This window comes from Helicobacter bizzozeronii (assembly GCF_900196775.1).
Lineage (GTDB): Bacteria > Campylobacterota > Campylobacteria > Campylobacterales > Helicobacteraceae > Helicobacter > Helicobacter bizzozeronii.
Map to the genome: position 1 here is coordinate 1 of NZ_FZLB01000038.1, position 41,689 is coordinate 41,689.

Sequence of the window (41,689 nt, forward strand, 5' to 3'; positions counted from 1 at the left end):
ATTGATAGGGGTTCTAGCCTCAATGTAGCCATAGTGGTAATCTGCTTCCCTTTTTCTCTCATAGCTGGGTAATTCCCCCTTAGTGCCCCAAACAATAAACTCGCATTGTTGTTTAAAGCCATTGGGAAAGGGTCTAGCACCCCTGCCCTTATCCCACACTATCACACCTCTCCAAGCCAAATCCGCTAACTGGACCGCATCAGATAAAGCGGGCAACATGCGCCAATCAATGAAACTAAAAAAGTAGCCACCAGGCTTTAATAATCTTTCAATTTGGGCAAAGATAAAGCCTATCCAAGTAATCCACACGCGTTGGTCTTTGCCATCGCCTAAAAACTCGGGGTAAGCTTTCCCATTTTTGCGGACTAGCAAATATTTATCATTCGTGCTTTTAGCCCGCTCGGCTAAAGATTTCACACCCCCTGAACAATAAGGCGGATCAATGAGCACACAATCAATACAACTATCAGGCAATTTAGCCATAAACTCCAAAGCGTCAGCGTTGAAAACTTGGTTAAGGTAGGGGGTGAGCATTACTCTCTACTCTTAGGCTTTTTGGGATTAAAATGCGCATTGGGGGCTTTTTTGTTGTGGATTTTCTCCCACTTAGCCACCACTGCGTTAAATAACTTTTCCATCTCTGCTAGCTCCTCTTGTTGTTGCGCGCCCTTTTGCTCTAACTCTTGCAAGTTAGCCTGCATTTTGGGCGTGATGCTATTTTCATCTAGTGCGCGCATTCTCTTAACAAGAACATTAAGCTTTTTAAGGCGTTCATTGATGGTGGGGAAGTTGTATTGCAGTGAATGCAAATGCATAGACAAGTCCGCCTCAGTTAAGCCCGCTAGTTCTGCTTCTGAATTTGCCCACTTGCGCAGCTTTTCTAAGTAAATCGGGTTATATCTTATGCTATACATCGGTATCCGTATCTCTTCAGTTGCGTCATAAAATCTCACTTTGAGCTTTTCTAAAGGAGTCAATTTGTCTTTAACACTCCGCCAAGTATGGTATGCGTCTAATTTGGCTTGAAAATCCTTTTTAAAAAACTCAGAACTTGCGATGAATTCTTGCGTGCTTTTTCTTTTGGCTTGAATAGAGGCAATCACTTTATTATTGTGTTCAGGGTCGCCTGCTCTGTATTGGCTATGTGTGCCCTCTAGCATCTGTGCGTGTTCTGTATCCAAGTCTTTGAGTATTTGGGTGTGCTCTGCAATCCATTCTGTATTTTGCTTTACATATCTTTTGTAGTCTGGCACACTCTTAAGGCTAAAAGTCTGTCTGACAATTTTAACAATCTCTTCAGGCTCTGCATTGGTTTCATCCCCCCATGACCGTGTTTGCACTTTAAGCGGGGGTTTGGTATTTTTATCTAAAGGAGTTTGCATGTCTGAATCTATCCCCTTGCCACCGGTTAAAGATGTGGATTTTTGGTTTAATTTTGAATCTAGGTGCTTATATGCTGTGCCTGACTCTGAAGTCCCGGGTTTTGAATTTGATTTTAATAAAGGCTCTTGGTTTTCGTTTAATTCTGTTAAAGATTTTTTCACCACTACAGACTGGTGCGGTGATTCTTGCGACGAAGTGAGTTTAAACGAAGTGAGCAAACTGCTATCTAAATCCGACTCTTGAGCGATCGCCTTCATCTTGCGTCTTAGTTCTTTGGCTTCTTTGTTGTTTAAATTCTCCTCTAGCTGTAATCGCCGTTTCTCTTTGTAAAGCGGGTCTAACTTTTTATTAACATTTCAAATTAAAAAACAACGCCACCAAAGCCCTGATTAGAGAGATTGAGGGGGGAAGCCACATGATGATCTGCCAAAGACCAAGTTAGCCATGAGGCATTAGCTAAGCAACAAGAGGGTGAGAGTGATTAAAAATGGAGCAACGCATTAAGGCAACGGTTGATGAGCATACCCCCATTAAAACTAGATGAAATCAAAACCACCAAGCGGGCGTGCCGTTTAGCTAGGAGCGTGTTAAGGGGCTAGGGATTTAGAGCAGGCGCGTATCAACTTAGCCAACCCGCTTCTAAAACCCACCCAAGAAAATACTCCCCCAAAAAAAGCTCCAAGAATTGGTGGGAGATGGGAATGTCCATATTAGGATGTATCCAAGCACAATAGCCCACCAAAATCCCCACATGGTATCAATAGGGGGTGAATCACCCACCCAGATGGGCGGGCTTTTGTTTAAACTTGCCGGTCAATGCACAATTTGCCCCCCGCCGACATAAATCCCCGTGTGTGGAAACGCATCGGCATTTGAGGCAGTTTGGTAACCCAAGTTACCCTAGCTTTTTCAGTGCCTCTAAGATGCCAGTAACAGCCCTACTTGTTTTGATACCATTGATACACTTCTTCAATGCCTCTTCTTAAGGGGATACTTGCCCGCCAACCCAAGCGGGCGATCTTACTCACATCGCTACACTTTAATAAAGTCCCATCGGGCTTAGAAGTGTCAAACACCAACTCTCCCTTAAAGCCGACAATCTCTTTAATCAAGTTAGCCAAGTCTTTAATGCTAATATCCTCCCCCGTGCCGATGTTGGTATGATTGAGCGTAGAGCTGGCTTGTTGGTGTTGCAAGAGAAATACACACCCCCGAGCTAAATCGCGCACATGCAAAAACTCGCGTCTAGGCGCGCCGCTGCCCCAAATTTGCACCCCTTGCGCACTCACCCCGTGTTGTTCTAAGAGATTTAAGGCTTCTTGCTGGTTAGACACTTGCAAATCCTGCAACACCAAATCTAGGCACTTGTTCTCTAGCAAATGGGCTAGGTGCATTTTGCGCAAAAGCGCGGGCAGGACATGGGAGTTTTGCAGATCGAAGTTATCATGCTCGCCGTATAAATTGGTGGGCATCGCAGAAATAAAATGCGTGCCATATTGGGCGTTGTAGGCTTCACACATCTTCAAGCCCGCAATCTTAGCAATAGCGTAGGGTTCGTTAGTGGGCTCTAAAGGGCTAGTTAAAAGGGCTTGCTCTTTAATAGGCTGGGGGCACTCTTTAGGGTAAATGCAAGTGGAGCCCAAAAAGAGGAGTTTTTTAACTCCATACTTGTAAGCGCAGTGGATCGTATTGGTTTGGATGGCTAAGTTTTGGTAGATAAACTCCGCGCGATAGATGTTATTGGCTAAAATCCCCCCCACTTTGGCCGCGGCTAAAATGACGACATCGGGGCGTTCTATCTCAAAAAATTGTTCGACTGCGCTTTGCTGTGTCAAATCTAACTCAGAATGGGTTTTTAAAATTAAGTTAGTGTAACCCTGCTCTTGCAAAGTTGCCACTAGCGCGCGCCCCACCAAGCCCCTATGCCCTGCTACAAAAATTCTATCACCCTCTTGCATGCACTCTCCCTAGTCTTAAACAACTATCATAGCCAAGCAGGGCAGGCATGTCAAGGTAGAAAGACACAAACCCTATTGCCCCAACACCTTTTTTTCATGCCCTAAAAGCCATTCTTTGGTCTCTGTGCCGCCCCCATAGCCCCCCAAGCCTCCATTTTTGGGTAAAACCCGGTGGCATGGGATCACAATGGGGCATGGGTTTTTGTGGTTAGCATTCCCCACAGCGCGGTAAGCCTTAGGCTTGTTAATGGCTTGGGCGATTTCTTGGTAAGTGCGTGTTTGGGCGTAGGGGATATTTTGCAAAGCATGCCAAACTTGTTTTTCAAAGGGCGAACCCTCTAAACTTAAGGGCAAATCAAAGTTTTTAAGCCCCCCGCTAAAATAGCCCTCTAAAGCCTCTAACACCGCTTGCATGAGAATATTAGGCTTTGGGGTGCTTTGCACTTGTGTTACAAAGTCTAGGCTCACTAAGCCCTTCTCATCTGTGCGCAAGGCCAAATAGGGGCTAGGGAAGCTTTTTGGGGGTTTAAAAAAGGCTAAAATCACAGCCCCATTTTGAAAGGGTTTAAAATGTTGTTGGGGTCAAAGGCTTGTTTGATCCGCCTAAAGAGTGCCATTTCAGACTCATTGAAGGCTAGGGGCATAAACTTAGCCTTAGACAGCCCGATCCCATGTTCCCCGCTTAAAGTCCCCTCTAGGGCAATGGCTGCTTTAAAAATTGCCTCCATCGCCCTCTGACCTTGTTCTAACTGGTTTTCTGGGTCTTCTAGCATGATATTCACATGCACATTCCCATCGCCAGTATGCCCAAAACACGGGATAGCAAAGCCATATTCTGCACTGATACGCCCCACTTCTTCTAGCAAGGCTGGCAGACTAGCGCGGGGCACGGTAACATCTTCGTTTAATTTTTTCTTGCCATAAATGCTGATACTCTGGGAGGCATTGCGCCGTGAAAACCAAAGACTCTCTTCTTCTTGGGGGGTTTGGGCGATTTTAAAATCCACACACCCATTTTCCTTAAAATGCTTTTCAATCTCTTGAAGTTGCCAGCTGATTTGCTCGGGCACGCTCCCATCTACTTGGGTGATCAAAATTGCCCCTGCCTCTATGGGTAGCCCCTTGTTAAAGCGTTGTTCGACCGCCTTGATGGTTAAGTTGTCTAAGAACTCCATTGCCACAGGGGTAACCCCGCTAGCCATACTTTTATACACCGCCTCCATCGCCTCTTTGATGCTGTTAAAAACGCCCATCGCCGATTGGCGTAACTTGGGTTGGGCTAAAAGCTTTAAGGTCATCTCAGTAATAACGGCTAAACACCCCTCGCTAGCGATCAAAATCCCAGCCACATTAAACCCCGCCACATCTTTAATGGTCTTTTTGCCCGCCCTGATGATGTCCCCATTGGGTAACACCGCCCTTAAAGCCATGATATAATCTTTGGTGATCCCATATTTAGCCGCGCGCATCCCCCCGGCATTCTCGCTCACATTCCCTCCCAAAGTGCTTTGATCTTGGCTGGCTGGATCGGGGGGGTAAAACAGCCCGCGTTTTTGGACCACCTCTTGAAAATGCTTGTTGATCACCCCGGGTTGCACCCGAGCAATCAAATTCTTTTCATCAATCTCTAAAATTTGATCCATGCGCTCCAAACTCAACACCAGCCCCCCGCTCACACTGAGTGCTCCCCCAGTAAAGCCACTGCCTGCCCCTCTAGGCACGACAATAATTTTATGCGTGTTGCAATAGGCTAAAATTTGGCTCACATCGTGTTCGTCTCTAGCAAAAATTACCCCATCGGGCAAATGGCGTTCTTTAGTGGCATCGTAGGCATAGGCACTAAGATGTGGGGGGTCGTCATAGAAGTTCCCCTCTCCGACCAAATTTTTCAAGTAGGTTGCATGGCTAGACTCGAGCATAAGCACTCCTTATGGGTTTTGATCCCCTCGCTCTTTTTCTAAACGCCGCTCTTGCTTGAGCTTTTTCTTGGCTTCCTTTTTAGCCTTTTTCTTGGCTTCTCTTTGGGCTTTCTGCTCTGCCTTTTGTTTGGCTAATTGCTCTTGGTATTCTCTTTTGTCCTCCAAATCCTCTTTAGCCCGCTCTTGCGCCCCCACTTGATCCAAGCTCTTTTCCTCCGCCTTTTCTTGTTTGGAGAGTTTGGGCGTGATATTTTCTTTATCCTCTTTTTTCTCCTCTTTGTATTGCTCTTTCAAGCTTTTCTTTTCCTGAGCACTCTTTGCCTCTCTTATTTCCATCTCGTATTCGCGTCTTTGCTCGGCTTTGACAGCATGTTCTAGTCTCTTTTGGGCTTCTTTTTTGAGCAAGTTGTCATAAAAGCCAAAGTAATTTTTGGACTTGCCTCCTGAGAGCACCTTACCCAAAGTGCCCCGATCCACACCCTCTACGCGTGAAAAGAAGGGGGCAGAAGTGCGGCGGACCTTAGAAGTATCGAGTTTTTGACTCTCTAACACTGCAAAGCTTTGGCAATCTAAAATATTGAGGCGATCCGTGCTCACCAAAAAGAGCAAGCCTGCACTATAAATATCGCAAGCTCTTCTAAAAGATCGCGCTGAGGGGTCAAATCCGTTAAAAAAGACCATGAGAAGGTCGGAGCTGATGAAAGTAATATCTGGATAACTATCCTTGACCTGTTCGTATAAATGTGAATCGGGGGCGACTAAAAAGGCTTGGTGGTTAAATTCTCTAAAAATCGCCATGTAGCCTTTTTTGGGCACCATTCTAGGGGTGGGTAAGTGGCGTTGCTTCATCACGCTATATTCCCCATATTTGCCAAAAGCCATGCCATCACGGATATTCACCACTTCTACCTTAGCGGCAATCACATTGTAATCGGTCAATTTGGCTAAAATATAACCTGTTTCGCCGACCTTGAGGTCATAAGCCTGAAAGCGCACAATTTTTTTGCGTGTATCCACCGCATCGATGTTGATTTTGAGAGTCTCATTCCAAGCAATCCCGTGCAAAAAAGCCAAGCTAAAACCCAAAAAGCCCAGACACCACCTTTTAAGCATGGCGATCCTTGCCATGGTTTTGAAACCAAGTCAGCGCATAGCCTAGCCCAATACTCTTGCATTTTTGTTCATCTTGGATAAAACCCTCAGCCTCAGCAAGTGGGAGATAGATAAGCTCAATATTTTCAATCCCCACGCCTCCGCCCTTGTGTCGGTAGTGTTCTTGGGTAATGGAGACGAAAAACATGGTTTGTTTGCTCCCGCTAATGCCCGTTGTGCTATAAAAGACTCCGATTTTTTCAAGCATGCTAGGCGTAACCTCATACCCGCATTCCTCTAAAACTTCCTCGCATGCAATCTCTTCAACACTCTTATGGGTTTTATCCACAATCCCGGCGCAAAGCTCATAGGTGTAGCCATCATGGGTTTGCCCGCCATATAGACACGCGCTCACAAAAACGGGGGGTCTGAATTGCTTGACCAATACAAAACTTTGTTTTTCTACATGGTAGAGCAAGATGGCTACGCTATCATGCACCCTGACCATGTCCCAGCTCTTAGCCACGCCTTCTTCTTCATAAAGAATGCGTTTGGGCTTGAAATAAAGCGAGTTAGGGCAGTCGATGACTTGGATATTGTTATAGGCGATTTTAGGCATTAATAAGTGATCTTGGGGGTTTCTTTTTGGGCGTATTCAAAGGATCGCGCATCTTCTAAAATATTCTTATAGGGCTGGATCGCTTGGCTAAAGAGGTGCTTTTCTTTGCCCATTAACTGATTCTTGGTCGTGCGGATACGCCCGAGTGGATCAATGGGGCGGTTGTTTTTATACACGCCAAAATGCAAATGTGGGCCCGTGCTAAGTCCGGTGCTCCCAACCTTGCCAATCACCTGCCCCCTTCTGACATAACCATGCATTTTAAGACCTTTGGCAAAAGAACTCATGTGGGCATACAGCAAACGCAATTCATTGCCATGCTTGATTTCAATGGCATTCCCATACCCCCCCTTTCTCCCAATAGACACAATGTAGCCATCGGTGGCAGATTTGATCAAGCTCCCTTGTTTGGCAGCATAATCCACGCCATAATGCGGGCGCACCTCGCCCAAAATGGGGTGCATGCGCCCTTGTGAGAATTTAGAGGAGATACGCGAATAATGCACGGGTGTTTCCAAGAGAAAATCCACCACTTCTTTACCCTCTTCATCGTAATATTTGCTCTTATAGGCAAAAATATAATGGCTTTTGCGGTGGGTTTCGACCATGCCCGCTTTGATATTGGGCGCACCAAAAGGCTTGTCTAAGCGGTATTTACGGGTGTAGATGATTCCGAGTTGATCGCCCTTGATCACCCGCTTAAAATTGATGGTTTTTTTATAGATAGCGATAAACTCTTTAGCCAAATTGGCATTCCCACTCACCCTTAAAATATCGCTATAGGGGGATTTTTTAACCCGCATGAAGAGGCTCTTTTGAATTGTGGTGAAAACAATGGGGATAAAGTCCAAGTGGAATTGATCGTTTGTTTTGTCCCGACTCAAACGCAGTTGCACCGCCTCGCTCACGGGCACGAGCACCTGCAATAATTTCCCTTGATCGTCTTTGAGCACATAGTAGGGCATACCAGCTCTAATCTCCGTGCCCAATTCTTTATCTTGGAAAGAAAGGTTATAATAGATTTTAGAATCGATGTTATTTTTATCCAAAAACCTTAACAAGGTCATGCCCTTTTCCCACACCAACTGCTCTGCTACCGCACCAAAGCCTAATCCCGCACAACACGCCCACGCTAAAATTGCCTTGCCAATCACGCATCTCCCTTTAATTAACTAAAGAGGTCATTATATTGTAGAATAACTTATAAATCCATGTTTTTTGGAGGACACACAATGAAAAGAAAATTCAAAGAATCGCGTTGGCAGATTTGGCTTGTGCCCACTGCGACTTTTTTGATCTTTTGCATGGTCTTATCCGGCTTGATGATTTGGACCATCCATGGACCCACAAGTGCATTTGCTAATTTTTCAGACAGCAAGGGATTACGCGTAACCCCGACACAACTACGCGAAGAGTTGGAAAAGTCCATGAAAAAATTTTAGGGCTAAAAATTTTGCTATTTTGGTCGATTGGGTTAAACTAAACCAAATTGGGAAGGACGGCATGCTTAATTCTATCGGAAATACACAACCTCGTGTGTCGCATGTTACCAATAATAGCGTCCATGAGAACCCTACACCCACTAAGAGTCCAGAGAGTAGCCAGCTCCAGCAAGAAACCCATGCTAGCGACAAGGCCGCCCAAATCAAAAAAGCCATTGAAGAGGGGAATTACAAAGTGGATTTAGATAAAACCTCCCATAAAATGGCACAGGATTTGCTTAGCTAGGAGGGTCAGACTAAGGGTCTCCCTTGAGTTTGGCTATTCCAATCTTAAGGGGTGATCATGCTTTATACTTATTTGGAACAATCTGTAGCGGATTTGCAAGCCCTCATTGATTTTACCACTCAGGATTTGGAAGATGTCAAGCTTGCCAAACACGAGGTGATTTTTGCACGCAATGCGCTCAAACAAGAACGCATCCAATCTTTTGAAACTTGCAAATGTCTATTCGATCAAGAGATGATCAAATTGATGGAGCAAAACCCCGATAAATCCTTGCCCGAGCTCTTAGATGAACGCGGATCGGTGCTTTTAAAGCAAATGCGCACACTCTTAGGCACGCTCAAAGAGATCAATGCTGATTATGCCCGGGTGGTTTTTGCCCTCTCAGAGTTTTATTCCTCTTTGATGCAACAAATTATCCCGCATGAAAGCACGGGCTACTACAAGCAAAAAACGATCGCCAGTAGCTTTTTGCAAGTCCAAGCTTAAGGGGGCTTTATGGGCGGAATCCTCTCCTCTTTAAACACCTCCTATACCGGCTTGCAAGCCCACCAAGTGATGGTGGATGTAACCGGTAATAACATCTCCAATGCCAACGATGAGTTTTATAGCCGCCAACGCGTGATCGCCACGCCCCAAACCTCCATTGGCTATGCTGAACGCAATGTCAATATGGGCGTGGATGTGCAAACTATCCAGCGCGTGCATGATGATTTTGTCTTTGCCAGATACGCACGGGCTAACCAAGAACACACCTTTTATAGCACGCAATTTGACAATTTACGCGAAGCCTCCTCTTATTTCCCCGACATGGACGAAGTGGGGATTTATAGCGACTTAAAAGAATATTTCAACGCTTGGAAGGATTTAGCCAAAAACGCCAAAGAACCCGCCCAAAAACAAGCCTTGGTGCAAAAAACCCAAACTTTGACCCAAAATATCCACGACACGCGCGCGCGCTTGTTGGATTTGCAAAAAAAAGCCAGCCACGAATTGGTCAGCACCATTAAAGAAGTCAATCGACTAGGCTCTGAGATTGCCAAGATCAACCGCCACCTTAAAGAGATGGAAGACCCTAAAATGCTCAAACAAGCCAATGAGCTACGCGACAAACGCGATCAATTAGAATTCCACTTAAAAGAGCTCATCGGGGGGAATGTGTCTAAAAAGCATGTGCAAACCAACTCGATCAACGACATCAAGGCGGCTGATTTTGATGATGGGTATGTTTTCAATGTCGCCTATGGGTTTAATATCGTGGATGGTCCCATCTTCCACCCTTTGGTTGTGGAGAATAACGACAACGCCAACGAGTTAGCGCAAATCTATTTTCGGGGCGATGATTTTAAGGTGGTCAATATCACCGATAAGATCAATCAGGGCAAAGCCGGAGCACTCATGGGGGTTTATAATGATGGCTCCAATGGCACGATCAAGGGCAAATTGCAAAATTATTTAGATGCCCTTGATACCTTTGCTAAGGGCTTTATTGAAGCCACCAATGCCATTTATGCCCAAAGCGCTAGCCACAGCATTGAGGGCAAGGTCGTCAGTTTTGAAGATGATCAAGCCCTCAAGGACACCCACTACAACATCAAGAGCGGGAGTTTTGATTTGATCGCCTACAACACTGATGGGCAGGTCATCGCCAAAAAAACGATCCACATCAGCCCGATCACCACCATGCGCGATGTGATCGATCAGATCAACGCCAATACAGATGATAACCACGATAACAACACGACTAACGATTTTGATGATTATTTTGTGGCGCATTTTGATAACAAGGCTAAACAATTCAGTATCCAGCCCAAAAACGGGTCGCAAGGTCTTTTTGTGTCCATCAAGGATCATGGGAGCAATTTTACCGGTGCTTTGGGCTTGAACACCTTTTTTGAGGGGAGCAGTGCTAGGGACATTCGGATCAACAACACTTACAAAAAAGAGCCCACCGCCCTACGCCCATGGTTAGCCCCTATCAAGGGCAACTTTGATGTGGCTAACATGATGCAACAGCTCCAATACGATAAAGTGGATTTTTACCAAAACAAATTTAATGATAAACCGATGACTATTGAGGAATATTACCAGTTTGTGGCGAGCAAAATCCACACAGAGGCGGAGCGATCACAACGCACCTTAGAGAGCAAGGAAGCGGTTTTGCAAGTGGTGAAAAAAGAACATGACTCCATCTCTGCGGTGAATACCGATGAAGAGATGGTTAATCTCATCAAGTTTCAAGGCGGTTATGCCGCTAATGCCAAAGTCATCACCGCCATCGATCGGATGATCGAGACGCTTTTGAGCATCAAGCAATAGGCTTAAAAGAACACCTAGCTGGACCGGTGTAATCTGAATTGGGGCGGATGATCTTATTATCTGTGCGTTGCTCAAAGACATGGGCTATCCAGCCAGCCGCGCGCGACATCACAAAAAGAGGGGTGTAATAAAGGCGTGGGAGCTTGAGGTAGTGATAGACTAGCCCGCCAAAAAAGTCAATATTATCAGGCAAGTTTTTCTCTTTTTGCATGTAATCTTTGATGGCTAAAGCGATGTCAAAGAGCTTGGGATCGCCTAGACCTTTGAGCTTTTGGGCTAATTCCAAGCCCACCGCACTTCTGGGATCGGCGATTTTATAAAGGCGGTGTCCAAAGCCCATGATTTTTTCCTTGCTGGCTAGGCGTTTGGCGATCCCCTTGAGGGCTTCCTCTACGCTGGGATACTCTAACATCAGCTGGATCGCCCATTCATTTGCCCCGCCATGCAAACGCCCCTTGAGCGTGCCAATCCCAGTTACCACGCATGAGTGCAGATCAGAGAGGGTGGAGGCACTGATGCGGCTCGCAAAGGTGGAGGCACTAAAGCCATGTTCGGCATACAAGATCAGCATCGCATCCATCGCCTTAACTTCCACCCACAAAGGTTCTTGCTCTCTTAAGCGTTCCAAGATGAAATGCGCTGTGCTGGTGCGATCTTGCAAGGAAATTTCTTTGCCATGCTTGTGGTAATGGTGCCAATACAAGAGTATGGAGGGCAGACTCCCTAAGATTTGCACGGCTTTATCATATTGATCGCTAAAATCCAAGCTTTCAGCCTCCAAACAGCCCAAAGCCACCACGCCCGCTTTTAAAATATCCATTGGATGCCCTGAGCCTAGCGCGCGCAAAGCCTTTTTAACCCCCATGGGCAATTCGCGGTATTGTTGCAACTGGGCTTTAAAACTCTCTAATTGGGCTTGGTTGGGTAAGTGCCCCACTAAGAGCAAATGTGCGACCTCCTCAAAACTAGCCAAAGAAGCCAACTCCTCAATGGCATAACCCCGGTAGGTCAAGCCCTCTGCACACTGGCAGATCGCACTAGAACCCGCCACAACCCCGGCTAATCCGGCACTCATAGGTGATCCTGACTGGATCGCATATAACCCAACAAGCTTTCTAAATTTTCAAAGTGCATGCCCCACTCTTGGTGTGCGTTTTGGTTGTAAAAAGTCGCCAAGAGGCTGCAGCCATGATCGTGTAAATTAATGAGGTGGTGTTTTTCTTTGGTATTCCTAGGCTTGGAATTTACGATCTCAAAGCTCAAAGATTGATCGCATTCTAGCTGGGCACCCAGCTGTTTGGCTAGAGAATTGAGTTTGCTTTGGCGGTGTAACACGGGCGAGCGGGTGTTGAATTTAAAATCCACAAAGTGCAAACACTTATTTTTAATAGACCTAGACATGCTCAGTTGGCATAGGCTAATGGTGTAGCGTTTGCACTCTAGGAGCACGGGGCGCAAAATCTGGTTATAGGCGTAATTGCTTTTGCAACTAGACGGGATTCCCATGCGCTTTTTAAAGTCCTCCCACTCAAAACGCACCATGTGCATGTGCTTGGAGTGTTGCAAGAGGCGGTAAAGTGTTTTGCTATATTGCCGACTCAAGGCTTGCAACTCTTGCAAATCCGAGAGGGTATAGGGCAAAGACTCCAAGATAGCTACGCATGCTGGATTGAGCGCAAGTCTTAAAGATAGCCGATCGCGATTCAAATGGAGCGTGCTAAAGAGGGGGTAATAATGCTGCTGGTTTGCCCCCTCCTCTAATAACAGACTAAAACCACGGGCTTTTTCTAAAAAACGCATTAGGGCATCCACGCCCAAGGGACTAAGAGCAGATAAACTTTGCGAATCTAAATCAAGAGTGGACCGCTGGTGCAAGGCTTGGAGCAAATGGAATAAAAGCAATCTCTCTTGTCTAGACAGCTTGTCTAAAATTAGAATTGGTTCAGACATAGGACTCCTTTCTAACTTGCTGGTTTCATTGTAACTAAAATTGGCTAATCGCCATGCATAAAGCGTGCTAGACGCGCGCACCCGGTTTTAATTTGCTCTTCCGAACACGCATAAGAGAGGCGCACAAAACCCTCCATACCAAAGGCTATACCGGGCACCAAAGCCACGCCCTCTTTTTCCAACAAGCTTTGGCAAAACTCCAAGCTATCCTGCCCGATCTCAAAAAAGAGATAAAAAGCCCCTTGGGGTTTAGAAACCTTGATCCCCGGGATTTGACTCACCAAATTATAAGCCAGATCACGGCGTTTTTCAAAGGCTAGGCGCATGCGTTCCACATCCACGCGCGCCACCCCGCTTAAGGCACTCAAAGCCGCATGCTGGGCGATGGAATTGATATTAGAAGTGCTGTGGCTTTGCAAGGCGGTTATGTGTTTGAGCAGGGTTTTATCCTTAGTGCCTAAAAAGCCCACACGCCAGCCGGTCATGCTAAAAGCCTTACTCAAGCCATTCACGCTAATGGTGCGATCCAACATGCCCTCTATAGCCCCAAAGCTAAAAAAAGAGCCCTCATAGACCAATTTTTCATAAATTTCATCGCTTAGCACCCACACATTGGTATTTTTCAGCACTTGGGCTAGGGCGTGTAACTCCTCTTGGCTATAGACCATGCCCGTTGGGTTAGAAGGGCTGGTGAGCACTAAAATTTTGCTCTTGGGGGTTAGGGCGTTTTGGAGTTGCTCGGGGGTGATCTTAAATTGGCTTTGGGCGTTGGTGGGGATAAAAACCGGATTAGCCCCGCTATAACGCACCAATTCGGGGTAAGTTACCCAGTAAGGTGCAGGGATGATCACCTCATCTTGGGGGTTGAGCAAGGCTTGGAAGACATTAAACAGGCATTGTTTAGCCCCATTGCTCACCATCACCTCACTAGGGCTATAATCTAGCTGGTTTTCCTCTCTAAATTTGCGTGAGATTGCCTCTAAAAGTGCGGGGATTCCCTTCACTGGGGTGTATTTGCTATAGCCCTTTTGGATAGCCGATATCGCAGCTTCTTTGATACTCTTTGGCGTGTCAAAATCAGGCTCCCCGGCACTAAAGCTTAAAATATCCTTGCCTTGAGCCTTGAGCTCTTGGGCTAGGGTGGTGATTGCAATGGTTTGCGACTGGGCTATATTTTGGATTTTTGTAGCATACATGGTTTCCTCATTTTTCTAAGTATTTGGTGTGGATTTTATTGTGTCTAAAGTCGGGGTTGTCCAACATCTCCAAGTGGAAAGGGATTGTGGTCTTAATCCCTTCCACATAAAATTCTCTTAAAGCCCGTTTCATTTTCAAAATGGCTTGATCGCGACTGGGCGCATGCACGATGAGCTTGCCAATCATGGAGTCATAAAAGGTCGGCACGACATAACCTGCATAGGCATGGGTATCCAAACGCACATCAATCCCCCCTGGGGCAATCCAAGAGGTGATTCGCCCAGCACTGGGGTAAAAATTCTTAGGGTCTTCAGCCGTGATCCGGCATTCAATGGCATGCCCTTGGCAGATAATCTGATCTTGGGGGGGTAACTTTTCGCCTTGTGCGATTTTGATCATCCACTCCACCAAATTTAACCCGCTCACCATCTCGCTCACCGTGTGTTCCACCTGCAAGCGTGTATTCATCTCCATAAAATAAAAATCCTGCCCATTGGCATCTAGCAAGAACTCAAAAGTCCCCGCCCCCACATACCCGATGTGTTTAGCCGCCCTAATGGCGGTTTTTAGCAATTTTTGGCGCACAGAGGGGCTTAAGATTGTTGCTGGGGTCTCCTCAATGAGCTTTTGTTGCCGTCTTTGGGTGGAGCAATCCCGCTCGCCCACATGCACCACATTCCCATGCTTGTCGGCTAAAATCTGCACCTCAATATGCTTGGGGTTTTTGATGAACTTTTCAATATAGACACTCCCATCCCCAAAGGCACTTAAAGCCTCTGTCTCCGCAGCTAGGTAGAGATTTTTAAGCAAATTGGGATCTTCAACCACGCGCATGCCCCGCCCGCCCCCGCCATTAGCCGCCTTGATCATGATGGGAAAGCCAATTTTTTGGGCGATCTTTTGGGCCTCCTCATAACTCTTTAATATCCCCTCGCTCCCCTCAATGACGGGCACGCCCGCCTCTTTCATCACCTGTTTAGCCTGAGATTTATCGCTCATTAAAGCCATCACCTGCGCACTAGGACCGATAAATTCTAAGCCATGGTGGCTACAAATTTCCACAAAGTTTTGATTCTCGCTCAAAAAGCCATAACCGGGGAAAATCGCATCGGCTTCAAAGAGTTCAGCTGCGCTGATAATGGCGGGGATGTTTAGGTAACTCTCGCTAGACTTGGGCCCGCCCACGCACACTTTAGCGCTGGCTGTGTTCAAGTAGTGGGCATCTTTGTCGGCACTAGAATAAATGGCGATGGATTGTTTCCCCATTTCAGCAATGGTCTGAATCGCGCGCAGGGCGATCTCGCCCCGATTGGCAATCAAAATGCGCTGTAAATTTTTCATGCCTGTTCCTAGAGTTTTTCAATCTTGACTAATTGTGTGCCGTATTCGACCGCTGTAGCGTCCTCAACTTCAATGGAGAGAATCTTACAATCACATTCAGCTTCAATCTCGTTCATGATTTTCATCGCCTCCACAATGCCAATCACCTGCCCTTTTTTAATGGTGTCCCCCGGGCTGACATAGGGGCTTGCGCTGGGGGAGGGGCGGTGGTAGAAAGTCCCCACCATGGGCGAGAGGATATAATCCTCCTTAGTGCTTGTGGGGTTGTTTGCATGGCTGGTCGCCCCAGTTGTAGTGTTGAGTGCGCAGGCGGTGGCGGTGGGGGATTGTATGGGGGTGTGTAGGACATTGGAAGCCACTCCAACAGGGGCGGGGGCTACTTTACGGCTAGAAGCTTTGTCAAACACCAATTCAACATGTTCAAGCTTGAGTTTCATGTAACTAATATTAGTTTTATCAAAAGATGCCATTAGTTGCTGGATATCCGCTGTTTTCATCATTGTCCTTAAAATTAATTTGGCAATGGGGTATGATAACATATTTTAAGCCAAACAAAATAAGGCAAAGGACTTAAATATGTGTTTTTCTTAAAGCAACAAGGGGCGGATTAGCTTTAAACTTCTCAAGCAAACTTTGGTTATACTAGGGCTTTTTGAAACTTGCAAACATAAAGGAAATCCATGAGGTCTATTGTTTTGAGTGCGGTGCTCATTGCGAGCTTGGGGGCAACCGGAGTGGGAGATGTGCATATCCAAAACATGCCATCCGTGCAAAAGCGTGTGGGTCCAGATACCAGCCCCAATACGATCTATTCTTATAGTGGTTCGGTCAAAGAGGCGACAAAAGCGGTGGTGAATATCTCGACTCAAAAGAAAATCAAGAGTGGCTTTGGAGGCATGGGGGGCATGTTTAACGACCCCTTTTTCCAACAATTCTTTGGCGATCTGTATAATGCCATCCCTAAAGATCGCATTGAGAGGGCATTAGGGAGTGGTGTGATTATTGACAAAAAGGGTTATATCATCACCAATAACCATGTGATTAACGATGCGGATAAAATCTCGGTTACCATTCCGGGTAGCAACAAAGAATACACCGCTACTTTAGTGGGCACAGACCCCGATAGCGATTTGGCTGTGATTAAAATCAATAAAGACAATTTGCCATCCATCAAGTTTGCCGATAGCAATGAAATTTTGGTGGGTGATTTGGTCTTTGCCATTGGGAATCCCTTTGGTGTGGGCGAGACCGTAACACAGGGCATTGTCTCTGCGCTCAATAAAAGCGACATTGGGATCAATAACTACGAAAATTTTATCCAAACCGATGCCGCCATTAACCCGGGCAACTCGGGGGGGGCTTTGATTGATAGTCGGGGGGGGCTTGTTGGGATCAACACCGCCATTTTATCGCGCACAGGGGGCAACCATGGCGTGGGTTTTGCCATCCCCTCTAACACGGTCAAACACATCGCCATGCAACTCATCAAAACCGGTAAAATCCACCGGGGTTATTTGGGTGTGGGGATTCAAGATGTGAGCAATGAGCTACAGGGTAGCTATAATGGCAAAGAGGGCGCGGTGGTCATTAGCATTGAAAAAGACTCCCCAGCCAAAAAAGCGGGCTTGATGATTTGGGATTTGATTGTTGAGGTCAATGGCAAAAAGATCAAGAATGCCGCTGATTTGCGCAACTTCATAGGCTCTCTCTCCCCTCACCAAAAAGTAACCATCAAATACATGCGCAACAAACAAGAACATGTCATCACCTTGATCTTGGCTGAGCGCAAAAACCCCAACAAAAAAGAAACCAGCACCGCCCATGAGGGCGCGCATGGGCAACTCAGCGGGCTTAAAGTGGAAACCCTCACGCCCCATATGCGCAAGAATTTACGCATCCCTGATGAGATTCAAGGCGTGTTGGTCCAAGAGGTCAAAGACAATTCTAAGGCGCAAGATTTGGGCTTTAGACAGGGCGATGTGATCATGCAAATTGAAAGTTTCAGCATTAAGAGCATTGAGGACTTTAACCGGGCTTTAGCGCGCTACAAAGACACCCCCAAACGCTTTTTGGTCTTTGATCCTAGCAGGGGTTATAAACAAATTGTTGCCAAGTAGGGTGCTTGTATGGAGGGGTTTTCTGCAGAGGGGCTAAGGGAGCGTTTTAAGGATAATTTGGGCTTTTTCAAGCACCATTTGCCCAAGCTCTACGAACAACTCTTGCCTGCTCCATGTGCTTACAATCTTTTATGGGATAGTGGGGGGTTAAATATCCTCAATCTCAGCGATGGCTCGTTGCTTTTCCCTTGCATTGGGGGAGAGCACCAGATGTTAAATGTTTCTAGGGACTGGGCTTCGCATATTCTTAACAACCCCAAATGGAGTTTAAAAACCAATGATTTTATCTTGGGCGATTTGGATTTAAAAACCCTGCCCTTGACTAACCAAGCTTGCCAAGATATTTTGGATCTAGGTAACTCCAATGCCCCCTATCATTTGGGGCAAAACTTCTACCCCCCCACGATTTTATATGGCATGGCGGGGGGGTTGTTTTTGGCTCTCTTATTAGAGCAAGGGGCATTTTTCCACGCACTTTACATCTATGAAGAACACATTGATTTATTGCGTATCAGTTGCTATTTTATTGACTATGCCCAGCTTTTCAGCACTACCCCACCCCAAGATTGTGCGATTTTCCTTAAAAATCTCCCCACGCCCTTTTTCAAACATGCCTTTTTGCACAAGAGAGTCACCCATAGTTTCTTGCATTTGGAATTTGACCCCTATAAAAGTGAAAACACCCAGCGCGCTCAAGAGTTGTTCTGTGCCCATAAAAAAAGCGCGCTGAGAGGTTGGGGGAGTTTTGAAGATGAGATGTTAGGGCTTTCTAATAGTCTCCAAAATTTAAAAGAATCCCGGCATATCCTAGACCCTAAAACCTGCCCCCATGTGGATTTGCCCATTTGTGTTGTGGGCAATGGCCCTAGTTTGGATGGGTTATTGGATTTTATCCAAAGCAACCAAGAAAATATGCTGATCTTTAGCTGTGGGACGGCTCTAAAAGTGCTCAAAGCCCACCAAATCCATGTGGATTTCCAAATTGAGATCGAGCGAATCGACTACCTCAAAGAAGTGCTCTTAGATGCCCCTTTGGGGGATACGCCCTTGATGTGTGCCAATATGATTAATCCCAGTGCGCGCCAACTGGCTAAGGAAGTGTTTATGTTTATGCGTGGGGGGAGTGCGAGTGGGTATTTGTTCCCCCATTTGGCAGTTGAATACAGCGCGCCCTTTGTGGGTAATGCCGGCGTGGCGTTGGCGTGTCTGTTTAGCCAAACCTTGATCTTGTGTGGGCTAGATTGTGGCTATATCCAAGGGGCTAGCAAGCATGCTAAGGGTTCTTATTATGGGGAGGAGGGCACACAGATTCCACCAGATGCCCTGAGCGTGCGCCCTAATTTTGAGGGCATGCTAGTTTATAGCGATGGGCTGTTCTTGCTCTCCAAAGAGCAGATGGGCATGCTCTTTAAAAAACATGGCACACTGGTTTATAACCTCTCCAATGGGGCTTTTATTGAGAACACGATCCCTAAGCGTGCCCAAGATTTATTGTTAAAAAAAGGCTCTAAGTCCAAAGCCTTAAGGCGTATCAAGCGGGCGTTCAAACCCCAAGCCCCTATCAATTTGCCCCTAGAGGGCTTGCAAGCCTTTAAAGAGCAAATCAAGCAACTTTTACAAAAGCCCATCAGCACCAAAAAAGAACTCTATGCCCGCATGGATGACTTGAGCGCGCTCAGTTTGCAAAAAAGCCAAGAAGACCCCTTAGTGGGGATTTTACTGGAAGGTTCGCTAGCCCATCTGGGTTTGCATGCCCTTGCTGCATCTTTAAGCCTCAAACAAAGCCAAGTGCCCTCTTTTTATGCCCAAATCCAAGAGATCATCACAGCAACCCTAGACAAAATGGTCGCCCGTTGCCATTGGCTAGCGATGGGTTCTCGCTCCAAGTGAAGTGGGGCGGGGTGTTGCCAACTTTAGCTAAAATTTGCTAGAATGGGGCAAAGGGTTATGATGCAACTTGAAATCCAAGCTTTTGGGCATACGCAGACAAATTGTTACATCGCTCACCTCCAACAGGGCGATCTGATTGTGGATCCGGGTGTGGGGGCGTGTGATTGGGTGCTTGAGCATGCCAAAAATCCCCTAGCTATTCTCATCACCCACGGGCATTACGATCACATTTGGGATGTGCATGCCCTCAAAAAAGCCCTGCCTAGCGTGCCTTTATTTGCGCACCAAGAGGATATTTTTATGCTCACCACCGATTGTTTTGGGCTGGGTTTAACCCCATGCGCTAAAGAGGATATTGAGCCCATAGAGTGTTACAAGAGCACCAAAACTTTTGAGATTGCCGGCATCCCCGTTACTTATTGGCACTTCCCCGGGCACACCCCGGGTTGTTGCATGGTGGAAGTGGAGCAAAATTTTTTTAGTGGGGATTTTATCTTTTATCGGAGCATTGGGCGTTATGACTTCCCCTACTCTAATCCAAAAGATATGAAGGACTCGCTTTTGCGCTTGCAAGCCTTAGAAAGCCCAACAGATAAACCCATCTACCCCGGACATGGGCAACCCACCAGCCTAAAGGCCGAACAACCGCACTTGGGGTCGTGGATTGCTCATTTATAATTCCTACAAAGGATGATCATGCTCACGCAAGACCAAAGAGAGCGTTACCAACGCCATTTGATGTTAGAGGATGTCAAAGAGGAGGGGCAAGAAAAACTGATGCAAGCAAGCGTTTTGGTGATTGGGGCTGGGGGATTAGGCTCGCCAAACACCATGTATCTAGCTGCCGCTGGGGTTGGGCGTATTGGCGTGCTGGATTTTGACATTATAGAGCTAAGCAATCTACAAAGGCAGATCATCCACACAACCGCCGAGATCAATAACTCTAAGGTCAAATCAGCCCAACGCAAAATGCTAGCCCTCAACCCTGATATCCAAGTTGAGACCTATTTTAATAAATTCAATGCTTCTAACGCCCTAGAGATCATACAACCGTACGATTTTGTTGTGGATGCCACGGATAATTTTGCCAGCAAGTTTTTAATCAACGATGCGTGTGTGTTGGCTAATAAACCCTATAGCCATGCCGGTGTGCTGAAGTATCGGGGGCAGACCATGACCATCTTGCCTAAAAAAAGTGCGTGTTTTGCCTGTGTTTTTGAAAACCCACCAGATGTGGAACTCAACTCTTATTTTAAAGCGGGGCTTTTTGGGGTTTTACCCGGCTTGATTGGGTGCATTCAGGCTGCAGAGGCAATCAAGTATTTTCTAGGATTTCCCTTGTTGCTAGACACCTTGTTAAGTGTGGATACCAAGGGCATGGATTTTAGAAAAATCCACATCAAAAGAAACCCCCAATGCCGGGTGTGTGGTGAAAAGGGTATCCAAACCTTGCAAGATTATCCGCAATAGAATTTAGCAAAAAGGTGATTTTATGGATTTGACATCGGTTTTGGGTGTGCTTGCGGCGATTGCGGCGATTTCAGTGGGGGATATTATGGAGGGCGGTAACCCCATCCATGTGGTGCATTTGAGCTCTATCATCATCATTGTCCCCACCACTTTATGCGCGGCGATGGTGAGCACGCATGCCCACCATGTCAAGGCGGCTTTTAAAGAAATTAAGATTGTGTTTTTAAACCCCAAGATCAATTTGCAAGAGACCATTAAAAGTATTGTAGAACTTTCCACGCAGGCCAGAAAAGACGGGGTCTTGTCTTTGGAATCTAAGGTTGCCCAAATTGAAGATGATTTTACACGCAATGGTTTTGGGATGATTGTCGATGGTAAGGATATTAAATCCGTGCAAGAGAGTTTAGATGTCGCCATTGAGGAGTTGGAGGAATACTACCACGGCGCAGCGCACTATTGGATCACCGCTGGGGAGAGCGCGCCCACTTTTGGGCTTGTGGGGGCGGTTTTGGGGCTGATGTTGGCGTTACAAAAACTTGATAATCCTCAAGAAATGGCTTTGGGGATTGCCGGGGCTTTTACCGCCACTGTTACAGGAATCATGTGCTCTTATGCCCTCTTTGGTCCTTTTGGGAACAAACTTAAAAATAAGTCCAAAGACATTCTTAAGGAAAAAGTGGTGATCTTGGAGGGCATTATTGGGATTGCCAATGGGGATAACCCACGGGATCTGGAGATGAAATTGCTTAACTACATCGCCCCCGGGCAACCCAAAAAATCGCAGTTTGAGTAGACATGGCTAAAAAAGCTAAGAAAGTCGAATGCCCTGCGGGTGAGCGTTGGGCGGTCCCCTATGCGGACTTTTTATCCCTCTTACTGGCTCTCTTTATTGCCCTTTATGCCATCTCAGTGGTCAATAAATCCAAAGTCAAGGCTTTGAAAAAGGAATTTGTTAAGATTTTTGACTACGCCCCACGCCCTGATGCGATGCAACCAGTGATCCCCATCCCTCCAGCTCCAGGAGAAACCCAAGAGACCACGACCCAAGAACAAAGTTCTAGCAAACAGCCCACACGCTCCCAGATTACGATCACGCGCGTGGGCGAGGGGAGTGTTTTAGAGCAAACCGACCATGGCGCAATTCTCAAGTTGCCCTCCAGCTTGCTATTCCAAGACCCCTATGGCGACACCATCAACGCCGGTATGCAGGAATATATTAGACATATTGCCCGCATCATCAAAACCCTGCCCAATCAAGTCGAGATCAATGTGCGTGGCTATACCGACAACACGCCCCTACCCCCCCATGTCCATTTTAAAGACCACTACGCATTAGCCGCTAGCCGCGCCTCTAAAGTGATGCATGAATTATTAAAAGATGGCATTGACCCCCAAAAACTCTCTTTCACCTCCTATGGCAAAAATAACCCGGTTGCCCCCAATGATAGCGTGGAGAATCGCATGCGCAATAACCGCGTGGAGATCTTTTTCTCCACTAACCCCCAAAATATCTCTAAAATCCGCTCTATTTTGGATAAAAAGATCGAACAAGAGCACAAAGAGTGATTTGGTTACTTTTACTGGGGCAAATGTTATGGGCTAACCCCTTACCCACAGGTGAGGAGCTCTTAAGGGAGGAGCACCAAGCCCAACTGCCCAAAACCCCTATTAAAGCGGTGTTTTTCAGCCAAAAACGCCCCTACACTTCTTGGACTAGAGATTATGGCATTTGGCAAACGCAAAATATTTTAGAGATTGAGGCTATAGTGAGCCAAGTGCGTATCAATAAAATTAGCTTGAATCGGGGCATGTGTGCGTTGTTGCCCCAATTGCCTAGTTATGTGTTAAAACTCCATGAAAAAATGCGCTATGAAGTGTTTTGTGAGGGACGACTAAGGGTGGAGGTCCAAACCGATTTTGGCACGCAAATACTCCATCTGCAAGAAGACCTCCCCACCCCCATGCCCTAAAATGAATTGCCCTCATTTTTGGCGATGTCAATGCCATGGAAGGGTTTCCCCCTATTGAATGGATAGGTGGGGGCTTTTCTAACCCCCATCTCCATGTCATCCTTGATATTGTCTAAAATATCTTGGATACTGCGCACCCGCACCGCATCGCTGGCCGCCTTTAATTCATCGGCTACCAAGTCCATGCTCTCTTCAATGTGGGCGACAAATACTTGGAGGTGCTTGGTTCTTGCAAAGTCCAAAATGGGGGCTAAATCGGTATCCTTGCAAAAGAGCAAGATTCGATCCACAAACCCTTCATAACAAACCTTAGCAATGTCTAATGCCAAAAGCACATCCACTTGTTTTTGTTGCAATTCTAGTTTAGGCACCCAAATTGTGGGCGCATTATTTTGCACGCCCCTCACCCACACATCTTCTTTAACATAGGATAAGGGCTTCATTTTGACGATCCCTTGACGGATAGTCGAATATTCCAGCCCCACCATTGTGTGTTTGAACGCCTTAATCGCCTCGGATTTATTCGTGATCGCTTCGTAGTGGTTAATGGGTTTTTTTAATTCCTCATGCTTGCCTGAGGTGTAAAAACTCTTATATTCCTCAAAATCCGCTTCTAGCTTGCTATTTTTGACAATCTTATTCTCACTAAAGGGTTCAGAGACATAGAGAAAAGTCCGGTAAAGTTGTTCATCTGATTGGATAAAGGTTTTGATAAAGGCATCAAAGTGGGGCAAGCGGTTAAAATTAAACTGCTTAAATACTTTGTAATTGTGTTGGACATTCTGCAGATCGGAACGCAAATTCTCCCAATCTACAAAAATAGCGATTTTGGCACTATCCATATACGATCCTTTTTCTTTAGTGGGGGGTTATCTTAACTTGTTTAAATTAGTTTTCTAGAAATTTGGGGAGCACCCAAAAGGGGAACGTTCCTGCAAAGCAGCGATCAAAGCCACTAGCCACCCAACTACTTGAGTTTTTCCAAATACTCCCCAGTTTGGGTATTCACCTTGATGGTCTCGCCCTCGAGCACATGGAAGGGCACTTGCACCACTGCGCCCGTTTCGAGTGTGGCGGGTTTTTTACTAGCACTGGAGGTGTCGCCCTTGAAATTGGGAGGAGTTTCAGTGATTTTTAATGCCACCACTTGGGCGACTTCTACAGAAATTGCCTTTTCATTGTGGAAGAGCACCTGCACTTGTGAGCCCTCTAACATCCACTTGGGCGCATCCCCCACTTGATCGGCGTTCAACACGATTTGATCGTAACTCTCCACATCCATGAACTGGTAGTTGGCACCATCAAAATAGAGAAATTGCATGGGTTTTTGCAATAAATTAGGCTCCTCGCATTTATCCCCAGCATGGAAAGTTTTTTCAATCACCTTGCCATCTAAAAACGACTTGATTTTGGCGCGCACAAAAGCCGCCCCCTTGCCCGGTTTGACATGTTGGTATTCCACAATGCGGTAAGGCACGCCCTGAATCTCAATTTTGAGATTTTTCTTTAGATCGCTCATCCCAATAGCCATCAAGCTCTCCTAAATTTTGTTGGCACTACCCAGTAGGTGCATGCGCTCCACAATGACCTCTTTGACCGCTTCAATGCCCGGGGTGAAAAACTTACGCAAGTCAAATTCGCTAGGGTGTTCGTTGGCAACTTTACGCACCTGAGCGATGAAGGCGATACGCAAATCGGTGTCAATGTTGATTTTATTGATCCCCCCCTTGATGGATTCTTGTAAAAACGCATAGGGCACGCCCTTACTCCCCTTTAAATCCCCTCCTGTGGCTAAGAAAGCTTGGCTCACGCTCTCAGGGATGGAGCTAGCCCCATGCAAGACTAGAGGGATATTGGTGCGCTTCTTAACTTCTACAAGCCTCTCAAAGTCCAACTTAGGTTCGCCCTTGAATTTAAAAGCTCCGTGGCTTGTGCCAATGGCGGGGGCTAAATAATCCACCTTACTGATTTTGACAAACTCTTCAGCTTCATCGGGATTGACTAAAACCGCGTCTTTTTCATCTACGGAAATATTGTCCTCAATCCCCATCAAACGCCCCAGTTCTGCCTCCACGCTCACATTTTTAGAGTGGGCGTAATCCACCACTTCTTTAGTGAGCTCCAAATTTTCTTTGTAGGGGTGGTGGGAGGCATCAATCATCACAGATGTAAAACCCGCATCCACTGCCCTTTTACAGCTCTCAAAGGTTGTCCCGTGATCCAAATGTAAAGCCACGGGGATATGGGGGTGGCGTTTGACCATCGTATGCACCATGCCAAGCACCATGTCAATGCCCAAATATTTAATCGCCCCCTCGCTGGCTTGCACAATTAAAGGGGATTTTGCCTGATTGGCTGCCTCAAAAATGGCACGCAACATCTCCACATTCACAAAATTAAACGCCCCCACACCATAGCCCTCTTGATGGGCTTTATTTAAAATCTCACTGCCTTTAACCAGCATGCACGCTCCTTATTTTTTCAAAAAGACTTGGATTTGGACTTGTTTGCGTAACTTCTCTAACTCGGCTTTCACATGCTCTTGGAACTCATGTTCCTTGAGGATACCAATAATGGTCTGTTTGGTCTGCTCATAGGTGGGTGTTTTGGGTTCGTTCTTGCTGATCAAATAGATCACATGGTAGCCAAATTCGGTTTTAACCGGGGTCCGTGTGTAGCTGCCCGGGCGGAGCGCAAAAACGGCATTAGAAAACTCGGGTGCCATTTGGTTTTTTTGGAATTTACCTAAATCCCCGCCATTTTTGGCATTTTTGGTGTTAGGATCGTTGGACTCTTTGTTGGCGATACTGATAAATTCCTGTTCCACCTTATTTTTGGGGACCTTGTTGAGCTCAGAGATCACCCGTTTGGCATCTGCCGCTGTTTTGAGCAAAATATGTCTGGCATGCGCTTCTTGCTGGACGAACTGGGCTTTATTTTCGTTGTAATACTTCTTAAGCTCCGATTCGGGGATTTGCTCCCGCCCAATGCTCTCTGCTTGGTGTTTAGCCCAAATCTCTACAAGCAACTGCTTTTGGTAGCTCGCCATGCTATTTTTGAATTCTTCGGTGTGTTCCAAACCTTCTTTGCGCGCCTCTTTTTCAATTAAAAGATTATTGATCGCTTGTTCGAGCAACGCCTCTTTTTGCTCGGGCTTGAGCTTGTCAAAGTCAAAATTGGGGTTACGCCGCTTGATCACCGCAAAATCATCGGTTGTGATATCCACCACCTCTGGTTTAGAGTGTCTGTTCTTATGACCTTTTTTACCCGTGTGGGCACTTGGAAAAGTGATTGTGGCTAGAGGTTTTTCAGCTTGCTCTGTATGTCCCGTTGTTTTGGCACCCACAACACCTACCCCCAAAAAACCCACTAACGCCAAGCTCAAAACGCCTTTTTTAATCATAAAACTCTCCAAACTATTGTAAAATAAACTTCTATCATAGCATGCCAAACTTAAACAAATAAGAAAGAGAGAAGATGAAAAGTCCATTACAGACAATCCGCGAGAGCTGGAGAGATTTTTTTAGTTGGAAAATGGTGCTCTTAAACATTGTGCCCGTATTGATCGGATTGCTCTTTTGGGGGAGCTTGTTGTTTTACTTTGGGGGGAATATCGTCCGTATTTTAGAGGGTTTTTTACCCACTAGCTGGTATCACTATGCCCATAGCGGAGGGTTCATGCCAGCACTATTTTTGTTGGTATTCAAATCCTTTGTTTATGTGTTAGTGGTGTTGGTGGTGTTGATTTTAAGTTTAATTGGCAATGTGCTTTTTTCGCTCTTTTACACACCCATTGTGTTGCGTTTCTTGCAACAAAGATATTACCCACAAGTGGCTTTAGAGAGTTTTGGCGATTTATACTTTTGTTTGCAATACTTCCTCAAACAACTGGCTTATTTGTGCATGTTCTTGCTGGTGTGTATCCCGCTTTACTTTATCCCCTTTATCGGGGTCTTTTTTTCGCTCGTCCCCCATTATTTCTTTTTCAAAAACACCATGTCCTTTGACATCGCCAGCTCCCTATTCAACCAACAAGATTACCAGCGCATCCAAAAAGACTACAAGATCGCTAACCACAAGATTGCGATTGTGGCTTATTTGTTCTCGCTCATCCCCGTTTTTAATTTCTTTGCCACCTTGCTCCAAACCATTATCTTTAGCCACCACTTCCTAGAGATCAAGCAAAAATCTTAGCCAACCACCAGCCCAAAGCCACGCAAACAAAGCCCAAAATATTCGTCCCAAAAACATAAAACAAGGCTTCGATCACCGCTTGGCTTTGGAGCAATTTAATGGTGTCTAGCCCAAAGGAAGAAAAGGTGGTGAAACCCCCTAACACTCCGGTAATGAAAAACACGCTCATTTTATCCCCCAAGATCGATTTGACAGCCAAATGCCCGGCAAAACCAATAACAAAGCACCCAATCAAATTCACACTAAAAGTGCCTAGTGGAAAATAATTCCACATCAAAAACTTAGAAGGTGTGATTTTACCCACGAGATAACGCAAACTGCTCCCAATCGCCCCACCCAAAGCCGCCCAAAGAAATACTAAGCTCATATTAACCTTTCATTTTCTTAAAAGCCTACATTCTAGCATAAGCTCAAAGTGTTTTTGCTAAGGCGATGCTGGATTCTAAAGTGGGTTTGGGGCTTTTAAAGGCATTAATTTGGGGATCAAAGCTTTTTAAGGTGCTCTCCCCTAGGGCGATGGCTGTGTAACTCCGATCCCAATCAAAATTAGCCCTAAAGGCGTTGTAGGCGCTGGGTGCGCCAAAGATCAAAATGGAGCGGGGCTTGGGCTTGCGTTCGGGGGGGAGTTTGAGGGGTTTTACTTGGTAGGCGGTGCATTGTTTGAGGGGGATTTGTGCTTGGATGAGGGCTTGATCCAAATTAGAAACAATGGTTTGTGCGCGCACATAGAGGGCATAACTCTTTGGGGGCAACAAAGCACGCAAAAGAGGGATGATCTCAGTTGCAAAGCCCAAACCTTCCCCCTTTTGCCCGACAAAATACACATTAAAGCCCAAATCGCGCGCCACTTGTGCACTCTTAGAGGCTAGGGCAAAGATAGGGAGACTCTTTAAGGTGGACTCTGTGGGGGTGTTTTTAAACTGGTGTTCTAGGGCTAGGGGGGCGTGCTTGGAGGTGAAAATTAGGGCTTTGATGGGGGCTAGATCAAGCTTTAGGGGCAAATACTCGATGGCACTCACAACCAGTTGTTCAAACCCCAAACTCGCATGGAGTTTAGAGCCCACCAGCACGATGGGGCGATCATCCACCCAGCATCTCTAATCCGTGGGCTTTAAAATCCTCGATATTTGCCTTGAGAAAATAAATATTTTCTAGCCCCATTCCATGCAAGAGATCGGCATAGCGTCTAGCGGTGTTCCCATGCCAGCACTGCAACAAGACCTTTTGATCGGGGCGTTGCAGGGCAAAATCTTTAATGGCTTGCAGATCGTCTAGATGAATCGCGCCCTTTAAATGCCCCTCTTGGTAAGAGTGGTGATCGCGAATGTCAATGATGCAATAATCGCTAGGATTAAAGGAGTCTAGAGTGATGGCATGGTCAAGGGAATGATCGGTCATGAAAAATCCTCAATTTCTGTGGAATTTTAGCTAAACTTCTTTAAATAGAGCAAAAAAGACTATAATGGGCTAAAAAGGAATCCAAATTGACACTTTCTAGTTCTTATGAGGCATTTTACAGCGATGCGCAGGTATTTTTAAAAGATCGCATTTATGCAGATTATTTACGCCGTTTGGTCTATGGCACAGATGCCTCGTGTTACCGCTATGTCCCCCAATTAGTGATCAAAGCCTTAGATGAAATAGAGATCATCCGCATTCTAAGCTTGGCTAGGTATTACCAAATCCCCTTGACCTTTAGGGCAGCAGGGAGCTCTTTATCCGGGCAGGCGTGCTCTGAGGGGGTCTTGGTGATGACTCATTTGGGTTGGCAGGATATGCAGATTGCACCCGATAGCTCTAGTATCCGCCTTTCTTGTGGGGTGATTGGGGGGTATGCTAATGAAGCCTTAAAGGGCTTGCATAAAAAGATCGGTCCTGATCCAGCCAGCATTAATGTTGCCATGTTGGGGGGGATTTTGGCTAATAATTCTAGTGGCATGTGCTGTGGGGTGAAAAATAATAGCTACAACACCCTCAAGTCTTTACGCGTGATCCTAGCTGATGGGACACTTTTAGACACTTCCAGCCCCTCAAGCGTGCAGGCATTCAGACAAAGCCATGCTAATTTATTACAGAGCCTGCTGGATTTACGCGCCCAAGTGCTCAAAGACTCCGATTTACACGCCCTCATCAAAAAGAAATACCAAATCAAAAACACCACAGGCTATAGCTTAAATGCCTTGATCGATTTTGAAGACCCCATTGATATTTTAAGCCATCTTTTCATCGGCTCAGAGGGGACGCTAGGTTTTATCGCCTCTTGTGAATTAGAATGCGTAGATGATGCGCCCTTTAAAGAGTGCTTGCTATTATTCTATGAGGATTTGCCAAGAGCCATTGAGACCATCCGCATTCTAGCCCAAAATGACGACAAGATCAGTGCGGCTGAATTGATGGATCATGCGTGCTTGGTGAGTGTTCGGGGTTTAGAGGGCATGCCAGCGATTTTGGAGCAGGTCCAAAAGAACACCACTTGTATTTTGGTCCAGCTAGAGCATCAAGATGCCGGTATTTTAAGGGAGAATACCGCCTTTGTATTAGATGCGATCGCCCACATCCCCACGATTTTACCCACCCAGCAGAGCGACCAGCCCAGTATTTATAATAGCTGGTGGAATATCCGCAAGGGCATTTTCCCCATCATCACCAAAAGGAGGCGCGCGGGGGCAAGCGTGATCACGGAGGATTTATGCTTTGATATGGATCACATCCAAGAGGGCTTGATCCAGCTACAAGGCTTGTTAGATCAACATGGCTTTAAGGACAATGGCGTGATTTTTGGGCATGCGCTCAGTGGGAATCTGCATTTTTTAATCACACCCCTATTAGAAAACCCCACAGAACGCTCACAATTTAGCGCATTGATGGAGGATTTAGCCAGTATGGTGGTGTCCTTGCAAGGCTCGATCAAAGCCGAACATGGCACAGGGCGCATGGTCGCCCCCTTTGTGAAATTAGAATGGGGGGATAAAGCCTATGCCTTGTGTGAGAAAATCAAGGCTCTTTTTGATCCATTGGGGATTTTAAACCCAGATGTGATCTTATCCAAAGACCCCCACATCCACACCAAGAATTTAAAAACCAACACACCCATAGAACCCGAGCTTGAATCATGTATTGAATGCGGAATCTGTGAGCGCATCTGTCCTAGTCGTTATCTTTCCTTGACCCCCCGCCAAAGAATCGTGTTGCACCGCGAGATCACCCGTCTAGAAGAGCGTGTCAAACAAGGGCACACAGAGGATCAAGCCCTCTTAGAGGAGCTTTTAGAAGGGTATGCTTATTTGAGCGATGAAACTTGTGCGGCATGCCATATGTGTGCGACTCTGTGCCCCGTGCAAATTGATAGCGCCACCATCGCCCTTAAGAGCCGCCAAAAACACGCTAAGGGCAAAGGTGTTGCCAAGCAGATTTTAGCCCACATGGATAAGAGCATTGGCATGGTAAAATGGGGTCTAGGTCTAGCCCGCAACGCACAAGTGATCTTAGGGGCTAAAAAGGTGCGTGATTGGAGCTTGAACATGCATGCCAAATGTGGCACCCCCCTTGTGCCCACCCATTTACCGCTCAAAAATCGCTATAAACTCCAAGACAGACAAAATGGGGAAAAAAGCGTTATCTATTTTTCGACCTGCATGAACCGCGCCTTTGCGCCCTCTAAGATGATGGCAGATAGACGCTCCATTCAAGAGGTCTTTGAGTCTTTGTGTGCTAAGGCGCAATTTAGCGTGATCTACCCTAAAAATCTAGCCAAATTGTGCTGTGGCAAGGCGTTTATCAATTATACAGACTTGAGCGCACAGAACACGCAAAAAAACGCTCAGTTGTTAAAAGAGCTTTCGCAGAATGGTAAAATCCCCATTGTCTTAGATCACAGCGCATGCAGCACGCATTTAATCGCAGAATTGGGCGATCAGGGTTTAAAAATCTACGATCTGGCGATTTTCATTGCCCAAGAAATCTTGCCCCACTTGCAACTCAAACCCAGCCCTGAGAGCGTGGGGCTTTATACCATGTGCGCGGCTAAGAGGGCGGGCTATGAAAAAGAGATGTTAAACTTGGCGCATGCTTGTGTGGGTGGGGAGGTGGTGGTGCATGCCCAAACGGGTTGTTGTGGCTTTGCGGGGGACAAGGGGTTTATTAGCCCTGAGCTCAACCAACATGCCCTCATTGACTTTGCCAAGTTCTATGCCCAAAAGGGCTTAAAAAAGGGGTTTTGCTCTTCGAGCACTTGTGAAATTGGCTTGAGCGAATCGACTGGTATGAGTTGGCAACACATCGCTTATTTGGTGGATGCTTGTTCTAAATGAATGTCCTCAAACATCTAGCAATCATTATGGATGGCAATGGTCGGTGGGCTAAACAACAGAGCAAAGCACGCACACAAGGGCATAGGCAGGGCATTACAACCTTGCGCCAAATCACGACTTGGTGTGCCAAAAATAACATCGCCTACTTGAGTTTATACGCCTTTTCGACCGAAAATTGGAGTCGCCCTAAAAGCGAGGTGAGTTTTTTAATGCAGATGTTGCAAGAATATTTAGACAAGGAACGCCCCACATATTTAGAGAATAATATCCGCTTCAAAGCCATTGGGGATTTGCAAAAATTCACGCCCACTTTACGCCAAACCATTTTAGCCCTCGAGCAAGACACCGCCACAAATAGCGCGCTCACCCAAGTTTTAGCCCTCAATTACGGGGCTAGAGATGAGATCGCTAGGGCTTGTTCTAAGATTGTGTGCCAAAAATTGGAGGGGAACATGCAAGAGCTCATTAGCGCGCATTTGGACACAGCGGGCATGCCTGATGTGGATTTGTTGGTGCGCACGGGGGGGGAGATGCGTCTGTCTAACTTCTTGCTGTGGCAGTGTTCCTATGCGGAGCTGTTTTTTAGCCCCGTGCTGTGGCCCGATTTTACGCCCACACACCTACAAGAGATCATTAAAATTTTCAAGCAAAGACAACGCAAATTTGGGAAAATTTAAGGAGAGCGCATGTTAAAAGTCGTGGTGTGGGATTTTGATGGGGTGATCTTTGATAGCATGCATTTAAAATATGAGGGGTTTAAGACATTGTTTAAACGCCACACCAAAGCAGACACAGAGGCACTCAAAGCCTTTGAGGCTTACCATTATGCCAATGGCGGGGTGAGTCGTTTTGATAAAATCGCCTATTTTTACCAGCAGGTTTTAAAGCAAGACATCAAGCCCGAGCAAATCAACGCCCTAGTGGAGGAATTTGGGCAGATCATCGCTAAAGATTTATTTTCTAGGGAGCATTTAAATTTAGAAGTCTTGGATTTTATCAAGACAAACGACTCAAAATACACTTTCCACATCGCTTCAGCAGCCCTGCATAGCGAGTTGCAGATTTTATGCGAATTTTTGGGTTTAAAACCCTATTTTAAGAGCATTGAGGGGAGTCCGCCCCAAAAGGCGAAAATCTTAGCTAATTTGATCGCAACCCACCATTACAAGCCCTATGAAATGCTTTTAATTGGGGATAGCCCCAGTGATTATGAGAGCGCGCGGGCTAATCAAATCCCCTTTTTAGGCTATAACAATCCAGTCCTAAAAGAGTTGTTGCCTAATGCCTATATCCAAACTTTTAAAGGGCTGGACTTAAACACCCTCACCCAGCAGGCTTACTTAGATCAATTTTAAGCTCGCATCTCTCAATGGTGCTTAAGCGGTGCGCGATCACCAAGAGGGTTTTACCATGGGCGATGTTGTAAATCTCATCCATGATTTTAGTTTCTGTAGAGGTGTCTAGAGCAGAGGTGGCTTCATCAAGCACCAAAATTTGCGGGTCATCATAGAGCGCGCGCGCAATGCCGATGCGTTGTTTTTGCCCCCCGCTTAAATTAATCCCCCCCTCGCCCACTGGGGTATCAATGCCTTGGTGTTGGCATAGAAAATCATAGATATGCGCCATTTTGCACACCTCTATTACCCGTTCTTCATCTAAGGGCGAACCAAAGGCGATATTATCGGCAATGCTCCCATCAAACAAATAAATGCTTTGGGGGATATAGCCGATTTTTTGCCGCCAAGAGCGGATATTTTCCGCATTTAAGCGTTCTTGATCGATCAAAATCTCCCCTTGATTGGGGTAGATGATGCCCATGATGATGTCTATGAGGGTGGATTTACCACACCCACTAGGACCAATGAAGGCGACTTTTTGCCCTTTGTAGATGGCGAGATTGACATTTTGTAAAATGGGGTGGCTGGTCTTGTAGCCAAAACTGATATTTTTAAGCGTGATGGCGTGGTTAAATTCTAAGGGTAAATCGCCCTCTTCTAAGATGGGCTTGTTCAGGTCTTTATACACGCTGTTAATGGCATGCTGGTTGTAAAAAATCGTGTGGTATTGGTTGAGGAGTTTATTAATGGAGGGCAGCATGCGATACAAAGCCAGCGCATACATCGAAATGATGGGCAAGACCATTTGGGCTTCGCCATATTTGTAGAGGACATACGCCACAGCCAAGATGAGCAAACTAAACCCGATGGTTTCCAAGAGCCGATTGGGCACGATTTGCAAGGTTTGGTAGGTGATATTGGCGTGTGCAGTTTTGAGGCTATTTTCGGTAAAAAGACTATATGCCTCGTTGTAATTGTCTTTAAGTTTGGTGATTTTGAAATTGCCAAAAAATTTAGTGAGCACTTTATTAGATCGCACCGTTGAGGTCGTGGAGACTCGCCCCTTTTTTTGGATAAAAACAGACATATAGCGGGTGATCAAAAACACCTGCAAAGCCAAAATAAAGCTCAATGCCAAAGTCATCTTCCAGTTGGTGATGAGTAAAAGCGTGTATAAAAAGAGCATGATACTCAGTTCTGCCAAAATCCCCAACAACGCATTAAAACTCCCCATCACACGCGCACTTTTGTTCCCAATCGTGTCTTTGATGTGATCGAGATGGACATGCGTGTGCTCCAAATAAGAGAGTTTCAAATGGCGCATGAAGAGTCTTTGGGCCAAAATATGGGCTTTCTTGCAGGCAAAACGGCTGATCATATAGGTAAAAAACACGCTATAGACCAACCTAAAGAGATAAAGTCCCACTAGGGCAAAACTAAAGAAAAAGGCAAAGTGCAGTGGGCTAGAAAAGTGCAGAGTCTCATAGATTTGGTGGGCTATGGGGTGGGAGAGCACCACATTGGGCGCGCTAGCCAGAGTGATAAAGGGCATGATGAGACTGATAGAAAAAACCTCAATCACAGACATGAAAATGGACATCAAGGTTAGCCACACCAAAATTTTCTTATCCCGTCTATTGATGAGGGCAAATAGTTGCACCAAAGAGCGTGAAAAAATCTTGAGTGGGGTGGGGCGTTTCTTTTTAGAGGCGCACAAAATTCAACCTTTAGAGCGTGGATTGCACTATTATAACACCAAATGCCGATGTTAAAGCACTTGATGGTTATTTAAGCCCAGTTAGACTATAATGCCTATCCACAAAAAGTATATACAAGGAGTTTTTTATGTTAGTTACGAAGTTAGCCCCTGATTTTAAGGCGACTGCGATTTTGCCCAACAACCAAGTAGATGAACACTTTGAGCTGTCCAAAAACTTGGGGCGCAATGGTGCGGTGCTGTTTTTTTGGCCCAAAGATTTTACTTTTGTGTGCCCCTCTGAGATCATCGCCTTTGATCACCGCGTGAAAAAGTTCAACGAAAAGGGCTTCAATGTCATTGGTGTTTCCACTGATACAGAGGTAGTGCATTTTGCTTGGAAAAATACCCCTGTAGAAAAAGGCGGGATTGGTCAAGTTAGCTTCCCTATGGTGGCTGATGTTACAAAAGACATTTCTAGGAGCTATGATGTTCTGTTTGACAATGCCGTGGCTCTTAGGGGTTCTTTTTTGATTGACAAACACCAAAAAGTGCGCCACGCCGTGATCAACGACTTCCCCCTAGGGCGCAATGTAGATGAAATGTTGCGCATGGCTGATGCTTTGATCTTCTTTGAAGAACATGGCGAAGTCTGCCCTGCAGGTTGGCAAAAAGGCGATAAAGGCATGAAAGCCAATCACGAAGGCGTGGCTGAATACCTCAAAGAACACGCCAAACAACTCTAAGCCAATAGCCCTAGCCAAGTGCTGGGGTGATCCTCTCATCTGTGCTTTTTACACTTTGGGGCTTATGCCCTTCCTAGGGCTTTGCCCTCATAACCTTTTGGGTGGGCTTTGCGCCCCCCCTCATCTAAAGCTACGCTTTTGGGTGGGCTTTGCGCCCCCCCTCATCTAAAGCTACGCTTTAGACATTAAACCTCTCATCGGCTTCATAATCTGTCATGTTGGCAAGTTGCAAGACTTGGCAACTCCCCTCGATGAGATCGAGGACTTTGAGCAAACTTTGTAATTCGCGGTGATAGACCACAATCCCACAGCCCTTAATGAAAATAAAACGCCGCTTGCTCTCTTGCAAGTAATGCAAAATATCCACCGGGGCGCGATCTTGCCAATCCTTATAATTTTTGGGATCGTAAATCTCAATTTTATTCCCCAGCATGGAGTAACCCAAATAGTCCTTAGGCTTTAAGTCTTCATGGTTGAGCGAATAGGCAATGGCATGGGGGGGGCGGGCATAAGCAATAAAGCGTGCTTCTGTAAAATATTTGTAAAGGTTGGCGTGTATGGGAGTGTCCATGCTGGATTCTTGCCAGCGGTAATCAAGCTTATCTTGTAGAACAATAAAAGATTCTTCGTCCAAACTATCAAAGACGGCATTTTGTTTGTTGATGATAAAACGCGTCGGGCTCAGACGGGCTGAAATAGAGCCCCTAAAAATGCTAAAAAAGCCCTTACGGAACATCGAAAGCGAAACCCTCTGCAAATGTTCGAGTAATTTTTGATCCACTTCACGCACATAGACATTCATGTGGGTATTTTAACATGCCTTTTGTAAATTTATTTTTGCCATGCTGAACTTGTCCAGCCAATCACTCTAGCAAAATTATTATAAAAGTGAGAGAAAATACTAACGCTTAATCTTTTGGTGCTAGAATGGTGCCTTCATTTGAACACAAGGAGTAGCGATGAAACGCATTGAAGCAAAGGGTTTTGCGATTTTTGCTAAAGATGGAAAATTTCAAGAGCATGCTTTTACGCGCCATGCTTTGGGTGAAAAAGATGTCTTGATCGACATCCATTATTGCGGGATTTGCCATAGCGACATCCACGCAGCCTATAGCGAATGGGGGGAATCCATCTACCCGATGATCCCCGGGCATGAAATTGCCGGCGTGGTTAAAGAAGTGGGCTCTCAGGTCCATAAATTTAAAGTGGGGGATAAAGTGGGTGTGGGCTGTTTTGTCAATTCTTGTAGGGAGTGCGTTGCATGCACAACACACCAAGAACAGGTTTGCGAGAATGGCAAGGTGGTTTTTACCTATAATTGTTTGGACTACTTCCATGAGAATGAGCCCCACATGGGCGGGTATTCTGATTGCATCGTGGTGGATGAAGACTATGTTATTAGAGTCTCTGGCGATGCGCCCTTAGAAAAGATCGCCCCCTTGCTTTGTGCGGGCATCACGACTTATTCGCCCCTGAAGTTTTCTAAGATTAAAGAGGGTTCTAAGGTGGGCGTGGCTGGCTTTGGGGGGCTAGGGCACATGGCACTCAAATACGCATTGGCTATGGGAGCAGAGGTGAGCGTTTTTGGTCGCAATGAGAGCAAAAAAGAGTTAGCTTTGAGCTTGGGGGCTAAACATTACTATAGTGCGGTTAAAGACGCTAAGGGCGCTAACTTGGATCTCATCATCTCCACCATCCCCACCCCCTATAATCTCGTGGATTATGTGCGTTGCTTGGCTTACAATGGGGAGTTAGCCATTGTGGGCTTGCCTCCCCATGACCAAATACCCAGTATCAACGCCAGCGATTTAGTCGTCAAACAGCCCAATAAAAAGGTTTATGGCTCTTTGATTGGTGGAATCAAAGAAACCCAAGAGATGATGGATTTTTCCATTCTGCATGGCATTTATCCGGAGATTGAATTAGTCGAGGGCAAAGACATCGATCAGGTCTATTACAACCTCACACACTCCCACGCGCGCTTTAGGTATGTCATTGACATGAAAAAGTCTTTGGGTTAAAAGCCTAACTAGCGATTAATCAAACCCAGAGAGGTGCACTTGTCAAAAACCCAGCCGATGTGTGGGAGATTGTGCTTAGAGGTTGGGAGTGCCAAGTTATGGCGTTTATAAAGCAAAGTCTATAATCTCTCAAGGGCGCAACACTCCAGCCATGCCCTTGATCTTGATAGGGATTGAGCCTTGATTTGAAAAATACGCTTGCAAGAAGGGGATCTTGCCACTTATGAAAGAATGGAAGTTTTGGGTTTTGATCGTGTTGTGGTAGAAAAAATCCAAGAGGGAGTTTATTCTATTGATATTAGACCACTGGGCAGTTATGAGAATTTTATTCAGAATTGTATGGGTGTGGAGTTAGACCGCTTAAAATAGCTCATTGCGCAGGCATAATCCAAATCTTAAAATGCAAGGCTGACTTTTCTAGCAATCATGGATTTTGCCGTGCCGGGCGGTCCGTATAAAAAGATCGCTTTGCCTGCAAACATGGCAAGCAATACCAAACGCACGCATTCCTCGCGCTCATATAAATCTTGTTCTAATGTGGCAATGAGGTTTTTCACTCTTTCTTTGTATTCGTGGGGCATGGGGACTCCTTGTAAAAAGGGGTATTATAGCGTAGCTGGGCTTGGGGTTACAACTCGTCTTCGGGCAAAATCTTAGACCAGTTTTTGATGAAGCGTAAAAAGGGGGAGGTGTTGGGGGGTTTGGTGTGGCGGATCACCTGCCCGCCCTCCACGCCCTCCCACACCAAATGCTGGCGTAATTTGCGCTTTTCTAGCACTAGATGCCAGCTTTCTTGCATTTGTTCTTGCATCAAGCTTTGTAGGTGCGTAGCAAAGGTGCTATTATCAAAGATCACCACCGATTCGGTATTGATTTGGGCTGATCGCGCATCTAGGTTGAAACTGCCAATCCAAGTTTTACGCCCATCAAAAATGAGAATCTTGCTGTGCAAAGAGTTTTTCAAACGCCCTTTAATTTTGTATTTAATGCCCTTAGAGGTGTATTTGACATATTTAAAAAAGTCGTTCTTGGTTTCATAGACATTCGCCCCCGCCTTGACCAATTTTTTGGCATAACGCTCCCATGCGCCATAAACCACAATCGCATCGGTGGAGGATAGTGAGTTGGTTAAAATGTTGAGCTCTAAGCCCTCTTGGAGTTTTTTTTTAAAGGTTTTGAGCAGGGCATGCCCGGGGATGAGATAGGAGGAGGCGATATAAAGGGAGTTGGTCGTGTGGGCTAAAATATGGCCAAGGGCTTGCTTGATAGGGGAATAGGGGGCTGGAGCGTTGATCTTAGAGGGGTTATCGGCAATAAAAGAGGCGGTGCCATAGTAGGCGGTGTTTTTTTGGTGGATAAAATCTTGGATAAAATCTTGCACCTCTTGGTTGTAATTTTGTTGATCGGGGGGGTGCAGGATTTTAGAGAGGGTGCGCGCATAAGTTTTGGCGTATTTTTTGAGTTTGTGGTGGCTAGGTAATAAATTAGCCGGGATCGCGCTTTTGTAGTTCCAATACTCTAAAAAACTCTTTTTAGCCTCTAAACCCACTTCGCCCAAGAATAGCGCATCGATGTCTAAAAAATTCTCTTCTAAATCATTGTCAAAATAGACATCAGCGATATTACGCCCCCCAATCACCAACGCCACATTATCCACGATGAATAATTTATTGTGCATGCGCTTTTTGATGCGATCGTAGCTGACAATCATCTCCAAATAGCGCAAACCCCTATGGCGCACCCGGTAAGGGTTAAAGATTTTAACATCAATATTAGGGTGGGTGTTGAGCATGATAATATCAGACATATCTGAGTCTAGCCCGTTATCATCAATGAGCAAGCGCACTTTCACGCCCCGATTAGCCGCCTTGTAAAGCTCAGACATCATCACTCTTGAAGAGATGTCGTTTTTATAGATGTAGGTTTGGATGTCAATATTATGGGTTGCCATGCGGATCAGGGCGATGCGTTGTAAAAGCGCGCTTTTGCCATCCAGTAATAAAAACCCCAAACTTTTAGAGCGATCGCGCTCCAAGATGGCTGCGTAAGGCTGGGCGATGGGGGTTTGTAGGGGGTTGTAGAGCTCTAGGGAGTAGGTGGGGTAGGTGCTATTTTTTTTGACAATGGTAGAAAGACAGCCTGAAAACAATAGGGCACAAAGAAGCCCAAGAACGCGAAACGCCAGCATCCGCGTTTAAACCCCAAGCTAATCCAAATCTGTCTTTTTAGGCAAGCATAAAGAAGCCACAAACATAGCAGCCATGATCACAGCCACATAGACAAAAAAGCCATTTTCTATTTGGGCGTTTTTAAATTTCAACGCCACATAGGGGGCTGTGCCCCCAAAAATGGCATTCCCAATGGCAAAACTAAAGCCCGTGCCCAGTGCGCGCACATGTTCGGGGAAAAGCTTGGCCTTGAAAATGCCCGCCACAGAGGTGTAAAAACTCAAAATCACAAACAAACTCACCACGCCCATAAAGATCACCCCGGGCTGGTGGGCATGGTGTTTTAGCAGATTAAAGAGCGGATAAATCCCCACAAAGGCTAAAATTGAAAAGAGCGTTACGGCATGTTTGTGCCCGATTTTATCCCCAATGTAGCCAAAAAGGGGCTGAATCAACATCAAAATCGCCAATGCCATTAAAAAAATATCATTCACAGTACTCTTAGCCATCCCAGCATTTTCAACAAAGGTTTTAGCATAAGTGGTGATGGTGTAAAAGGCTAGCGAGCCCCCAGCCGTGATCACCATCACAATGATAAAGGCGCGCCAATGGGGGATCAACGCCTTGATCGTGCCCCGATCGCTGTGCTCTTCTAGTTTGCTAGAACTCTCATCCATCACCTTACGCATAAAGAGCGAGCCTAGTGCCAACACCCCGCCCAACACAAAGAGAAACCGCCACGCATAGGCACTCATTTGCTCAACGCTGAAAAACAAGAGCAAAATAGCAATGCTCGCCACGGCTAAGAATTGCCCCCCAATGAGGGTAACATACTGGAAAGAGGAGTAAAACCCGCGTTTGCCCGGGGTGGCTAGTTCGGCTAAATAGGTCGCCACAATGCCATATTCTCCGCCCACGCTCAAGCCTTGGATGAGGCGCGCTAAGAGCAATAATAAAATCGCCCAATCGCCCACAACATCTTTACTGGGCAGGGCGGCAATCATAAAAGAGCCTAAAGCCATCATGATCACAGAAAGCACCATCGAGCGTTTGCGCCCAATCTTATCAGCTAGAGAGCCAAAAATCCACGATCCTAAGGGGCGCACAAAAAAGCCGGCTGCAAAAATCCCAAAAACTTGGATTTGCTGGATAATGGGGTTGGAGGACTCGCTGAAGGCATGGGCAAAATAAGCCGCACTGAAGGCATAGATATAAAAGTCAAACCACTCGACTAGATTTCCGCTACTAGCGGCAAAAATGGACTTGATTTTTTGGGCGCGTGTGAGTTCTGCCATTAGCGTTTCCACAAGCCCTTAGCCTTGTCAATCAGGCTAGGTTTTTGCTTTTTGGCAAAACGCCTAAGCGTGGCTAAAAAGTGGTGCCATTCGTGGATTTCCATCGCTGGGATCGCCCCGGCATAATTGGTGTGGGGGGGTAAATCCTTGCCCACGGCTCCCTTGCCCCCAATTTGGGTGAATTCCCCAATGTGCATATGCCCCCCCGTGCCCACCTGCCCGCCTAAAACCACATTGCGCCCCATCGTGGTCGAACCTGAAAGCCCCACCTGAGAAACGATGATCGAATGCTCGCCTAGCACGCAATTATGACCGATTTGAACCAAATTATCGATTTTGACTCCCTCTTTAATGTGGGTTTCCCCAAAGACGGCGCGATCGATGGTGGTGTTCGCCCCGATTTCGACATGGTCATCGATGCGCACGATCCCGGTGTGCTCGATTTTGACATGCTTGCCCTCTGCTGTGTGGGCATAGCCAAAACCATCGCTCCCAATCACGCTATTAGCATGGATATGAACATGGTCGCCAATGAGGGTATTTTGATAAATGGTAACATTGGGGTAAATCTTGCAATGCGCGCCAATTTTGACTCCATCGCCCACCACCACATTAGCCATTAAAACGCTCCCCTCGCCAATCTCCACATCTTCGCCTAGCACCACCCCGGGCATTAAAACCACGCCCTCAGCCAATTTGGGGGGGTGGGGCTCAATGGGGCGGGCAAACATCGCGCGCTTGAAAGCATCTGAAACCTGCGCAAAGGCTAAATGGGGGTTTGGGCTAATAAGAGCTAGGCTTCTTGCGGGCACTTTGATGGCAAACTCCGCGCGGATAAAGATCGCCCCAGCTTTGGTGTCTTTGAGCTTTTTTAAATAGGATGTTTGATCCACATAACTTCACTGGTTGGGGGTGGCCACCCCTAGTGGGTCAATCCCAGCCACCTCAAAATCCTTACAATTTTTGGGCTTT

43 protein-coding genes and 1 pseudogene are annotated in these 41,689 nt (G+C 46.1%); 18 read left to right on the forward strand and 26 right to left on the reverse strand.

Annotated features, from left to right (window positions below):
- The 8 genes from C5684_RS04750 to C5684_RS04785 all read right to left on the reverse strand — a co-directional run.
- Positions 1-534: DNA methyltransferase (locus C5684_RS04750; RefSeq protein WP_104639568.1), on the reverse strand; the 534-nt coding region annotated here is incomplete at its 3' end.
- Positions 534-1,640, reverse strand: coding sequence for a hypothetical protein (locus tag C5684_RS04755; protein ID WP_104639569.1), 1,107 nt, complete (start codon positions 1,638-1,640; stop codon positions 534-536). The genes C5684_RS04755 and C5684_RS04750, both read right to left, overlap by 1 nt.
- A 681-nt stretch (positions 1,641-2,321) precedes the next feature.
- Positions 2,322-3,341: a GDP-L-fucose synthase family protein gene (locus C5684_RS04760; protein ID WP_104639570.1), complete on the reverse strand. Its 1,020-nt coding sequence runs from the start codon at positions 3,339-3,341 to the stop codon at positions 2,322-2,324.
- 72 nt (positions 3,342-3,413) lie between these two features.
- Positions 3,414-3,887, reverse strand: coding sequence for a methylated-DNA--[protein]-cysteine S-methyltransferase (locus tag C5684_RS04765; protein ID WP_013889643.1), 474 nt, complete (start codon positions 3,885-3,887; stop codon positions 3,414-3,416).
- Positions 3,884-5,260 (reverse strand): FAD-linked oxidase C-terminal domain-containing protein, encoded by a 1,377-nt coding sequence (locus C5684_RS04770; RefSeq protein WP_104639571.1) that lies wholly within the window; start codon positions 5,258-5,260, stop codon positions 3,884-3,886. The genes C5684_RS04765 and C5684_RS04770 overlap by 4 nt, the downstream gene beginning before the upstream one ends.
- Positions 5,261-5,269: 9 nt before the next feature.
- Positions 5,270-6,373 carry a plasminogen-binding N-terminal domain-containing protein gene (locus C5684_RS04775; RefSeq protein WP_104639572.1) on the reverse strand — a complete coding sequence of 368 codons (1,104 nt, stop codon included), beginning with the start codon at positions 6,371-6,373 and terminating at the stop codon, positions 5,270-5,272.
- Entirely contained in the window at positions 6,366-6,971 is a 606-nt protein-coding gene (locus C5684_RS04780; RefSeq protein WP_013889646.1) for an NUDIX hydrolase, read from the reverse strand. Before C5684_RS04780 ends, C5684_RS04775 begins: the two co-directional genes overlap by 8 nt.
- Positions 6,971-8,125, reverse strand: a complete 1,155-nt coding sequence (locus C5684_RS04785; protein ID WP_104639573.1) for a peptidoglycan DD-metalloendopeptidase family protein — start codon at positions 8,123-8,125, stop codon at positions 6,971-6,973. The genes C5684_RS04780 and C5684_RS04785 overlap by 1 nt, the downstream gene beginning before the upstream one ends.
- A gap of 78 nt (positions 8,126-8,203) precedes the next feature.
- On the opposite strand from C5684_RS04785, the gene C5684_RS09140 reads away from it, so the two are divergent.
- The 4 genes from C5684_RS09140 (at position 8,204) to flgK (ending at position 11,015) form a co-directional block, all read left to right on the forward strand.
- A complete protein-coding gene (locus C5684_RS09140) occupies positions 8,204-8,413 on the forward strand; it encodes a hypothetical protein (RefSeq protein WP_041602769.1) in 210 nt (69 codons plus the stop codon).
- Between the two features lie 61 nt (positions 8,414-8,474).
- On the forward strand, positions 8,475-8,699 hold the full coding sequence (locus C5684_RS04790) for a flagellar biosynthesis anti-sigma factor FlgM (protein ID WP_104638389.1): 225 nt from the start codon (positions 8,475-8,477) through the stop codon (positions 8,697-8,699).
- Positions 8,700-8,756: 57 nt separating this feature from the next.
- A complete protein-coding gene (locus C5684_RS04795; RefSeq protein ID WP_006018102.1) occupies positions 8,757-9,185 on the forward strand; it encodes a hypothetical protein in 429 nt (142 codons plus the stop codon).
- A gap of 9 nt (positions 9,186-9,194) precedes the next feature.
- The gene (gene flgK / locus C5684_RS04800) at positions 9,195-11,015 is read left to right on the forward strand and encodes a flagellar hook-associated protein FlgK (protein WP_104639574.1); all 1,821 of its coding nucleotides are present in this window, start codon (positions 9,195-9,197) and stop codon (positions 11,013-11,015) included.
- Here flgK and C5684_RS04805 read toward each other — a convergent pair.
- The 5 genes from C5684_RS04805 to accB are packed head-to-tail and all read right to left on the reverse strand — an operon-like array spanning position 11,005 to position 16,000.
- Positions 11,005-12,090, reverse strand: a complete 1,086-nt coding sequence (locus tag C5684_RS04805; protein ID WP_104639575.1) for a citrate/2-methylcitrate synthase — start codon at positions 12,088-12,090, stop codon at positions 11,005-11,007. The genes flgK and C5684_RS04805 overlap by 11 nt on opposite strands.
- The gene (locus C5684_RS04810) at positions 12,087-12,965 is read right to left on the reverse strand and encodes a replication initiation protein (protein ID WP_013889653.1); all 879 of its coding nucleotides are present in this window, start codon (positions 12,963-12,965) and stop codon (positions 12,087-12,089) included. Before C5684_RS04810 ends, C5684_RS04805 begins: the two co-directional genes overlap by 4 nt.
- Positions 12,966-13,009: 44 nt before the next feature.
- On the reverse strand, positions 13,010-14,161 hold the full coding sequence (locus tag C5684_RS04815; RefSeq protein ID WP_013889654.1) for a pyridoxal phosphate-dependent aminotransferase: 1,152 nt from the start codon (positions 14,159-14,161) through the stop codon (positions 13,010-13,012).
- A 7-nt stretch (positions 14,162-14,168) separates the two neighbouring features.
- Positions 14,169-15,503, reverse strand: coding sequence for an acetyl-CoA carboxylase biotin carboxylase subunit (locus C5684_RS04820; protein ID WP_013889655.1), 1,335 nt, complete (start codon positions 15,501-15,503; stop codon positions 14,169-14,171).
- Positions 15,504-15,511: 8 nt separating this feature from the next.
- Positions 15,512-16,000, reverse strand: a complete 489-nt coding sequence (gene accB / locus C5684_RS04825) for an acetyl-CoA carboxylase biotin carboxyl carrier protein (protein WP_013889656.1) — start codon at positions 15,998-16,000, stop codon at positions 15,512-15,514.
- A 183-nt stretch (positions 16,001-16,183) separates the two neighbouring features.
- Between accB and C5684_RS04830 the strand changes: the two genes are divergently transcribed.
- Genes C5684_RS04830 through C5684_RS04860 form a run of 7 tightly spaced genes read left to right on the forward strand, consistent with a single transcriptional unit; the run spans position 16,184 to position 22,950 of the window.
- Complete coding sequence (locus C5684_RS04830; RefSeq protein WP_013889657.1) at positions 16,184-17,620, forward strand: Do family serine endopeptidase; 1,437 nt, start codon at positions 16,184-16,186, stop codon at positions 17,618-17,620.
- Between the two features lie 9 nt (positions 17,621-17,629).
- Complete coding sequence (locus C5684_RS04835; RefSeq protein ID WP_104639576.1) at positions 17,630-19,510, forward strand: 6-hydroxymethylpterin diphosphokinase MptE-like protein; 1,881 nt, start codon at positions 17,630-17,632, stop codon at positions 19,508-19,510.
- Positions 19,511-19,570: 60 nt separating this feature from the next.
- Complete coding sequence (locus C5684_RS04840; protein ID WP_013889659.1) at positions 19,571-20,188, forward strand: MBL fold metallo-hydrolase; 618 nt, start codon at positions 19,571-19,573, stop codon at positions 20,186-20,188.
- Positions 20,189-20,206: 18 nt separating this feature from the next.
- Positions 20,207-20,980, forward strand: coding sequence for a HesA/MoeB/ThiF family protein (locus tag C5684_RS04845; protein ID WP_006018118.1), 774 nt, complete (start codon positions 20,207-20,209; stop codon positions 20,978-20,980).
- Between the two features lie 22 nt (positions 20,981-21,002).
- Positions 21,003-21,773: a flagellar motor stator protein MotA gene (gene motA, locus C5684_RS04850; RefSeq protein WP_006018119.1), complete on the forward strand. Its 771-nt coding sequence runs from the start codon at positions 21,003-21,005 to the stop codon at positions 21,771-21,773.
- A 2-nt stretch (positions 21,774-21,775) separates the two neighbouring features.
- Positions 21,776-22,546: a flagellar motor protein MotB gene (gene motB, locus C5684_RS04855; RefSeq protein WP_104639577.1), complete on the forward strand. Its 771-nt coding sequence runs from the start codon at positions 21,776-21,778 to the stop codon at positions 22,544-22,546.
- A complete protein-coding gene (locus C5684_RS04860; RefSeq protein WP_233704186.1) occupies positions 22,543-22,950 on the forward strand; it encodes a hypothetical protein in 408 nt (135 codons plus the stop codon). The genes motB and C5684_RS04860 overlap by 4 nt, the downstream gene beginning before the upstream one ends.
- Here C5684_RS04860 and C5684_RS04865 read toward each other — a convergent pair.
- The 4 genes from C5684_RS04865 to C5684_RS04880 form a co-directional block, all read right to left on the reverse strand.
- Positions 22,947-23,792, reverse strand: a complete 846-nt coding sequence (locus tag C5684_RS04865; RefSeq protein ID WP_013889662.1) for an NYN domain-containing protein — start codon at positions 23,790-23,792, stop codon at positions 22,947-22,949. The genes C5684_RS04860 and C5684_RS04865 overlap by 4 nt on opposite strands.
- 125 nt (positions 23,793-23,917) lie before the next feature.
- Entirely contained in the window at positions 23,918-24,481 is a 564-nt protein-coding gene (gene efp / locus C5684_RS04870) for an elongation factor P (protein WP_013889663.1), read from the reverse strand.
- Positions 24,482-24,490: 9 nt separating this feature from the next.
- On the reverse strand, positions 24,491-25,414 hold the full coding sequence (locus C5684_RS04875; RefSeq protein WP_013889664.1) for a class II fructose-bisphosphate aldolase: 924 nt from the start codon (positions 25,412-25,414) through the stop codon (positions 24,491-24,493).
- A gap of 9 nt (positions 25,415-25,423) precedes the next feature.
- Positions 25,424-26,350 carry a peptidylprolyl isomerase gene (locus tag C5684_RS04880; protein ID WP_104639589.1) on the reverse strand — a complete coding sequence of 309 codons (927 nt, stop codon included), beginning with the start codon at positions 26,348-26,350 and terminating at the stop codon, positions 25,424-25,426.
- Positions 26,351-26,427: 77 nt separating this feature from the next.
- Here C5684_RS04880 and C5684_RS04885 point away from each other — a divergent pair, with 77 nt between their 5' ends.
- Positions 26,428-27,144: an EI24 domain-containing protein gene (locus tag C5684_RS04885; RefSeq protein ID WP_104639578.1), complete on the forward strand. Its 717-nt coding sequence runs from the start codon at positions 26,428-26,430 to the stop codon at positions 27,142-27,144.
- Here C5684_RS04885 and crcB read toward each other — a convergent pair.
- From crcB to C5684_RS04900, 3 genes are read right to left on the reverse strand one after another with little or no spacing between them, the layout of a single operon-like run.
- Positions 27,128-27,511 (reverse strand): fluoride efflux transporter CrcB, encoded by a 384-nt coding sequence (gene crcB, locus C5684_RS04890; protein ID WP_104639579.1) that lies wholly within the window; start codon positions 27,509-27,511, stop codon positions 27,128-27,130. The genes C5684_RS04885 and crcB overlap by 17 nt on opposite strands.
- Before the next feature lie 43 nt (positions 27,512-27,554).
- On the reverse strand, positions 27,555-28,232 hold the full coding sequence (locus C5684_RS04895) for a uroporphyrinogen-III synthase (RefSeq protein WP_104639580.1): 678 nt from the start codon (positions 28,230-28,232) through the stop codon (positions 27,555-27,557).
- Entirely contained in the window at positions 28,225-28,542 is a 318-nt protein-coding gene (locus C5684_RS04900; RefSeq protein ID WP_104639581.1) for a rhodanese-like domain-containing protein, read from the reverse strand. The genes C5684_RS04895 and C5684_RS04900 overlap by 8 nt, the downstream gene beginning before the upstream one ends.
- Positions 28,543-28,628: 86 nt before the next feature.
- Here C5684_RS04900 and C5684_RS04905 point away from each other — a divergent pair, with 86 nt between their 5' ends.
- Genes C5684_RS04905 through C5684_RS04915 form a run of 3 tightly spaced genes read left to right on the forward strand, consistent with a single transcriptional unit; the run spans position 28,629 to position 32,809 of the window.
- A complete protein-coding gene (locus C5684_RS04905; RefSeq protein ID WP_104639582.1) occupies positions 28,629-31,454 on the forward strand; it encodes an FAD-binding and (Fe-S)-binding domain-containing protein in 2,826 nt (941 codons plus the stop codon).
- The gene (locus C5684_RS04910) at positions 31,451-32,131 is read left to right on the forward strand and encodes a di-trans,poly-cis-decaprenylcistransferase (RefSeq protein WP_104639583.1); all 681 of its coding nucleotides are present in this window, start codon (positions 31,451-31,453) and stop codon (positions 32,129-32,131) included. Before C5684_RS04905 ends, C5684_RS04910 begins: the two co-directional genes overlap by 4 nt.
- Before the next feature lie 9 nt (positions 32,132-32,140).
- Positions 32,141-32,809, forward strand: coding sequence for an HAD family hydrolase (locus C5684_RS04915; protein WP_104639584.1), 669 nt, complete (start codon positions 32,141-32,143; stop codon positions 32,807-32,809).
- On the opposite strand, the gene C5684_RS04920 is transcribed toward C5684_RS04915, so the two are convergent.
- Entirely contained in the window at positions 32,778-34,508 is a 1,731-nt protein-coding gene (locus C5684_RS04920) for an ABC transporter ATP-binding protein/permease (protein WP_013889673.1), read from the reverse strand. The genes C5684_RS04915 and C5684_RS04920 overlap by 32 nt on opposite strands.
- A 128-nt stretch (positions 34,509-34,636) precedes the next feature.
- Between C5684_RS04920 and C5684_RS04925 the strand changes: the two genes are divergently transcribed.
- Positions 34,637-35,233, forward strand: coding sequence for a peroxiredoxin (locus C5684_RS04925; RefSeq protein ID WP_104639585.1), 597 nt, complete (start codon positions 34,637-34,639; stop codon positions 35,231-35,233).
- 178 nt (positions 35,234-35,411) lie between these two features.
- On the opposite strand, the gene C5684_RS04930 is transcribed toward C5684_RS04925, so the two are convergent.
- Positions 35,412-36,035, reverse strand: a complete 624-nt coding sequence (locus tag C5684_RS04930; RefSeq protein ID WP_199764495.1) for a class II aldolase and adducin N-terminal domain-containing protein — start codon at positions 36,033-36,035, stop codon at positions 35,412-35,414.
- A gap of 157 nt (positions 36,036-36,192) precedes the next feature.
- On the opposite strand from C5684_RS04930, the gene C5684_RS04935 reads away from it, so the two are divergent.
- Together C5684_RS04935 and C5684_RS09300 are read left to right on the forward strand one after the other, a co-directional pair.
- On the forward strand, positions 36,193-37,254 hold the full coding sequence (locus C5684_RS04935; RefSeq protein WP_104639586.1) for an NAD(P)-dependent alcohol dehydrogenase: 1,062 nt from the start codon (positions 36,193-36,195) through the stop codon (positions 37,252-37,254).
- Positions 37,255-37,452: 198 nt separating this feature from the next.
- Complete coding sequence (locus C5684_RS09300; protein WP_162145194.1) at positions 37,453-37,623, forward strand: hypothetical protein; 171 nt, start codon at positions 37,453-37,455, stop codon at positions 37,621-37,623.
- Positions 37,624-37,649: 26 nt separating this feature from the next.
- Here the strand turns inward: C5684_RS09300 and C5684_RS04940 are convergent, their stop codons facing one another.
- From C5684_RS04940 to lpxD, 4 genes and pseudogenes are all read right to left on the reverse strand, one after another.
- Positions 37,650-37,835, reverse strand: a complete 186-nt coding sequence (locus C5684_RS04940; RefSeq protein WP_013889677.1) for a hypothetical protein — start codon at positions 37,833-37,835, stop codon at positions 37,650-37,652.
- A 47-nt stretch (positions 37,836-37,882) separates the two neighbouring features.
- The gene (locus C5684_RS04945; protein WP_104639587.1) at positions 37,883-39,442 is read right to left on the reverse strand and encodes a phospholipase D family protein; all 1,560 of its coding nucleotides are present in this window, start codon (positions 39,440-39,442) and stop codon (positions 37,883-37,885) included.
- A gap of 18 nt (positions 39,443-39,460) precedes the next feature.
- Positions 39,461-40,717 (reverse strand): MFS transporter, encoded by a 1,257-nt coding sequence (locus C5684_RS04950; protein ID WP_041602772.1) that lies wholly within the window; start codon positions 40,715-40,717, stop codon positions 39,461-39,463.
- Positions 40,717-41,689: pseudogene (gene lpxD, locus C5684_RS04955) on the reverse strand (UDP-3-O-(3-hydroxymyristoyl)glucosamine N-acyltransferase); the annotation flags it as partial. The gene C5684_RS04950 and the pseudogene lpxD, both read right to left, overlap by 1 nt.

Bases quoted from the DNA above. Each gene is read 5' to 3' on its own strand.
- C5684_RS04755 (WP_104639569.1), bottom strand. From the start codon at position 1,640: ATGAAGGCGATCGCTCAAGAGTCGGATTTAGATAGCAGTTTGCTCACT.
- C5684_RS04760 (WP_104639570.1), bottom strand. From the start codon at position 3,341: ATGCAAGAGGGTGATAGAATTTTTGTAGCAGGGCATAGGGGCTTGGTG.
- C5684_RS04770 (WP_104639571.1), bottom strand. From the start codon at position 5,260: ATGCTCGAGTCTAGCCATGCAACCTACTTGAAAAATTTGGTCGGAGAG.
- C5684_RS04775 (WP_104639572.1), bottom strand. From the start codon at position 6,373: ATGCTTAAAAGGTGGTGTCTGGGCTTTTTGGGTTTTAGCTTGGCTTTT.
- C5684_RS04780 (WP_013889646.1), bottom strand. From the start codon at position 6,971: ATGCCTAAAATCGCCTATAACAATATCCAAGTCATCGACTGCCCTAAC.
- C5684_RS09140 (WP_041602769.1), top strand. From the start codon at position 8,204: ATGAAAAGAAAATTCAAAGAATCGCGTTGGCAGATTTGGCTTGTGCCC.
- C5684_RS04790 (WP_104638389.1), top strand. From the start codon at position 8,475: ATGCTTAATTCTATCGGAAATACACAACCTCGTGTGTCGCATGTTACC.
- C5684_RS04795 (WP_006018102.1), top strand. From the start codon at position 8,757: ATGCTTTATACTTATTTGGAACAATCTGTAGCGGATTTGCAAGCCCTC.
- flgK (WP_104639574.1), top strand. From the start codon at position 9,195: ATGGGCGGAATCCTCTCCTCTTTAAACACCTCCTATACCGGCTTGCAA.
- C5684_RS04805 (WP_104639575.1), bottom strand. From the start codon at position 12,090: ATGAGTGCCGGATTAGCCGGGGTTGTGGCGGGTTCTAGTGCGATCTGC.
- C5684_RS04810 (WP_013889653.1), bottom strand. From the start codon at position 12,965: ATGTCTGAACCAATTCTAATTTTAGACAAGCTGTCTAGACAAGAGAGA.
- C5684_RS04815 (WP_013889654.1), bottom strand. From the start codon at position 14,161: ATGTATGCTACAAAAATCCAAAATATAGCCCAGTCGCAAACCATTGCA.
- C5684_RS04820 (WP_013889655.1), bottom strand. From the start codon at position 15,503: ATGAAAAATTTACAGCGCATTTTGATTGCCAATCGGGGCGAGATCGCC.
- accB (WP_013889656.1), bottom strand. From the start codon at position 16,000: ATGAAAACAGCGGATATCCAGCAACTAATGGCATCTTTTGATAAAACT.
- C5684_RS04830 (WP_013889657.1), top strand. From the start codon at position 16,184: ATGAGGTCTATTGTTTTGAGTGCGGTGCTCATTGCGAGCTTGGGGGCA.
- C5684_RS04835 (WP_104639576.1), top strand. From the start codon at position 17,630: ATGGAGGGGTTTTCTGCAGAGGGGCTAAGGGAGCGTTTTAAGGATAAT.
- C5684_RS04840 (WP_013889659.1), top strand. From the start codon at position 19,571: ATGCAACTTGAAATCCAAGCTTTTGGGCATACGCAGACAAATTGTTAC.
- C5684_RS04845 (WP_006018118.1), top strand. From the start codon at position 20,207: ATGCTCACGCAAGACCAAAGAGAGCGTTACCAACGCCATTTGATGTTA.
- motA (WP_006018119.1), top strand. From the start codon at position 21,003: ATGGATTTGACATCGGTTTTGGGTGTGCTTGCGGCGATTGCGGCGATT.
- motB (WP_104639577.1), top strand. From the start codon at position 21,776: ATGGCTAAAAAAGCTAAGAAAGTCGAATGCCCTGCGGGTGAGCGTTGG.
- C5684_RS04865 (WP_013889662.1), bottom strand. From the start codon at position 23,792: ATGGATAGTGCCAAAATCGCTATTTTTGTAGATTGGGAGAATTTGCGT.
- efp (WP_013889663.1), bottom strand. From the start codon at position 24,481: ATGGCTATTGGGATGAGCGATCTAAAGAAAAATCTCAAAATTGAGATT.
- C5684_RS04875 (WP_013889664.1), bottom strand. From the start codon at position 25,414: ATGCTGGTTAAAGGCAGTGAGATTTTAAATAAAGCCCATCAAGAGGGC.
- C5684_RS04885 (WP_104639578.1), top strand. From the start codon at position 26,428: ATGAAAAGTCCATTACAGACAATCCGCGAGAGCTGGAGAGATTTTTTT.
- crcB (WP_104639579.1), bottom strand. From the start codon at position 27,511: ATGAGCTTAGTATTTCTTTGGGCGGCTTTGGGTGGGGCGATTGGGAGC.
- C5684_RS04900 (WP_104639581.1), bottom strand. From the start codon at position 28,542: ATGACCGATCATTCCCTTGACCATGCCATCACTCTAGACTCCTTTAAT.
- C5684_RS04910 (WP_104639583.1), top strand. From the start codon at position 31,451: ATGAATGTCCTCAAACATCTAGCAATCATTATGGATGGCAATGGTCGG.
- C5684_RS04915 (WP_104639584.1), top strand. From the start codon at position 32,141: ATGTTAAAAGTCGTGGTGTGGGATTTTGATGGGGTGATCTTTGATAGC.
- C5684_RS04925 (WP_104639585.1), top strand. From the start codon at position 34,637: ATGTTAGTTACGAAGTTAGCCCCTGATTTTAAGGCGACTGCGATTTTG.
- C5684_RS04930 (WP_199764495.1), bottom strand. From the start codon at position 36,035: ATGAATGTCTATGTGCGTGAAGTGGATCAAAAATTACTCGAACATTTG.
- C5684_RS04935 (WP_104639586.1), top strand. From the start codon at position 36,193: ATGAAACGCATTGAAGCAAAGGGTTTTGCGATTTTTGCTAAAGATGGA.
- C5684_RS04940 (WP_013889677.1), bottom strand. From the start codon at position 37,835: ATGCCCCACGAATACAAAGAAAGAGTGAAAAACCTCATTGCCACATTA.
- C5684_RS04945 (WP_104639587.1), bottom strand. From the start codon at position 39,442: ATGCTGGCGTTTCGCGTTCTTGGGCTTCTTTGTGCCCTATTGTTTTCA.
- C5684_RS04950 (WP_041602772.1), bottom strand. From the start codon at position 40,717: ATGGCAGAACTCACACGCGCCCAAAAAATCAAGTCCATTTTTGCCGCT.